Origin of the sequence: Microcoleus sp. N9_A1 (assembly GCF_036701795.1) — a bacterium.
GTDB lineage: Bacteria > Cyanobacteriota > Cyanobacteriia > Cyanobacteriales > Microcoleaceae > Microcoleus.
This window is the reverse complement of the sequence record NZ_JAUBRI010000010.1, coordinates 57672-115342: the sequence shown is the minus strand read 5'-3', so window position 1 is coordinate 115342 and position 57671 is coordinate 57672. Positions and strand designations below refer to the sequence as shown.

General features: G+C 46.0%; 48 protein-coding genes and 1 tRNA gene (2 of these 49 cut by a window edge). 28 read left to right on the top strand and 21 right to left on the bottom strand.

Features of this window, described 5'->3' with window-relative positions:
• Both QUA58_RS07160 and QUA58_RS07155 read left to right on the top strand, forming a co-directional pair.
• Positions 1–318 carry the 3' portion of an AAA family ATPase gene (locus QUA58_RS07160; RefSeq protein WP_333393464.1) on the top strand. 1350 nt of this gene lie to the left of the window's left edge, so the window shows 318 of its 1668 coding nt (coding positions 1351–1668); its start codon lies off the left edge, out of view; its stop codon occupies positions 316–318.
• Between the two features lie 56 nt (positions 319–374).
• Entirely contained in the window at positions 375–1571 is a 1197-nt protein-coding gene (locus QUA58_RS07155) for a 5-methylcytosine restriction system specificity protein McrC (RefSeq protein WP_333393463.1), read from the top strand.
• A gap of 91 nt (positions 1572–1662) precedes the next feature.
• On the opposite strand, the gene QUA58_RS07150 is transcribed toward QUA58_RS07155, so the two are convergent.
• Positions 1663–2667, bottom strand: a complete 1005-nt coding sequence (locus QUA58_RS07150; RefSeq protein WP_333393462.1) for a phosphoribulokinase — start codon at positions 2665–2667, stop codon at positions 1663–1665.
• A 590-nt stretch (positions 2668–3257) separates the two neighbouring features.
• Between QUA58_RS07150 and petH the strand changes: the two genes are divergently transcribed.
• The 3 genes from petH (at position 3258) to QUA58_RS07135 (ending at position 7005) form a co-directional block, all read left to right on the top strand.
• The gene (gene petH / locus QUA58_RS07145) at positions 3258–4463 is read left to right on the top strand and encodes a ferredoxin--NADP reductase (protein ID WP_333393461.1); all 1206 of its coding nucleotides are present in this window, start codon (positions 3258–3260) and stop codon (positions 4461–4463) included.
• Between the two features lie 302 nt (positions 4464–4765).
• Entirely contained in the window at positions 4766–6082 is a 1317-nt protein-coding gene (locus QUA58_RS07140) for a homoserine dehydrogenase (RefSeq protein ID WP_333393460.1), read from the top strand.
• Between the two features lie 86 nt (positions 6083–6168).
• Entirely contained in the window at positions 6169–7005 is an 837-nt protein-coding gene (locus QUA58_RS07135) for a hypothetical protein (protein ID WP_333250383.1), read from the top strand.
• Between the two features lie 17 nt (positions 7006–7022).
• On the opposite strand, the gene QUA58_RS07130 is transcribed toward QUA58_RS07135, so the two are convergent.
• The 7 genes from QUA58_RS07130 to QUA58_RS07100 all read right to left on the bottom strand — a co-directional run bounded on the left by QUA58_RS07130 (position 7023) and on the right by QUA58_RS07100 (position 13096).
• Entirely contained in the window at positions 7023–7499 is a 477-nt protein-coding gene (locus tag QUA58_RS07130) for a hypothetical protein (protein ID WP_333250385.1), read from the bottom strand.
• A gap of 117 nt (positions 7500–7616) precedes the next feature.
• The gene (locus tag QUA58_RS07125) at positions 7617–7823 is read right to left on the bottom strand and encodes a hypothetical protein (RefSeq protein ID WP_333276494.1); all 207 of its coding nucleotides are present in this window, start codon (positions 7821–7823) and stop codon (positions 7617–7619) included.
• 106 nt (positions 7824–7929) lie between these two features.
• Positions 7930–8814 (bottom strand): PhzF family phenazine biosynthesis protein, encoded by an 885-nt coding sequence (locus tag QUA58_RS07120; RefSeq protein WP_333393459.1) that lies wholly within the window; start codon positions 8812–8814, stop codon positions 7930–7932.
• Positions 8815–9145: 331 nt separating this feature from the next.
• Positions 9146–10693 carry an anthranilate synthase component I gene (gene trpE / locus QUA58_RS07115; RefSeq protein WP_333250389.1) on the bottom strand — a complete coding sequence of 516 codons (1548 nt, stop codon included), beginning with the start codon at positions 10691–10693 and terminating at the stop codon, positions 9146–9148.
• 141 nt (positions 10694–10834) lie between these two features.
• On the bottom strand, positions 10835–11698 hold the full coding sequence (locus tag QUA58_RS07110) for a GNAT family N-acetyltransferase (protein ID WP_333393458.1): 864 nt from the start codon (positions 11696–11698) through the stop codon (positions 10835–10837).
• A gap of 172 nt (positions 11699–11870) precedes the next feature.
• The gene (locus QUA58_RS07105) at positions 11871–12296 is read right to left on the bottom strand and encodes a photosystem I reaction center subunit II PsaD (protein ID WP_194012030.1); all 426 of its coding nucleotides are present in this window, start codon (positions 12294–12296) and stop codon (positions 11871–11873) included.
• 299 nt (positions 12297–12595) lie between these two features.
• Positions 12596–13096, bottom strand: a complete 501-nt coding sequence (locus QUA58_RS07100) for a peptidoglycan-binding protein (RefSeq protein ID WP_333393457.1) — start codon at positions 13094–13096, stop codon at positions 12596–12598.
• 1047 nt (positions 13097–14143) lie between these two features.
• Between QUA58_RS07100 and QUA58_RS07095 the strand changes: the two genes are divergently transcribed.
• Complete coding sequence (locus QUA58_RS07095; RefSeq protein ID WP_333393455.1) at positions 14144–14335, top strand: hypothetical protein; 192 nt, start codon at positions 14144–14146, stop codon at positions 14333–14335.
• Between the two features lie 52 nt (positions 14336–14387).
• On the opposite strand, the gene QUA58_RS07090 is transcribed toward QUA58_RS07095, so the two are convergent.
• The 3 genes from QUA58_RS07090 to QUA58_RS07080 form a co-directional block, all read right to left on the bottom strand.
• On the bottom strand, positions 14388–16409 hold the full coding sequence (locus tag QUA58_RS07090; RefSeq protein WP_333393454.1) for a DICT sensory domain-containing protein: 2022 nt from the start codon (positions 16407–16409) through the stop codon (positions 14388–14390).
• A 678-nt stretch (positions 16410–17087) separates the two neighbouring features.
• The gene (locus QUA58_RS07085; protein WP_333250396.1) at positions 17088–17399 is read right to left on the bottom strand and encodes a DUF2973 domain-containing protein; all 312 of its coding nucleotides are present in this window, start codon (positions 17397–17399) and stop codon (positions 17088–17090) included.
• 158 nt (positions 17400–17557) lie between these two features.
• On the bottom strand, positions 17558–17887 hold the full coding sequence (locus QUA58_RS07080; RefSeq protein ID WP_333250397.1) for a DUF2605 domain-containing protein: 330 nt from the start codon (positions 17885–17887) through the stop codon (positions 17558–17560).
• Positions 17888–18421: 534 nt separating this feature from the next.
• Here QUA58_RS07080 and thrS point away from each other — a divergent pair.
• From thrS to QUA58_RS07030, 10 genes are all read left to right on the top strand, one after another.
• Positions 18422–20248, top strand: coding sequence for a threonine--tRNA ligase (thrS, locus tag QUA58_RS07075; protein ID WP_333393453.1), 1827 nt, complete (start codon positions 18422–18424; stop codon positions 20246–20248).
• Between the two features lie 112 nt (positions 20249–20360).
• The gene (locus QUA58_RS07070) at positions 20361–21149 is read left to right on the top strand and encodes a DUF4058 family protein (protein ID WP_333393452.1); all 789 of its coding nucleotides are present in this window, start codon (positions 20361–20363) and stop codon (positions 21147–21149) included.
• 30 nt (positions 21150–21179) lie between these two features.
• The gene (locus QUA58_RS07065; protein ID WP_333250403.1) at positions 21180–21965 is read left to right on the top strand and encodes a DUF4058 family protein; all 786 of its coding nucleotides are present in this window, start codon (positions 21180–21182) and stop codon (positions 21963–21965) included.
• 143 nt (positions 21966–22108) lie between these two features.
• Positions 22109–22903 carry a DUF4058 family protein gene (locus QUA58_RS07060; RefSeq protein WP_333393451.1) on the top strand — a complete coding sequence of 265 codons (795 nt, stop codon included), beginning with the start codon at positions 22109–22111 and terminating at the stop codon, positions 22901–22903.
• 96 nt (positions 22904–22999) lie between these two features.
• Positions 23000–23221 (top strand): DUF3285 domain-containing protein, encoded by a 222-nt coding sequence (locus QUA58_RS07055; RefSeq protein ID WP_194012213.1) that lies wholly within the window; start codon positions 23000–23002, stop codon positions 23219–23221.
• Positions 23222–23562: 341 nt separating this feature from the next.
• Positions 23563–24099, top strand: a complete 537-nt coding sequence (ybeY, locus tag QUA58_RS07050) for an rRNA maturation RNase YbeY (RefSeq protein ID WP_333250517.1) — start codon at positions 23563–23565, stop codon at positions 24097–24099.
• A gap of 161 nt (positions 24100–24260) precedes the next feature.
• Entirely contained in the window at positions 24261–24773 is a 513-nt protein-coding gene (locus tag QUA58_RS07045; RefSeq protein WP_333250405.1) for a diacylglycerol kinase family protein, read from the top strand.
• 177 nt (positions 24774–24950) lie between these two features.
• Positions 24951–25538, top strand: a complete 588-nt coding sequence (locus tag QUA58_RS07040; RefSeq protein WP_333250407.1) for an aminodeoxychorismate/anthranilate synthase component II — start codon at positions 24951–24953, stop codon at positions 25536–25538.
• A gap of 489 nt (positions 25539–26027) precedes the next feature.
• Positions 26028–26810, top strand: a complete 783-nt coding sequence (locus QUA58_RS07035; protein WP_333393450.1) for an MBL fold metallo-hydrolase — start codon at positions 26028–26030, stop codon at positions 26808–26810.
• A gap of 165 nt (positions 26811–26975) precedes the next feature.
• The gene (locus tag QUA58_RS07030) at positions 26976–27620 is read left to right on the top strand and encodes a fasciclin domain-containing protein (protein ID WP_333250410.1); all 645 of its coding nucleotides are present in this window, start codon (positions 26976–26978) and stop codon (positions 27618–27620) included.
• 281 nt (positions 27621–27901) lie between these two features.
• On the opposite strand, the gene QUA58_RS07025 is transcribed toward QUA58_RS07030, so the two are convergent.
• Together QUA58_RS07025 and QUA58_RS07020 are read right to left on the bottom strand one after the other, a co-directional pair.
• Entirely contained in the window at positions 27902–28849 is a 948-nt protein-coding gene (locus QUA58_RS07025) for a cobalamin-binding protein (protein WP_333393448.1), read from the bottom strand.
• 89 nt (positions 28850–28938) lie between these two features.
• A complete protein-coding gene (locus QUA58_RS07020; RefSeq protein ID WP_333393446.1) occupies positions 28939–31602 on the bottom strand; it encodes a glycosyltransferase family 39 protein in 2664 nt (887 codons plus the stop codon).
• 134 nt (positions 31603–31736) lie between these two features.
• Here QUA58_RS07020 and QUA58_RS07015 point away from each other — a divergent pair.
• Positions 31737–31809 (top strand) — tRNA-Phe (locus QUA58_RS07015).
• 192 nt (positions 31810–32001) lie between these two features.
• Here the strand turns inward: QUA58_RS07015 and QUA58_RS07010 are convergent.
• Positions 32002–33375 (bottom strand): DUF4339 domain-containing protein, encoded by a 1374-nt coding sequence (locus QUA58_RS07010; protein WP_333393444.1) that lies wholly within the window; start codon positions 33373–33375, stop codon positions 32002–32004.
• A gap of 407 nt (positions 33376–33782) precedes the next feature.
• Between QUA58_RS07010 and ribBA the strand changes: the two genes are divergently transcribed.
• From ribBA to QUA58_RS06970, 8 genes are all read left to right on the top strand, one after another.
• The gene (gene ribBA / locus QUA58_RS07005) at positions 33783–35522 is read left to right on the top strand and encodes a bifunctional 3,4-dihydroxy-2-butanone-4-phosphate synthase/GTP cyclohydrolase II (RefSeq protein WP_333393443.1); all 1740 of its coding nucleotides are present in this window, start codon (positions 33783–33785) and stop codon (positions 35520–35522) included.
• Positions 35523–35571: 49 nt separating this feature from the next.
• Positions 35572–37011, top strand: a complete 1440-nt coding sequence (locus QUA58_RS07000; RefSeq protein ID WP_333250426.1) for a pentapeptide repeat-containing protein — start codon at positions 35572–35574, stop codon at positions 37009–37011.
• A gap of 242 nt (positions 37012–37253) precedes the next feature.
• On the top strand, positions 37254–38990 hold the full coding sequence (locus tag QUA58_RS06995; RefSeq protein ID WP_333250427.1) for an ATP-binding protein: 1737 nt from the start codon (positions 37254–37256) through the stop codon (positions 38988–38990).
• Positions 38991–39576: 586 nt separating this feature from the next.
• Complete coding sequence (locus QUA58_RS06990) at positions 39577–40128, top strand: heme NO-binding domain-containing protein (protein ID WP_333393440.1); 552 nt, start codon at positions 39577–39579, stop codon at positions 40126–40128.
• A 7-nt stretch (positions 40129–40135) separates the two neighbouring features.
• Positions 40136–41524 (top strand): ATP-binding protein, encoded by a 1389-nt coding sequence (locus tag QUA58_RS06985; RefSeq protein WP_333250430.1) that lies wholly within the window; start codon positions 40136–40138, stop codon positions 41522–41524.
• Positions 41525–42257: 733 nt separating this feature from the next.
• Positions 42258–43262, top strand: coding sequence for an RNA polymerase sigma factor, RpoD/SigA family (locus QUA58_RS06980; RefSeq protein WP_333250432.1), 1005 nt, complete (start codon positions 42258–42260; stop codon positions 43260–43262).
• Positions 43263–43727: 465 nt separating this feature from the next.
• Positions 43728–44225: a hypothetical protein gene (locus QUA58_RS06975; protein WP_333250519.1), complete on the top strand. Its 498-nt coding sequence runs from the start codon at positions 43728–43730 to the stop codon at positions 44223–44225.
• Entirely contained in the window at positions 44213–46861 is a 2649-nt protein-coding gene (locus QUA58_RS06970) for a CHASE4 domain-containing protein (RefSeq protein WP_333393438.1), read from the top strand. Before QUA58_RS06975 ends, QUA58_RS06970 begins: the two co-directional genes overlap by 13 nt.
• A 49-nt stretch (positions 46862–46910) precedes the next feature.
• Here QUA58_RS06970 and cobO read toward each other — a convergent pair whose 3' ends face one another.
• The 3 genes from cobO to QUA58_RS06955 all read right to left on the bottom strand — a co-directional run bounded on the left by cobO (position 46911) and on the right by QUA58_RS06955 (position 48957).
• Positions 46911–47546: a cob(I)yrinic acid a,c-diamide adenosyltransferase gene (gene cobO, locus QUA58_RS06965; protein ID WP_333393437.1), complete on the bottom strand. Its 636-nt coding sequence runs from the start codon at positions 47544–47546 to the stop codon at positions 46911–46913.
• 55 nt (positions 47547–47601) lie between these two features.
• Entirely contained in the window at positions 47602–48180 is a 579-nt protein-coding gene (locus tag QUA58_RS06960) for a Uma2 family endonuclease (RefSeq protein WP_333250436.1), read from the bottom strand.
• A 159-nt stretch (positions 48181–48339) separates the two neighbouring features.
• On the bottom strand, positions 48340–48957 hold the full coding sequence (locus tag QUA58_RS06955; protein WP_333393436.1) for a hypothetical protein: 618 nt from the start codon (positions 48955–48957) through the stop codon (positions 48340–48342).
• Between the two features lie 117 nt (positions 48958–49074).
• Between QUA58_RS06955 and QUA58_RS06950 the strand changes: the two genes are divergently transcribed.
• The 3 genes from QUA58_RS06950 (at position 49075) to rimM (ending at position 51914) form a co-directional block, all read left to right on the top strand.
• Complete coding sequence (locus QUA58_RS06950; RefSeq protein WP_333250440.1) at positions 49075–50349, top strand: molybdopterin-binding protein; 1275 nt, start codon at positions 49075–49077, stop codon at positions 50347–50349.
• Between the two features lie 81 nt (positions 50350–50430).
• A complete protein-coding gene (locus QUA58_RS06945) occupies positions 50431–51063 on the top strand; it encodes a response regulator transcription factor (RefSeq protein ID WP_332995821.1) in 633 nt (210 codons plus the stop codon).
• Between the two features lie 209 nt (positions 51064–51272).
• Positions 51273–51914: a ribosome maturation factor RimM gene (gene rimM, locus QUA58_RS06940; protein WP_333250442.1), complete on the top strand. Its 642-nt coding sequence runs from the start codon at positions 51273–51275 to the stop codon at positions 51912–51914.
• A gap of 171 nt (positions 51915–52085) precedes the next feature.
• Here the strand turns inward: rimM and QUA58_RS06935 are convergent, their stop codons facing one another.
• From QUA58_RS06935 to QUA58_RS06920, 4 genes are all read right to left on the bottom strand, one after another.
• Entirely contained in the window at positions 52086–52544 is a 459-nt protein-coding gene (locus tag QUA58_RS06935) for a phosphate-starvation-inducible PsiE family protein (RefSeq protein ID WP_333250444.1), read from the bottom strand.
• A gap of 360 nt (positions 52545–52904) precedes the next feature.
• Positions 52905–53210, bottom strand: a complete 306-nt coding sequence (locus tag QUA58_RS06930) for an RNA recognition motif domain-containing protein (protein WP_106151106.1) — start codon at positions 53208–53210, stop codon at positions 52905–52907.
• Positions 53211–53842: 632 nt separating this feature from the next.
• Positions 53843–56038, bottom strand: coding sequence for a nitrate reductase (locus QUA58_RS06925; RefSeq protein WP_333393434.1), 2196 nt, complete (start codon positions 56036–56038; stop codon positions 53843–53845).
• Between the two features lie 373 nt (positions 56039–56411).
• A protein-coding gene (locus tag QUA58_RS06920) for a nitrate ABC transporter ATP-binding protein (RefSeq protein ID WP_333393433.1) crosses the window boundary here: on the bottom strand, positions 56412–57671 show its 3' portion. 408 nt of this gene lie beyond the right edge of the window; 1260 of the gene's 1668 nt are visible here — the last part of the coding sequence; its start codon lies beyond the right edge, outside the window; its stop codon occupies positions 56412–56414.

The following is a 57671-nucleotide window of genomic DNA, read 5'->3' as shown; positions in this document are numbered from 1 at the left end:
GCACTCCGTCGCCGCTTCGCATTCATCTCTCTTTCTCCTAACTATGAAGTCCTGCGACAGTATCACCAGAGAGAGGAAACAGGTTTTCCAGTTGAAAAATTAATTAGTATTCTAGAAAAACTCAATAAGGAGGTAATTAAAAACAAACACTATGAACTAGGCATCTCTTTCTTTTTGACCAACCCATTAAATGAAGATATTATAAAAGACATTTGGGAAATGGAAATTGAGCCATACCTCGAAGAATACTTCTTTGATAACCTGGAAAAAATGGATGAATTTCTCTGGGATAAAATTAAAGACAAATTGAGCAATTGATAATCTAACGCCGTCATTAACGCCGAGACAGTGGCCTTACTGCATCCACCACAATTATGAAACCAGAATCCAGCCGACCTATCGAACTTACAGAATATCAATTAGCAACTTTTGAACAAGATTTTATCCCCGAATCAGTAGGAGATAAAATATATATGAATTATGCCAAGGAGATAGAGATAGAATTTCCCAACCGTAAAACAAAATATCAATGGCACTTAAAATCTAAAGGCAGAGTGGGCAACATTCCCATCACTCCAGAATTTCACATCGCCATCCGCCCAAAGGTTTCGATAAACAACCTCTTCGGAATGATTGACTATGCCTACAACCTTAAGATAAAATTTCCCCAAGGATCGATTCAGTGCCAATCTTTACAAGAAAGTTACGAGAGATTAGCTAACATTCTTGCCCAAAAAATTCTAGAACGCTGTCGCAAAGGATTATATCGCGATTACTTATCCAAAACCGAAAGACTCGCCTACATTCGCGGCCGCGTCGATTTGCGGTCAGCCCTGCAAAAACCTTGGGATGTTAAACTAAAATGCTACTATAACGAACAAACAGGCGACATCGAAGACAATCAAATACTCGCTTGGACACTTTTCATCATTGGCCGCAGCGGTTTTTGCCGTGAATCTGTTTCATCCACTGTGCGAAAAGCCTTTCACGCACTCCAAGGATTTGTTACATTAAAACATTTTAAATCAGAAGCTTGCATTGATAGAAATTATCACCGTTTGAATCAAGATTATCAACTTTTACACGCCTTATGTCGATTCTTTTTAGATAATACAGGGCCGAGTCACGAAAGTGGCGATCGCGAAATGCTCCCTTTTCTCATAGACATGGCTAAATTATATGAACAATTTGTCGCTGAATGGCTCAACGTAAATACACCAAAAGGCTTTTTTGTCAAACAACAACACCGAGTCACACATGACAAAATTTATTTCGATAAGATGGACTTAATTTTACGCGATATAGAAACAAATGAAATCCTGTATGTCCTGGATACAAAATACAAAGCTCCCGATAAAGTAGAGAATACGGATCGTAATCAAGTAGTTACCTACGCAACGCTACTAAACTGTAAAAATGCAATTCTCATCTACCCTCAAAATCTCAAAGCGCCCATAGACCAACAAATTGGTGATATCCGAGTTCGCAGTCTAACTTTTTCTCTAGATAGCAACCTCAATGAAGCCGGAAAAACCTTCTTAACCTCTCTACTTCCAAACACCTTCCCCTAACTCTACTCTGCGCCCTCTGCGCCCTCTGCGGTTCATTTATCCACAAAAAAAGAGGCGCAATTGCGCCTCCCAAATCTTTCATGTCAGGGTTCTAAACACTAACAGCCACTTTCGCTTCCTTCGCAGTCAACTTCTCGTAAGTCGCCCGCATCTTCAATCCGACTAACACTTGGAACAAACCAGTTCCATTGTTGGAACCAGGATATTCGCGGTGCTGGAGTAACAGGTGAGTTAACTCGCCTTCATACTTCGCCGAAGTCTTGCTCAAATGGCTTTCGATGTAAATAACTTCTTCGAGATTCTCGAACTGACCATCTACTTCCAAAATCGAGACTTCGTGACCGTAAAAAGCATCAGGCCCGTAGTACATCTTAATTCCGGGATAGGAACAAGTCAGCTTGCGGCCGCAAGGAACCCAGTTAATTGTTGAACCTTCGTCAAACAAATACGCAGGTTCAAAATTGGCGACGCCTTCGCGCTGGATCATTTGCACGCGCAGAACTTTCCGCTCTTTGTCATCTTTGATCAAGTTGGTCGGCAACACTTGAATTACCACATCAGCATATTGCTTTTGCGGGTCGATGTAGGCGGTGAAATCTGGTTTGCGAGCGTTGATTGCAAACAGCACGTCTTCGTAACGGTGGCCCCGTTCTGCCATGTCGCGCTGGATTTTCCAAGCAATTTTTACCTCGTCGCTGATGTCGAGGTAGACGCTGAAGTCGATGAGCGATCGAACTCGCTCGTCGTACAGGGGGTGCAGCCCCTCAATCACAATCACATGATTCGGCTCTACCCGCTCAGGAGGATCGAGCAGACCGGTTTCGTGGTTGTAAATCGGCTTGTCGATCGCGTGACCTTCTTTGAGAGCCTTCATTTGCTCAGCCATCAGGTCAAAATTGTTTGCTCTGGGGTCAAGGGCTGTAATCCCTGTTTCCTTGCGCTGCTTGCGATCGAGACAATGATAGTCATCGAGGCAGATTACAGTAACGAAATCTTCCCCGAACAAATCTGTCAATCGGCGTAAAAAAGTAGATTTTCCGCATCCGGAATCTCCGGCAACGCCAATTAAAACCACGCGATCCGGCTTACTGGTCATAGTTTCCCTCTAACAAAATCACTGTTTACTAACTAACTCAAGTCTAGATTCCACAAAATTTCAGCCCGCAGGTAGCGGCAAGCAGGCTTTGTGCTGCTGTGCTACCCCGAGACGATCGAGTTCTCACCAGCATACAGCAGTGAGTTGACTGCCTGCCCGGGCAGACCCAAGCAATCTTCAAGGCAAGTAATTAATACTAACTTTAGTGGTTAATCTTACCAGAAGGCGTTCGCCCCCTACAAGCTCAACCTCATTAAAACTGCTCGAATCTTCCTTTCTCTGGTGGGGCGCTCCCCAAATCACAATGACTTATCGGGGCAGATCCCCCGATCGGGTAAAATATTGGCAGTACGCAGACAACAATAGCTATAGGTCAACAGCCGAACGCAAAGCGGGCTCGGTGAGCGCGGCGTTCGGCTAGTAGGGATTTGATAACGCGAGCGATCGCAACTTCAACACTCCCGCCCGCGTGGCGAGGCCCAAAAATTGGCGCGGCCAATTAGTCCCGATGGCCTTAAGAAAAAAGTAAATTGAGTCTAACGTCACATTCTCTTTCTTTATAACTCTGTATCGTGAAGGACAAGCAACAAATGTACAGCCCAAGCATATCTGGTGTTGCGGCAAACTCAGAATCAGGCAGCCGCATCTTTGTTTACGAAGTGGAGGGTATGCGTCAGAGCCAAGCAACTGACCAAACAAGTCACCCGATTCGCCGTAGTGGCAGCGTATTTATCTCCGTGCCCTACGATCGCATGAATCAAGAAATGCGAAGGATTATTCGCATGGGTGGCAAAATAGTCAGCATTCGTCCTTTAAATGGCGCTCCCGAAACTAATGGCAAAGTCGCACCAGAAGCAGGGCTACAGAGTCAGAAATCTGGAGAAAAAACTAAGCCCATGACTCAAGCCAAGGAAAAAGTTCAGGTTCCTGTTAACCTCTACAAGCCGGCCAATCCCTATATTGGTAAGTGCATTTCTACAGAAGAAATGGTCAGAGAGGGCGGCGAGGGCACAGTCCGCCACGTCAAATTTGACATTTCTGGAGGCAAGTTACACTATCTCGAAGGTCAAAGTATCGGGATTATTCCCGATGGGACGGATAAAAACGGCAAACCTCACAAAATTCGGCTTTACTCGATCGCCTCCACCCGTCACGGAGACGATGTAGACGACAAAACAGTCTCTCTGTGCGTCCGCCGCCTAGAGTACAAAAGCCCAGAAACTGGCGAACAAGTGTTCGGTGTTTGTTCAACTTTTCTCACCGGTTTGCAACCTGGAGATGATGTCAAAATCACCGGTCCCGTAGGCAAGGAAATGCTGTTGCCCGACGACGAGGAAGCCACCGTGATTATGATGGCTACCGGTACGGGTATTGCTCCTTTCCGCGCTTATTTGTGGCGGATGTTTAAAGAAAATAATCCCGATTACAAGTTCAAAGGTTTAGCTTGGCTGTTCTTTGGAGTTGCTTACACTCCCAACATTCTCTATAAAGAAGAGTTGGAACAATTGCAGCGCGAGTTCCCCGATAATTTCCGCTTGACTTATGCCATCAGCCGCGAGCAAAAGAGTGCTGACGGCGGCAAGATGTACATTCAAACCCGGATTAAAGAGAACGCAGACCAATTGTGGGAATTGGTTCAAAAGCCGAATACTCACACTTATATCTGCGGTTTGAAGGGGATGGAAGGCGGAATTGATGAGGGAATGTCGGCCGCGTCTAGCAAGCACGGTGTTGACTGGGCTGGCTATCAGAAACAGTTGAAGAAAGAGCACCGTTGGCACGTTGAAACTTATTAATGTGTTACCTGATTTAATCTGATTTGTAGGGTGGGCTTGGCTCGCCCTACAATTGTTTTTAGGGCAATTATATCCGACTTGTAATATCATTTCCGGTTACACCGGAATGATGTTGACTGTTGACGGTTGACAGTGAACAGTGAACAGTGAACAGTGAACAGTGAACTCGAATTTACTATTCCGATGCTAACGGATTTGATATAAGGTAGGGAATTCGTACCCTACAATACTATTTTGATTGCTCCGGTACAGGAATAGCCTACAATGGTTGTGGCTTAATTGAGTTTCAACGGGTCAAAGTCGTGGCTTTCAAAATTGGTTTGCTAGGTTTGGGTACAGTTGGCGCGGGAACAGCAGAGATTTTGCTCTCCCCAGATGGCCGCCATCCGCTGTTGCAGGAATTGGAAATCTATCGGGTGGGAGTGCGCGATATTTCTCGAACTCGGTCTTTACAATTGCCAGAAAATGTGCTGACAACTGACCTAGAGGCGATCGCCACTGACCCGGAAGTTGATATTGTAGTAGAACTGATTGGCGGATTGGAACCGGCGCGATCGCTCATTCTGCAAGCGATCGCCAACGGGAAGCACGTAGTCACCGCCAACAAAGCAGTTATCGCCCGCTACGGTAGTGAAATCTTCGACGCGGCTAACGAAAAAGGCGTTTATGTGATGTTAGAAGCTGCTGTAGGCGGTGGCATTCCAGTCATTCAAACCCTCAAACAATCTTTAGGTGCAAACCGCATCAAAAGTGTGACCGGCATCGTTAACGGCACAACTAATTACATCCTGACGCGGATGCAGAGTGAAGGTGCAGACTTTGCCGAAGTGCTCGCGGACGCTCAGCAATTAGGTTATGCTGAAGCTGACCCTACAGCGGATGTAGATGGATTAGATGCGGCTGATAAAATTGCTATTTTAGCCTCGCTAGCTTTTGGCGGACGCATCAAATTAGCCGATGTTCACTGCGAAGGTATCAGACAAGTTAGTGCGGCGGATATTGACTATGCCGATAAGCTAGGATTTGTGATTAAGTTGTTGGCTATTGCTGAGGAAAAATCCCTAAGTTCCAAGCAAAATGGGGATGAAGAAGCGGAACTCCTCTCGATTCGAGTGCATCCTACTTTTGTGGCGAAGACTCATCCGCTGGCGAGTGTCAACGGTGTTTACAATGCAATTTTAATCGAGGGAGAGCCGATCGGGCAATTGATGCTGTACGGGCGCGGTGCGGGCGCGGGGCCCACAGCTAGCGCGGTGGTATCGGATATTTTGAATGTGGCGGCAATCCTGAAAACCGAAACTGTTCCGATTCCCCATCCTTTGCTGAGTTGCACTCATCAACACTACTGCAAAATTGCTGAAATGCAGGAACTTGTGACTCGGTTTTACGCCCGTTTTCTGACGCGCGACTCTCCGGGGGTAATTGGTAAACTAGGGACTTGTTTTGGCAACCACAAAGTTAGTTTGGAGTCCATTGTGCAAACTGGAATTCACGGCAATTTAGCAGAAATTGTGGTGGTGACTCACGATGTGAGGGAAGGTAATTTTCAGCAAGCGCTTGCTGAAATTCGGGCGATGGAAGCTGTCGATAGTATTGCGAGTACCTTGCGAGTTTTGTAAGAATTCCACAAGGTTAATAGTCAGGACTTTAGTCCTGACTATTAACCTTTTTTAGATTGTTTTTAGTTTAGTACGGATCAATACAATTGGATTTTGTCGATCGCCCTACAGGAAGGCACTTGCTAGATGCTATCTACGAAAAGTTTGCCAAACCCCAACTACACGATACTTTCAAACCCAGCAATCCGTCAATTTACGTTCGGCACGAGCTAGGGCAAGTTGTGGATGGAAATTATATCATAGAAAAAGTCTTTGAAGACTCTGGTACTGGTTTTTATGCTGAAAGTCGCCTTCCCGTTTCTGGGAACAATCCGCCCGTGCTCGTGATTCGCGGCTACGGTTCTTGGTATCCTTTCGAGCGCGTTTTGGAAGATACGCCCGATGTATTTATGGCAAAACTAGAACGCCAATTAAAATCGGCGAAAACTGCGGGTGCTATTGATTGGATAAAACAGCAATTTCACAGCGGAAATCCGCCGGATGTCATCGGAGAAAGTTTGGGCGGCAAAGTTGCTCAGCAAATAGCCGCAAAATACCCGGATTATATTAGATCCACTGTAATTTTTAATTCTTTGGGGGTTTCGGAAAAGTTAGCTAAAACTTCCACCGCTAACAATGTTTTTCACTACTTTACTTTAGGCGAAAGGTATGCTTTCTGGGCAAATGAAGGCGATTACATACCGGGAACAATTTTTGTGATTTCCCAGAAAGGGGAAAACTGTTGTTACAAGCTAGAAGAGGCGATCGTCCGAATGGCGCGTTTTGAAGGCAAGTTTCTCAAAAGGCGCGCGATTGTGGCAATATTGGCTCAGTTGCTTTTGGTAAATAGACACAATGCGATCGTCCTCAACAAGAAAAAGCCGGTAGTCGTTCAGATCGATCGCGCTCAATTACAAACTTTCCGAAAAAGTCGCTTTGTTTAAACTCAGACCAAATTGCTTCAGGTAGCAGAGGGCTGATTTTCCCGCGCTGCGGCGGCGAGTACCAGACAAAGTGCCGCTATCGCTTTTTCCCACTCTTCCTTAACCGCGGCGGGTTCAACCTCATCAAAAGTGCTAACTAAGCGAGGGATCGATCTTTCTAATGCTTTGCTGGGAATCGATTTGTGCAATTCAACTAAACGAGTTAAACTTTCTTGATTCTTCAAAAAACCCACTACCCATTTAGTAGTATGATCGGGACTGTCCGGGACATTTTTAATTCCTAGTTCTGTTTGCAACCAGTCGTAAAAAGGCGGCAGCTTTTTCGCTAAAACAGCTCCAGCAGTGGGTAAAGTTTCTTTGAGCAAAGCAGTATCGAGACTCCCCAAAACTTGATTTAACTCCGGTGATTCCAGCAAGGTAGTTAATGGAAGCGAAAGCAGCGCTTCTGAATCTTCAGGGGATACATTTAAAGTCCGCGAAAATGTTTGCAGCATGGGAAAGTATTTGGTATGGATGACTTTTTCACTGTAACAATAACAGCCCACACTGAATATGAGCTACCTCATATTCAGCAATTTTGATGGGAAATAATTAAATTGAACTCATTTTTTTTAGGCTAGCAATTCATCGACGGCAATACTAAAAACAAGCAAAACTATTTGAGTGCTGACAACTTCACCTCTTGCAAATAAAAGTCTCTGCTGTTGAGTAATACCAATTTTATAAAGATGTGCTGATGAAGTCTTAGCCCCCCCGAACTCGCGGGGGGGTTGGGGGGGAATATCTAGCGCTACTTTATGAAATTGGTATAACAACAATCAACTGACTCTCAGAAAGTAGATTTCTTGACAAGAACTATTGAAAAAATTTATACATATCTGCGTATATCTGCGTTCATCTGCGGTTAAGAATTTGGCATTAAATCTAAACAAATTCTCCTTTCGCCACCATCACCACCTTACCACCAACCAAAACTTCTATTTCTTCCTGATTTTTTTGAGCTTTCAGCAACAACAAAGAAGGTCTATTAATCTCATAACCTTGTTCGACTCTCACATCAATCTTGGCTTCCCCACAATAACCATATTCTACCAAATATCCAGCCAAACAGCCATTGGCACTGCCCGTCGCCGGGTCTTCGGGAATTCCTAGGGAAGGGGCGAAAACTCGGACGCTTAAATCATTAATGTCGCTGTAGGTTTCCGGGCAGAAAATTAAAATTTCTTTGGCTTCTGTGGTATTAATCAGTTCAAAATATTTGTCTAAGTTAACTTGAGCTTTTTTGAGCGCTGCGAGGGTTTTTAACGGTACAATGATAAACGGCACTCCAGTGGAAACTTCTTGAATCGGGAATTTTAAATCAATTTCATCGACTTCTAAATTCAGGATGCTGGCGATAGTTTCGGCTGATAAAACTTGACCGAATGTTGGCGGGTTTTGTCGCATCCATAAAATATCTGCGGATTGATTGTGATAATTAAAGGTGACAGGAATTTGACCGATCGCTAAATTGAGCATTACTCGATCGACCTTTTCGCCAATTATCTCTTGCTGCAACACAAACGCAGTGCCCAACGTCGGATGACCGGCAAAGGGCAATTCCTTCTTGGGCGTGAATATCCGCACGTCGTAGCCGTTATTTCGCCGATCGGGCGATCGAATAAACGTGGTTTCAGAATAATTGATTTCCCTCGCTATCAGCAGCATTTCGGCCTCTGAGAGCTCGGCAACTCCAGCGCCGCAAAATACAGCTAGCTGATTGCCAGCATATTTTGACTCGGCAAACACATCAACTATATAAAAATTCATATTTTCCTCTTGCAACAGTAGTTTTTAGTCAGGAGTTTTCAGAAACCGGGTTTTTTACGACAATACTTCGTTTTCACCCTCAAATTATCTAAAAAACCCGGTTTCTTTGGTTGTACGCGCTCACAAAGCCTTCCTTCTTCCATCTTCCTGATGACGTTGTACGGAAAGCAGTTGTCAGTTGTCAGTTGTCAGTTGTCAGTTGTCATTAGTCATCAGTCAGTTGCCAGTTGCCAGTTGCCAGTTGTTACCAATAACAAATAACAAATAACAAATAACTACTGACTGATGACTAATGACTAATGACTTCTTCCTTCTTCCTTCTTCCTTCTAATTACTTCAAACAGCGAATTGCCTGCAACATACCCCTGGCTTTATTCAGAGTTTCTTCGTACTCCAGATCCGGGTTAGAATCTGCCACCAAACCAGCACCGGCTTGCACAGAAACCGAATGTTTATCGCCACCCTGCGATTGAACAACCATAGTCCGAATTGCGATCGCGCTATTCAACTGTCCTTCAAAATCATAATACCCGTAAACCCCAGAATAGGGGCCGCGACGGCAACCTTCTAACTCGTGCACAATTTCCATCGCGCGAATCTTCGGAGCACCGCTAACCGTACCCGCAGGAAAACCAGCTTTCAACAAATCCCAAGCTGTCTTATCCTCGGCCAATTCTCCCACTACATTGCTCACAATGTGCATCACATGAGAATAACGCTCAATTCCCATTAATTCATCAACTTTGACAGTACCATTTCGGCACACTCTGCCTAAATCATTTCTACCCAAATCAACTAACATGACGTGTTCCGCAATTTCCTTCGGATCTTGCAGCAATTCCGCAGCCAAAGCATCATCTAGTTCGGGAGTTTTTCCCCGGCGGCGCGTGCCGGCAATCGGCCGCAAAGTTGCAATCTTTTTGCCGTCGGCAGTGTTTTCTGCCTTCACCATAATCTCAGGACTAGAACCGATAATCTGCCAATCTCCGAAATTGAAATAAGCCATGTACGGAGAAGGATTAATTAGACGCAAAGAACGGTAAAGTGCAAAAGGATCGCCGCTATATTCCGCCTCCAGCCGCTGCGAAATTACTACCTGAAAAATATCTCCGGCTGTGATATAGTCCTTGGCTTTCAAGACATTTTCACAATACTTGTCGCGGGTGATATTGCTGGTGTAAGCTAATTCTGTATTTTCATTTGTGGAGCCGACATCTTGCTCGTCCCTCGGCGGAGTCCATTCTATGAGAGTAGATTGCTGGGAAAGCGGGGATTGCAGCTTATTTACTAACTGAGAAACGCGATCGCACGCCGCCCCATAAGCCTCGGCCAAATCAACGCCAGTCTCCCGCAAATCCGCATAGGCGACGGCCCAAATTTTGCGCTTCACCTGGTCAAAAATCAGCAAATTATCAACCTGCATCCACAACCCATCCGGCAAATCGTTTTCTGCAGCCGGATGGACGGGAACTCGCGGTTCAATCCACTTAATTAACTCGTAACCCCAAAAACCGAATAACCCGCCAATTCCCGCTGGTAATTGTGGCAATTTTACTGGTTTGTAGGGCTGCAAACACTCGTTTAATGCTGCAAACGGATCGCCGGCAAATACTTTTTGGGAACCGTCGCGGTAAACTTGAGTTGTGCGAGATCCCCTAGCCTCCAAAATCCACAGCGGATCGCACCCTAAGAAACTATAACGCCCGATTTTCTCCCCACCTTCCACCGACTCCAGCAGAAAACTGTAGGGTTGACCGGCACAAACCCGATACCACGCAGACACTGGCGTATCCAAATCAGCAACCCATTCTTGATACACGGGCACAAAATTGCCTTGTTTAGCCAGTTCTGAAAATTGTGAGAAGTCGGGAAACATCATATATAGCAGTTGACAGTTGACAGTTGACAGTTGACAGGAATCAAATTGGAGAGCGATCGCTTGGGGATCTCAGGGGTTTCTTCATGAGGTGCTTTATGTCAATACCTTGAATGGCGGTTGCTATACTAACTTTACTTGCAATCAATAAACAAAAGACGGAAGCCAACATCCCTCCGGCGACCGATACTCGCCCACTGCCATCACCGCCATCGGTTTGACGGCGCGCAGCCCGGATTGCAAACACCAACGAAACAAACTTGCGTACCTCAGCGGCAAGTGAAAAGAAAGCAATTCTTCGGAACTGTACGCAGCAGCCCCCAAGAGCAAAGCCTGCATATCCGCTTCACTTTCCGCGACGCTGTGGCCCAAAGCCGACACCGCACAAGTATAAGCCACAATCCGATCTTGTTTGCAAGTAACGAAGGGAGAAAAGAAATTCAGGGCGTCTTCAATCTCCGAAGTTCGATCGCACCCGCATACTTTTTCGCACAAAGCCTGACATTCGCCCACATCCTCACCAGTCAGCGGCCGCACCTCAAACCCATACTGCGGCTGGCTGCGAAACTTCCCCTCCATTAACACGAAAGGTTCCTTCACCTCAAAACCCAGAGAAGCGTACAGCGACAGCGAAGCCATATTAAAAGATTCCTGAACCAAACGGATGCCTGCCGCGTCTTTTCCCCGTTCTAGCACGGCTTTCATGATTTCCCGTCCCGCGCCGCGGCCCTGAAAAGCTCGATCGACACTGACGGGCCCGATACCACGAATCGGGTTGCGTTCGTCCATAAAACCGCAGCCGACAACCGCACCATCACTCTCAGCTACGATGCCAAAAAAAACCGGACTTTCGATAAAAAGGCTAATAATCTCAGTTGAGAAATCCTGCGTCGGAAAATCTGTGTTAGGGAAGAAATGGCGATCGGAAATATCTTTAAAAGCTTCATAAGTAATGCCAGCGCAAACATCTATATCCTCATGAGTTGCTCGCCTGATTACCAGATTCATGGTTAATTTAATTATTAATTTTTATTAATTTTTAATCGCATTTGAAGTTTGCAGTGGCGATTGGGCGATCAAAAAAAGCTTCTGCCGTCCAAGCGCTACTACAAACTATAAAATGCAAGCTGAGCTTTTCAGGAAATACTACCCGAAAATAGCTCAGCGATTAGCTCAAAACCTAAACTTCGTAGGTTTTTTTACCAGTGAACTTGACCTTAATCGGATTGGGATTGCTACCAATATTGCGGTCAATCTTACCGACGTAAGGACGACCTTCGTTCACCTTCTCAGGGAACACGCCATCCTTGGGATGCAGGTACTCATTAGAACCGTCGGGAAATACGCGGTAGATTTTGTAGTTCGAGATTTTGAATTTCGCCCGCAGTTGCTGGCCGCCCAAAGCGATGCACTGCTCCTTCCGGGGCAGATACAGCAAGTTGTCGCCTTGACGCATGATTGCAGCGCCGCCTGTAGGCATTTCAAACACCTGTTCCTTGGGGCTAGTCCAAGTGATCGCGTACTTCTCTTCAACTAGCGCCTTGGTCAGCAAGCCGCCGGTGCTGCCGCCGAAGATTGGGGGTTGTCCAGTGAGTTCTTCTGCCATAAACATATCCAAAGGATTTTTACGGCATCGTATCATCATGAGGCGACACGGCTGTCGAAATTGTAAGGAAAGTTAACAGTTTTTTGGCGATCGATCTCTTCTGATAATTGATAATTAGTAATTAATAATTGATAATTGGTAATTTCCACCAAAGTTAGAAAACAAAATTAGGCAGCACGAATCCCGAAAAAATAATCAAAAAAAAACAGCAATTATTCTGGTGCTTGTGGGGCACCCGAATAATCGCACATTCCCCCAATTTCCCCCCACACACGATCGAACAATTTACCGTGCCAACCCTAAGTCAAGAACCTATTAGGGTCATAGCCACGCGGAATTTGGCTCAAAGCAGTCCAAGTTTCTTGATCGACAATCCCGTCGGCCTCAATCCCAAAGCTTTTTTGAAATGCGCGAACAGCTTTGTCCGTCAAAGTAGCAAAGTCGCCGTCAATTCTACCACCATAATGGTTGGAAGTTTTGAGAACTTCCTGAACAGTAGCGACTGCTTCCCCAGAACTGCCGAATTTGAGTACCGGCATATTAACTGGAGCAGAAGTATAAAGCGCCTGCCAAGTCAGCGGCCCGACAATACCGTCCGGCGACAAGAAAACCCGAAACTGAAACAGTTTCACAGAAAAATCAACTGCTTTGTTAAAAATTCCTTTAGCAGGATGCCGATAAAGTTGTAACTTGGTTAGCAGTTGTTCGAGTTCCAATACCGCTTTACCTTGAGAACCTAATTGTAGTTGTGGCTTTTTGGCCATAGGTTGAGTAGATTTCATCTGGGTTGTAGGTGACATAATCGATTTTCCTAACCTCTAGGTTTGAGTATTCTTCTGGAAAAAAACTTTTTCCGGGCGAAACATTTGCATTCTCAATTTTTCACGAATCAACACTGGCGTCGGCAGTGCCTCAACAGATTCGAGCGACTTTTACCATCTCACGACTTGTGGACAGGAGACTTATACCACTTGAGATTTTAGATTTTAGATTTTAGATTTTAGATTCGGCATGACTGATTACTATCGGGGTTTGCAGCTTACCTACAGTTGGATTATTTTTTTTAAACTGGTATTAATTTTCGGCAGCCTCCCTAGGTATTCTGTCGCCAAACCGGGTTGAAGACGGCAAGCGCATCCTGAATCTGCTTTGATACTTTTGATTTTAAAGCTGAACACCGCGTGGCCACATCACCTTTAAGGCTGATCTCACAGGGTGAGAAAGGGTGTAGCAGCGGAGGCTGGTTCTGCAGTGAAAACTTTTCTGTGCTATCGTGTCTCGGTCGATCGATTAAGTCGATCGATACTTGCGCGCTCAGACGCTCACAAACCCGGTTTTTTAACTTTGTTCGAGGGCTTTAAGCAAGTATTTTCTTAACAGTTGACAGTTGACAGCTTGCCCTGAGCTTGTCGAAGGGTTGACAGCTTGCCCTGAGCTTGTCGAAGGGTTGACAGCGAAGTTTTTAGGCAGGGGATTTAAGCCCCTGCCTAAAAACAATCCACCTAAAGGTGGGGGCTTAAATCCCCTGTGCTTTTGTTACCTGACCAAACCGGAAATAATCCACATGATTTTGATTCGCATTGCTGACAGCCGACTGGAAATGCCGGAATCATATCAATTCCGGTAGTATCGGAATAGTAAAATCCAGTCAACAGCGATGCCATGAGCGAAGCCGAAGGGTCAACAATCACCGATGGTGCAACCGGAATTGATCTAATTTATCTGCGTTAATCTGTGTTGCATCTGCCCTCATCTGCGGTGAAAAAAAGAGAATGTATTAACCGCAGATGACACTGGATTGACACTGATTCACGCAGATGAAAAGAAGCGAGATAGGAATAATTCCGATGCTAACAGATTTGATATCAGTCAGAGCAAAATTGTTTACGGCATTTTTTACAACTAAAGCAGCAGGCAAAGGTACGGGATGGGGACTGTCTATTGGCTATCAGATAGTAACTCAAAAATATTGGGGAACTTGGAAATGTTTGTCATCGCTAGAAGGTGGAACAGAGTTGGCGATCGGTATTCCAATTTAGGATAGACTGAGGGGTAGTTTGCAGTCATTATTAATTAGTCATTAGTGATTAGTCATGAGTTAACACTTGTCAATTGATTCTCAACAGTGGGAATAGTAAAGTGAAATTCACTTCCTCGGTCTTTTCCTGCGGAATCCACCCAAATTTTACCGCCCCAGCCAGCAACAATCTGCTTGCAAATTGCCAATCCCAAACCAGTACCGCCGGCGCTGCGGCGCAAAGCTCCTTCTTCTTGATAAAATCGATCGAACACTACTTTTAAACTGTTCGCCTCTATTCCCCTCCCCGTATCGGCTACGAGCACTTCCACCATCCGAGAACCATTGTATTTCGCTTGCACTGTCACGCTTCCTTGAGGTGTGGTGAATTTGCAAGCGTTGTCTAGCAGTTTGGAGAGCACCTCCACCAACCACTCTCCGTCAGCTTGCACTAAAGGCAATTCTGCGGACACTTCGGCGATAATTTCCGGTAACTCTCGATCGAGTCCGCCGCCCGATCGCACGCTGCTGAGGGCCAAATCAACGCATTCTTGCAGCGTCAGCGATTCTACATTCCATTTAACTTGTCCGCTTTCTAGGTTAGAAAGTGTTAAGAAATCCTGCACCAGTTTCCGCATTCTATCGGCATCACCTAGGGCAGTTTCTAACATGATTTGCCGCAATTCTTGGGGCATATCTGGCTCCGAGTTCAGACTTTCTAGACATACTTGAATCGTCGAAAGTGGAGTTCGGAGTTCGTGTCCGGTGATGGCTATGAGATTGCTGCGAGTGCGGTCTAATGCTTCTAATTGTTGGTTGAGTTCTTCTAAATGAGCGTAGGTTTCTGCTTGAATTAAGGCCGCTCCGAGTTGGGTGGCGATCGCCTCTACTAAAGCAATTTCGTCTTCTTCCCAAGGTAAAACCGATCGGCACTGGTGCATTTCCACCATTCCCAAAACCCGCCCCTGATAAAGCACTGGCACCATTAACCAAGAGACTATTTGCCAATTTTTTACAGTTTTTTTCAGGAATTTTGTATTGACAATCAACGGGTGTTGTACTGTGTCTTGAATGTAAACACGCTCTTGCCGCGCCACCGCGTCGCTCCATATTTGATTTTCCTGCAACAGCCAAGTCTGCTCCAGCACGGAACTAGCGCCAGGAGCCAAAAACTCGCGATCGATTTTGACTGCAATATCTGTGGCCTTGCACCGATAAATCAAACATCGGCTTGCCGACAGGGCAGTTCCCAGTTCTTGCACTGCGACTTCGACGATTTCTTGTGGGTTGAGAGACTGGCGCATTGCGGTGGTAATTAAGTTTACCAGGCGTTCTTTGCGTTCCTGAGCGGCGATGGCGCTGTATGCTTTGAGCAGTTTGTGCTGGCCTGCTTGCAAGTAGGTTACTAAGCGTTCGGTAAAAGCATCGCTCAATTTGGGATTGGGAATTTTTGAGTTTTTTCCCCTACTTATGTCGGGTTTGGCGGCTTTGGAAGTGGCGGATTTCCTCGTTTTTTTCGGTGTTTTGACTAGCTTGTAAGTAGTTCGGGCTCGATCGATCTTTTCGGCCAATTCCGGGCGATAATTGACAATTCTATCGAGCAACAATGCGGCAGCTTTGGAACTTACCTCGCGATCGAACGTCCAAATTCCTTCAAATCTGCGAGCTTGATCCATCAACAGTGGCCCGTGATCGTCCTGGTTGTCGATCGGCACAATTTTTTCTTGACAAATCAGGCAAGTTGAGTAGTTTTGCCCCAGCACCACTAAGTGCCACTCTTTACTTAATCCGTCCTCCGGTGCAAACGCCACAGTTTCGTGATGTTCTGAGGAGTTTTTAAACTCAGTTTCCGGTGATGATAGCACGTATACCTGAGAAGATAGAGCGGCAATTCGTCGATAGCGGTGAGCTTCATGGCGGTAGAAGCGCTCTTGCTGAAAGCTGGCAATGACTAGCGGTTCGTCGTCAGAACCCGCCAAAACTAAGTCTTCCATCGCGTGAGACAGGGCTGTCATGGAAGATTTGAAATAAATTTGTGCCCGCAGTTGGGGCAAAGCTCGCAGAAGTTCTGCCAGTAGCGAAATAGGGACGATCATCTAGCCTTAAACGTGCATTTTTGCCGATGACAAAACAGGATCGATAGGAGGTTTAGAGCGATCCCTTTTCAGTATCTGATACATTTATGCTTCATAACACGACTGTTTAAGTCATATCATACTAGCCATATCATTTAGACGAATCTAAGCAGAGGTATGCCTCCAAGACCTTGAGTTCATCCCAAAGTCACCTGTTTTTACCTCTAAGTTTTGACGCTAACTCATCTATTCAGGCTGGGATTTGGGCGTTAGCACTCTTACCATTCAGACTTGTTAGGCACCGCTTGCGGATCTCTTGCATTATACTATTCTTGAGCTATTTGATATCAGTGCCATCTGTATCGGTTTTTGGCGAACCGGTTTTTGGCGATCGATCTGGCTAATCGGCAATTAAACTTTCAAAAATCCCAAATAATTGGCCATTAGTTAAAAACTAACGGCCAATTATTTTGAGGACTTATATCCAATCTGGTTAGATTCGGAATAATGCCAAGGGTGCGAGCATCGTCGCGAGATATTAAGCTCGCACTGAAATCGGAAAATTATTATTCCGTTGAAGCGCGGAAACGATTTTCACCAAAATCTATGAAGAAAAAGGGTTTCGGACACCTAGCGTGTAAGTCCTATTTTTTTTTTGAGGCATAGCGCCTGAGTATAAATGCTGTGACTGTCGTTGTATCAGGCTAGTTCGCCCCCTTCGTCGCTGCCGCCCGGAGATGATTTGTAGAGAGCATCTAATTGTTCGCGCGCGTCTTGCACAGTCAGCGAACGCATCACTAACAGCGGCTCGTTGACTATGTTGCCGTGCTCGTCTAAAAGTTCTGGATGCGGTACCGATTGAGAGCGAGGATAGGATGGGTAGGGATTATTTGCCCTGAACTGTTGAGGGCGCTGGGACTCCATACCAACGGTGACTAGACTGCGGATTAAGTTACCGACTGCCAGAAAGGCAAGAACGGTAAAAGCTAAAATATAAAGCAGGTGCAACATTATCTTCTTCTCCGGGCTAAACAGCCACACAGCAATTTACAAAAATGTTTCAGCAAGTAATAACTTATTAACTGGAAATCTGTTTGAGCTTGTCAAGTGGGCCGCCACATTTCCAAAAGTTTGGGATTTAACTGCAAGTTTAACTTGAACTCGCTTCCTTATTTTCCTGGGGGAGCTGACTGCCATGAGCGAAAGCGCGACGATACTTGCCAGGATTCGGCGAGCAGTCTGTGCCACGGCATCAGTGCTGCTGTTTCAATCCCAACTTGACCTCCGGTTGCTTGAAATAGAGCTTTAGCAGCGCCTACTTCTTGCTGAGCCTGTTTGACTCGCGCCAGCAAGTCAGATTGATCCTCGTCGCCCAGAAAGGGAATTTCCTCAGTTTCTAAGAGGTTTGCCGATCGATCGAACCAGTAATTGAAATCCTCTAACAGCGGTTCCAGTAACGCTTTGAGCAATTCTGGCTCGGGCAAATTGGAATTAAGCATGGATCAAAATTGGGTTATTTATCTATTATAGTCTTAGACGGTCTTAACAAATTGTAACATACTTTTAACAAAAATTCAATAATTTAATAACAATTAGCAGGTGGGTGTGAATAAATTTAACTGTGCCAGCAGCGATTTTTGAGTCGAAATCCCCAAATTATGGGAAATATCGGCTCAGACAGCGTGTGTATAGCTGAAGGCTCTGTTATACAGAAAACAACAAAAGCAACTGTTTCAAAATTAAGAAAGTCCACAGGTATCAACTTAAGGTCAAACGCACTACCCGTCTGCTGTCTGACGATGAGGCCGCCGATCCCCCCTAGCCCCCCTTCTTAAGGGGGGAACCGGAAATGATGATCAAAGTCCCCCTTCTTAAGGGGGATTTAGGGGGATCTAGACTCAGCTAAAAGCGAGATTTTTGAAGTATTCTAGTCTGAAGTTGACACCAATAGCCCCAGCCGGAAGTCGGCGCTTGCTGTCCCAATCTGAGTAAGATAGAAGCAACTGCAACTAAATTAATTGCTAATTCAGCCGATGTCTAGCTCAGAATCCATGTCCGCTCCAGAAGAGTCCGTTAAGATTGAGTTGCCCCGCACGAGTGAGTCGGAGGCACTAAAAAAAATTCGCCACACCACCTCCCACATTATGGCGATGGCGGTACAGAAGTTATTTCCCAAGGCTCAAGTCACAATTGGCCCTTGGATTGAAAATGGTTTCTATTACGATTTTGATTGCCCCGAACCTTTTACTGAAAAGGATCTCAAGGCAATTAAAAAAGAAATGATCAAAATCATCAACCGCAAATTGCCTGTAACTCGCGAAGAAGTCAGCCGCGAGGAAGCAGAACGCAGAATTAAGGAGATTAATGAACCTTACAAATTAGAAATTTTGGCAGGTTTGATTGAACCGATTACTCTTTACCATTTGGGTGACGAATGGTGGGATTTGTGCGCTGGGCCCCATTTGGATAATACCAGTGAAATCAACGGAAGGGCGATCGAGCTAGAAAGTCTCGCCGGAGCATACTGGCGCGGCGACGAAACCAAAGCCCAGTTGCAGCGCATTTACGGCACAGCTTGGGAAACACCCGAACAGCTAGAAGCTTACAAGCACCGCAAAGAAGAAGCCCTAAGACGAGATCACCGCAAATTAGGCAAAGAATTAGGCTTATTTATTTTTGCCGATGCGGTTGGCCCCGGTTTGCCTTTGTGGACACCGAAAGGCACGATTCTGAGAAGTATTTTAGAAGATTACTTGAAACAAGAACAAATCAAGCGCGGCTACTTGCAAGTTGTGACACCGCACATTGCTAGAGTTGATTTGTTCAAAATTTCTGGACACTGGCAGAAATACAAAGAAGATATGTTTCCGCTGATGGCTGAAGACGCAGAAGCGGCAGCAAACGAACAGGGTTTTGTGATGAAACCCATGAACTGCCCTTTTCACATTCAAATTTACAAAAGCGAACTGCGTTCCTATCGCGAATTGCCGATGCGCTTAGCCGAATTCGGCACAGTTTACCGCTACGAACAATCGGGAGAATTGGGCGGTTTAACCAGGGTGCGCGGCTTTACGGTGGATGATTCCCACTTGTTTGTCACGCCGGAACAGTTGGATGCTGAATTTTTGAGCGTGGTGGATTTGATTCTGTCAGTGTTCAAGAGTTTGCAACTCAAGAATTTTAAGGCGCGTTTGAGTTTCCGCGATCCAGAAAATTTAGAGAAATACATCGGTTCCGATGAAGCTTGGGAAAAGGCGCAAGGTGCCATCCGCCGCGCGGTGGAAACTTTGGGAATGAATTATTTTGAAGGAATCGGAGAAGCGGCTTTTTATGGGCCGAAACTCGATTTCATTTTCCAAGATGTGTTGGATAGAGAATGGCAATTAGGAACTGTTCAGGTAGATTACAATTTGCCAGAACGTTTTGATTTGGAATACGTTGCTGAAGATGGGACTCGCAAGCGCCCGGTGATGATTCACCGCGCTCCTTTCGGTTCTCTGGAGCGTTTGATCGGGATTTTAATCGAACAGTATGCGGGGGATTTCCCGATATGGTTAGCGCCGATTCAGGTGCGGTTGTTGCCTGTTAGCGAGGAGTTTTTGCCATTTGCTAAGGAAGTGGAGGCGAGGATGAAGGCGCTGAATATTCGGGCGGAAGTTGAGAGTAGCGAGCGTTTGGGTAAGTTGATTCGCAATGCTGAGAAGGATAAAATTCCGGTGATGTGTGTTGTGGGTGCTAAGGAGGTTGAGGCGAATAGTTTGAATATTCGGACTCGTGCTGCTGGGGAGTTGGGGTCGATTTCTCTTGATGAAGCTATGGGGAGGTTGCAGGCTGCTATTAGCAGTTATGGTGATTTTTAGGGGAGTTTTTTAACCGCAGATGCACGGGGATTAACGCAGATGATTGTTTGATATTGTCTGCGTTTTTCTAATCTGTTTGCTAAAATGATAGTAATCAATGGGAGGTACGATTATGCCTAATCCATTTCCGGGGATGAATCCCTATTTAGAACATCCTGATTTTTGGCCAGAAGTTCATCATTTACTGATTAGTGCGATTAAAGAGTCGCTAACTCCGCAATTACACCCAAAATACCGCGTCGCTATTGAAAAGCGAATTTATGAAATTCCAGGTGAAACTTCTCTATTAGTAGGGATTCCTGATGTCTCTATCCAACAGAAACGCTATCGAACAAATCCAGTATCATCTAATATTGCTGTAGCTTCCCGAACTGTGGAACCTCTAAAAGTTAGAATCCCAGTGTCGGAAGAATTTCGGGAAGGATATTTAGAAGTAATCGACATGGCAACAAAGGAAGTTGTTACCGTTATTGAAGTGCTTTCACCTGCAAATAAACGCCGAGGGGAAGGTCGAGAAAAGTATGGCAGTAAGCGCAAGAAAATATTTGATAGCAGTACCCATTTAGTCGAAATAGACTTGTTGCGAGGTGGGGAACCTTTGCCAGTTTTGGGAGATTCCCATGAAAGCGACTGTCGTGTTTTAGTCAGTCGCAGCAATCAACGTCCGATCGCAGATTTATACTTATTCAACCTTCCCAATCCAATTCCTGCATTTCCCTTGCCTTTACGTCCAGAAGATGTAGAGCCTGTTTTGGATTTACAGGCGCTGATTAATCAAGTATACGATCGCGCGGGATATGATTTTGAAATCGATTATACCGCCGAACCCGTTCCTGCGCTGTCGGAAGCCGATGCTGCTTGGGCTGATGGTTTGTTGCGGGAGACTGGATTGAGAGGTTAATGTAGTGGAAAATTTCAACAATATATTACTATGCCTAATCCATTTCCGGGGATGAATCCCTATTTAGAAAGTCCTGACTTTTGGCGGGCGGTTCACAATCGGTTGATAGTGGCGATCGCAGATTTTTTGACTCCGCAACTGCTGCCTAAGTATTTAGTGGACATTGAACAAAGAATTTATCAAATCAGCGGGGAAGATGCTTTATTGGTCGGTATTCCCGATGTGGCCGTGCAGCGATCGCCAATTCCAGCAACTTCTAGCACTGGAAATGTTGCTGTCATGTCGCCGCCTGTGACGGCTGTGAGAGTGAGAGTGCCTACAACGGTGGAAGTTAGAGAAAGTTATTTGCAGGTAATAGAACAGGAAACTAAGAAAGTAGTTACAGTAATAGAAGTGCTTTCGCCGACTAACAAGCGCGGCAAAGGGCGGGAGATGTATGAGGAAAAACGGTATAAGGTGTTCGGAAGTCGATCGCACTTAGTGGAAATTGACTTGCTGCGAAGTTACCAACCTTTGCCTGTTTTTGGGAATGATATTGAGGGAAGTTATCGGATTTTGGTGAGTCGGGGAGATTGTCGCCCCGCGGCTGATTTGTATTTGTTTAATCTACCGGATGCAATTCCGGCTTTTCCTTTGCCTTTGCGCGGAGGCGATGTGGAACCAATTGTAGATTTACAAGCGTTATTAAATGGGGTTTACGATCGCGCCGCCTATGATTTTAGAATCGATTATACGACAGAACCGGTTCCTGCGCTGTCGGAACCGGATGCTGTTTGGGCTGATGCTTGGTTGCGGGAAAGGGGATTGAGGGGATGATAACAGTGGCTGGACGCATCAAAATCAAAGAAACCGGGTTTTTTGCGGTTTTTGCGGGCTGTAACGAAGTCTTGGAGCAAAAACCCGGTTTCTGGCCACCCGTGCATAAGTCCTAAGTAGCTAAATCAAGAGGAGTTAAATCAATGCCTAATCCATTTCCGGGGATGAATCCTTATTTAGAAAGTCCTGACTTTTGGCCAGAAGTACATAATCGGTTGATAGTGGCGATCGCAGATGCTATGGTTCCGCAACTGGTGCCAAAATATCGAGTGGCGATTGAAAAGCGAATTTATGAACTCAAGGGAGAACAATCTCTGTTAGTCGGAATGCCTGCTGATGTTTCTATCCTGTGCAATCCCGTTTCTCCAAATCCAAGTACATCGAATGTGGCTGTCGCTACACGAACTACTGAACCTTTGAAAATAAGATTGGCGATGTCTGAGGAGGTGAGAGAAGGGTATTTGGAGGTGATAGATATGGCAACTAAGGAAGTTGTGACGGTGATTGAAGTTCTTTCACCTGCTAATAAACGTCCGGGAAAAAGATGCGAAATGTATGAGGAAAAGCGGGATAAGATATTCGGAAGTCGCACTAATTTTGTGGAGGTTGATTTGTTGCGGGGTTGGGAACCTCTCCCGGTTTTGGACAATGATATTGCAGCTCATTATCGGATTTTGGTGAGTCGGAGCAATCAAAGACCTAGGGCGGATTTATACGTTTTTAATCTACAGGATGCGATTCCTTGTTTTCCTTTGCCTTTGCGCGCGGGCGATGTGGAACCAATTGTAGAATTGCAGGCGTTGTTGAATACAGTGTACGATCGCGCCGCCTATGACATTACTCTGGATTATACGGCCCAGTTAATGCCCCCGCTGTCCGAAGCCGATGCTGTTTGGGCTGATTCTGGCGTTGCGGGAAACCAGCCTCCTGCCGTCTGAGACCTAAAAAATCCTACACAAAACGTTACATTTTTGTTACCATCGTGGCGAGTCTGTCTTCAGCAGCCCCTCTGTTAACCTTCTAAACTAACCGCTATGAGTCAACCTCCCTCCACAACTCCCGCCTCCGAAGAGCTCGCCGCCGAAACTCCGACAGCGCCGACAAACAATGCACCTCCACCGAGTTATGTCAAGCTGGCGATGCGGAATATGGTTCGCAAGCGGGCGACTTCTTTGTTTCATTTTGCTTTGACGGCGGCTGGACTTTTGGGCGTACTCGTCGGTTTGGCTTTTCTCGATCGCTATTTCAACTCTTAGAACACCGGGCGCTGGAAACCTCGTCGATACACACACTCACGCGCCTGTGCGGGTTCCATAGCGGGCCCTTTGGGAGCATCTCATATTTGTAAAAACACTTCTTTTGACTCCTTCTTTCTTCCTCTTTCCTCCTGTCTCCTGTCTCCTGTCTCCTGCCTTCAATTTATAGCTTGGCTGCAAAAGTGAGATGCTCCCGGCCGTTTTGTCCGATCGCGCGATCGACCCGTTGCAATCTTCCACAGATTCCTGTAATCTGCCAGCTAAAAGCAAAAAGTCGATTAGCCTGCCCAATGTGAAATTGCCCAAAAATTGAATAAATTGCTTGACAAAAAATGCTGAAAATGCTAATTGAGGTCAACGTCGAAGACTGTTATGGGCTAGCCCGATCGTCTGCCGACGGTTCCAACCTCCCTGAAAGTGCAGCCAGCGGGGAAATTTCAACCGAAACTTGGGAAAATTGGTTTAGCGTTTGGCTGGAAAACCAAGAGGCGGATGTGCCATCCGCCCCTGGCTACGAAGTCAGTCTGCGTTTAACCGCCGATCCGGAGATGCAAGCCCTAAACCTCCAGTACCGCCAGCTCGATCGACCGACGGATGTACTAGCTTTCGCAGCTTTAGAGGTAGACTGTCCTCAATTAGAGGAAATGCAGTCCTCTGAACCCTTATACTTGGGTGATATCGTAATCTCGATCGATACGGCTCAGCGACAAGCCCAGCAGCAAGGACATCCGCTGAAAACCGAATTAGCTTGGCTCGCAGCCCACGGTTTTCTACACCTTTTGGGCTGGGATCACCCGGATGAGGAGAGTCTGACTCAAATGCTAGACAGACAAGAAACACTGCTACGGGCGATCGGTCTTACGATCCAAACAGCATAACTGAAGTTGATGGTTATTTAACAAATCATGTCAAGCCCAACATAACTTTCTGAAATTAAACCAGAACTTTAGTAAAAACTGAGAAAAGTTACCTAGACTTGATGAAGTTAATTTGAAAAGTTTAGCTTTCATTCATCTCTGTAAATTAAAGTTGGTTCTTTATGACACTAGATAGACCCTCAATTTCATCACAAGTCGCACAGTTTCTGCCCATGCCTCAAGACTCTTCTAGCCAGACAGTCCACGAGCCTAAAAAAGCCTTGAAATACAACCGAGAGCTGTCCTGGAAAATCGCATCTAGCTTAGCTACGAGTTTTAGATACGCTTGGGGGGGGCTGAGTTATGCTTTTGAAACTCAGCGCAATTTTCGGATTCACACAGTTATTGGCACTTTGGCGATCGGACTCGGACTATTTTTGCAACTACAACCGGTAGAAATATCTGTGATCGGCGTCACCATTGGCATAGTTTTAGCCATGGAACTGTTGAATACGGCGATCGAATCCGTGGTAGACTTGACAGTCGGGCAATCTTACCACGAACTAGCCAAAATTGCCAAAGACTGCGGTGCCGGAGCGGTTCTGGTATCGGCAATGGCTGCGATCATCGTTGGTACAGCACTTCTGCTTCCTCCTTTGTGGGCAGTCGTTCAAATTGCGATCGCCCGTCAGTAACTTATTGGGCCCATAAAATTTTAGGTTTTAGATGACCAATTTGAGATTTTGAGTTTTATTCGTCTATATTGCAGCTATTTTTATCTTCGGCATCTATCTAAAATCTTGAAACCCTTGTTTTCAGGCAGCGAGTCAATCTAAGATCTAAAATCTAAAACCTAAAATCTAACTTAACCCGTGATTATAGTCATCGATAACTACGACAGTTTTACATACAATTTGGTACAGTATCTAGGAGAACTAGGTGCCGAGTTGCCCGTAGCCAGCGAAGTTCAAGTCTATCGCAACGACCAAATTTCCTTAGCAGAAATTCGACAATTACAGCCAGCAGCCGTAGTGATTTCTCCAGGCCCGGGGCGGCCGGAAGATGCGGGAATTTCTCTGGAATTAATCAAAGAATTGGGCCCGACTTTACCAATTTTAGGCGTGTGCCTCGGACATCAAAGTATCGGTCAAGTATTCGGGGGCAAAATTGTTTCTGCACCCGTGTTGATGCACGGCAAAACTTCTCAGGTAGAACACACAGGAGTCGGAGTTTTTCAGGGCGTCGAATCCCCGATGATTGCAACTCGCTATCACAGTTTGGTAATTGAAAAGCAGAGTTGTCCAGAAGTTTTGGAAATTACGGCTTGGGTTGAAGACGGAACTATTATGGGCGTGCGGCACCGGGAATATCCGCACATTGAAGGTGTACAGTTTCACCCGGAAAGTATTTTGACAACTTCGGGAAAGCAATTATTGCGAAATTTCTTAGAACGGCTTTAAGTTGAAGGAAGAAGGAAGAAGGTAGAAGGAAGAAGGTAGAAGGAAGAAGGTAGAAGGAAGAAGGAAGAAGGCTCTTCGGCTTCGCTCAGGGTGAAAAGAAGGAAGAAGGAAGAAGGAAGAAGGAAGAAGGTAGAAGGAAGAAGGTAGAAGGAAGAAGGAATAAAACATACACAGCCAGCTTTTTAGCGAGCCGTATTTTACGTTTAATTAAGTGGATTTACTTAGTTGAATTTCTCTGAATTTGTCGGGTGCTATAAGAGCGAACCTTACGGTAAGACTAGGGTGCACATTTTCGCATCTGAACCGCCCACAAAAGGATACAAGCCTCCGAAAATCGTCGCGGTGAAGCCCAAATTTTAGACCAAAGTTCAATATCCCAGATTCATCTGTGGAGTAAATCTAAAATCTAAAATCTAAAATCTAAAATCGACTGACTGTGTTTTGTGGTATAACAACAAACGACCAACACCCGACAACCCCAACCACAAGATGAAACGGCGACAATTAATACGTTACGCACAGACGGGTTTGCTAGCAGCTTTAGCAACTGGTTTACCATCTGGATGGGAAAGCTATCAAGCTCAAACTGCTGATGCTTTGTCGATTCAGTGGTTGGGCCACACTTGCTTCTTGTTCGCCGGAGGCGGTGCGAGGGTGCTGGTGAATCCTTTTCGCCCCCTGGGCTGTACGGCAGGCTATCGCTCTCCCAAAGTACCCACTGATTTGATTCTGATTAGCAGCAGATTGCTCGATGAAGGGGCGGTGGACGGATTTTCGGGCAATCCCGGCCTTTTGTACGAGCCTGGGGCTTATCGATCGAACGGGCTGAGGATTCAAGGGATTCGCACGGAAAAAGACCGTGAGGGAGGAAGGCGATTTGGGGTCAATGTGGCTTGGCTCTGGCTGCAAGCCGGTATTAAGATTTTACACTTGGGTGGAGTTGCTGGCCCGATCGGCATTGAAGAACAAATCCTGATTGGGCGGCCGGATATCGTGCTGATTCCCGTGGGCGGAGGGCCGAAATCTTACACTCCGGCGGAAGCAAAGCAAACTTTGCAAATTCTCAAACCAAAGATGGTGATTCCCACGCATTACAAAACCCAAGCCGCCGATGCTGCTGCGTGCGATTTAGTGCCGCTAGATGACTTCTTGGGGCTGATGGATGGTACGCCGGTGCGCCGATTGAATAATGACACGATTTCGATTAAATCTGCTGACTTGCCCCAAACTGGTTCGGTGATTGAGGTTTTGAGTTACAGGTTTAGCGGTTGATGCCCGATTTCTCAGCTTGCGTTATAGTAAGGAAGTTTTGGTCGATCGGGAATACCAGAGAATCTTCTCTCTAGCTAAGCCTTTGGCAACCTTGCCTTTTGTCGAGATTTGGCTAACATAACAATTCATGTTCACTGTTTTATCTCATAAGGAAATGCAAGCGTAATGAAAAATCAAAATGTACCTAGCTGGATGAAACAACTCACAGGTTTCGCAGGAGTAATCGGCGCTAGCGCGTTGATTGGTTTCCCGGCTTGGGCTCACATCAACTCCAACACCAATGTGAAGAATGCAACTCCAACTCAACAAGTTGCAGGAAATGTGAAAACCGCTGCTTCACCAGCACCAATGGCTTCACCAAAACCAATGGCTTCACCTACCACAACTGGCGCCGCTAATGATATTGTCGCTATTGCATCTGGCGATGCTCAATTCAAGACATTGACGAAGGCTTTGGGAGCTGCAGGTTTGGTTACAACTTTACAAGGAAAAGGCCCTTTCACTGTTTTTGCTCCGACTGACGCGGCATTTGCTGCTTTGCCAAAAGGAACTGTGGAGAATTTGCTCAAACCGGAAAACAAAGCCCAACTTACTAAGATTTTAACTTACCACGTTGTTCCTGGTTCGGTTTTATCTACTAGCCTGAAATCCGGCGATGTTAAAAGTGTTGAAGGTACCTCGCTGAAGGTGGCAGTTAGCGCAGGCAAAGTTACTGTCAGCGGCGCTAATGTTGTGAAAGCTGATATCAAAGCTAGCAACGGCGTGATTCACGTAATTGACAAGGTTTTGATGCCGCCTGATGGGATGTAAAAATAGCCGTTTTTGCATCAAATGACATCAGATTTGGTCAAATGAATGCGAAGTAAGGACACAACAATGTTGTGTCCTTATTTGTATGGCAGGCAATTCAGAATTAATCTAGATCAAGCTTTAGCTAGCTGCAGGTAGTTACCACAAAGAATTGGTTTAAAGCCGGAACCCTGATCGGGAGAAATTAAAAGAAGACTATTCATTACTCCAATTCTCTTCTTTCCAGGTAGAGGTAGCTATCAACTGTCAACTGTCAACTGTCAACTGTCAACTGTCAACTGTCAACTGTCAACTGAAAAAAATGACTGCCAACCCTTACCGCGATAGCCAAAATCGAAGACTTGGGGATGGAGAATTTCTGCTAAAATTTCTAACGAATCAACCAATCTCGGCCCCGGCCGATTAAAGTAAGAATTGCCGTCAGTAATGTAAACTTTCCCGGTTTTTACTGCTGGCAAATTAGCCCATTCTGCGTATTTAGTTATCTGCATTGCTTCGCTGCGAGTGCGGTTTAAATCAAAGCCGCAAGGCATGAAAATAATTACATCGGGATTAGCTTCTACTAGCGATTCCCATTGTAGCCAAGGGGAATGTTCCCCGACAATTCCAAACAGCGAATTGCCTCCCGCCATTGCGACTAATTCGGGAATCCAGTTACCCGCAGCCATCAAAGGTTCAATCCACTCGATGCAAGCTACTTTGGGAAGTCTCTCTTTTGTGGTAATAATAGAGGATGCTTGTGTTTTCGAGGTAATAGCATTGATGCGGGATTGCAAAAGGTCGATCGCACTTTTGCCATTTACGCCCAAAGCATCAGCAACTCGCTGAATATCCGTCCAGATTTCTGCTAGCAGATTCGGCTGCAAAGAAATAATTTCCGGCTTGCTATTTACCAGGCTGCTTACTGCTTGTTCAACCTCTGTTAGAGAACAAGCGCAGACTTCACATTGAGCTTGAGTAATAATGTGAGTCGGCTGCAATTTTTCCAAAGTATCTATTTCTACTTTATAGACACTCAGCGCATTTTGCAACAATTCTGTCACGCGGTTGTGAATTTCGCTGCTAGTTCCTTCGGGATTGAATTTAGGCTGAGTGCAAACAGGTAAATTTTGGATTTCTGGGGGATAATCACATTCGTGGGAACGGCCCACAATTGCATCGGTTAATCCTAAAACTGCTACAATTTCGGTGGCACTGGGAATTAGAGAGACAATTCTGAGTTGGTTCATTGATTTTCGGTTTTTTACACATTTATAAGCACAGGCGTTACAGATTTAGAAGCACAGGCGGGACGCCCGTGCCACAATAAAAAGGATTGTTAAACTTTCAACTTTTTTAAGAATTGCAAATCTTGCCATGCTTGAATTAGATTACCTTGCATCAGAGCCGCTACACCGTTTAAAACTCTAATTTCCGGTAGGTTGGAGTTGAGAGCGAGAGCAGGTTTTAAGGCAGTTTGAGCGGCTTTGGGATGCCAGCCGTACAGGTGTACAAAAGCGAGATAGGCGTAAGCGTAAGGGTTTTTTGAGTCGAGTTGGGTAACTTTTTCTAAGGCTGCGATCGCACTTTTGACATTTTGCTGCAATACCCGAGAAAATGCCAAAGCATAAGCCAATTCTAGATTATTTGGTTCTTGCTTCAGCCGATATTCTAACGCTTGTTCCGCTTGCACTGTATAATCCTGAGTTGGATCGTACTGATTAATGCGCCCAATCTGCTCGAACACTGGTTCTAAACCGGGCAATCCTTTGGGTAAATTAACCGCCATCGCCCGCAATTGAGTCACCAAATCTAACTCAGGCTTATCTGTATTATCCTCGTTTCCAGGCGCTTTATTCTCTTTCCCAGGCTCTGCGTCTATCTTAACACTAACTGTCGGCACATTAATCGGATAAGTTTCGCCAGTTTTTCGATTTAGATAAGTAGCTTGCAGATTGTAATTTCCCGGTGCAATATTAGCAGGAGGAAGCATCGCTGTGCGATCGACAACTCGAAACCCCACAGCAAATTTATCCGCTTCCAGCATCCCCGAATGCAAAGTCGCCTGGCCGATCGCGCGATCGTGTAAAATCCTGAAAGTCTTTCCCGGTGGAATATCGCCAGACTGCTGATTTTGCCACGTTACGAACACTAAACCAGACTGCAACTGCTGCCAAGGCCCAGACCAAGTATAAGTCACCGGCAGCGCGACTCCGGGAACTGCTGTTGCAGCGACAGTAACTCGATCTAATTGTACTTGCGATCGCGCTTCATTCAACGGCTGTATTTCGACAGGCTGCACTCGCTTCCGATAAAGATTTAAATTAGTATAATCGGGCAAAACCCAAGTTTTATCTAACTGAAATTTATCACCTTTTTCAATCGCCGCAACCGCTGCATTTTGAGCTTGTTTAATCCGTTCGCGAATCGAACCTTGCGGGCCTGTTTTGGTTACGAACCAAGAGAGCGATCGCACATCTTGCGGCACTTCTTTTAAATTTGTTCCCACCTGCCGCCCGTAAACCTGAAAATTCGCCAAAGCACCGTAAAAATTCAAATTATGCTGGTTAATTTCCGGTGTCGAAGGCAACACGCCTAAAGTAGATTGCAAATAAGGTTCCCTATCAATAATTTCTGCAATTACCTCACGGTGGGGCCACTCTTTACCCAAGTAAGGATAGTTAGAATTGCCGGGACTGATAATTTGAACTAAGCTATGTCCAAAAGCACCTCCCAGCGGCAAGATATGGAACAGCATGGCCAGAATTGCCAAGCCAATTGTACCCCAGCGAATTTGTCGTCCCCACCGAGAAGGCCACAGCGTTAAACAGTAGGCTAATAAAATAGATAAAACTGGCAAATAAGGTATCACATATCGGTCGTCTTTGTTGATATTTAGAGAATTAATTAAATAAGCTCCTCCCCAGAAAACAGCCAGCCAGCGACAGGAGTTGAGATGCAAGATTGACGAACTATTTTTCCGACGACGCCAATAAAGTATCAAGCCTACTAAGGGAACAAGTAACAGAGGCCAAGAAACCTGTTCTGGTAAGTGCTGACAGTAGTAAATCCAAGCGTCGATCGTATTGAGGGCTGGATCTCCTTCGGCGATCGCAGAATCCACCGTTGCCCGTTTTCCCCCAGTCAAAATTAACAGCCAATTGGTTTTTGCCCACGGCCCAAACACCGCCGCCGACAGCAACAAAGCACCAGTTAATTGACCTAATCTTCCCCAAGCTTTTTGCCGCACAGCACCCACAGCCAACCACACAATCGGGGTAAACAGAAATAAGACTGTAGTGTGTTTAACTAATATTGATAAGCCGAGAGAAATTCCAAAGGCGATCGCCCAAAAGAAAGATGACGGGGAGAGGGTATGTAGGGGCGGTGCCCCCGTGCCCGCCCCCGATGGGGAGAATTTATGCTTCTTTTTAGTTCCTTCTTCCAACTTCAGTCTATCCGTTACATCCGTTACAAAATCCGCTGCCGAACCTTCTTGCTTCCACATTGTCAGACAATAGAAAGCAAAAGTAATCGCAGCAGTGAGGGGATAGTCGAGCAAAAATTGCAAGCGGAACCGATAAAGTCCCGGCAACAAAACGCAAATAGCAGCGGCCCACAAACCGACTTGCCGGTTAAATAATTGGACGCCCAGACTATAGACTGAGGCGAGGAGAATTGCACTAAATAGTAAATGAACGAGGGTTGCCCGATCGCCCCCGGTACCAAAAGCCTGAAGAAACGGAACCGTTAAGATATACACCAGGGGCGGAATTTTCGTCGAAAGCAGCCAGAAGTTTGTCCACCACTCCCCGGAAAACCACTGAGGATGCTGCAACGCCTGCAAGTAATTCAGGGTACTCGTGAGGTATTCTGCCTGATCCCACGCGGGGACAGATTGATCGAGGGCAAACCAGAGGCGATCGCTAATTGCCCCCAGCAGCCAAATTATGCCCAAGACAAGCAGACTCTTGCCCCCATTGCCCCGATGTTGCTGTGTCATTGCGATTTTTGGATTTTAGGCGTGCAGCTTTTACATTACAGGCGGGCGGTTCCGGGCGATCTAAAAATTATTTTAGAAAAGTGCTTGCTAAATTGCCTATGTGTCTGTTAAGGTGGTTAAGCGTAAAAAAACAAGCCGAGATAGCTCAGTTGGTAGAGCAGTGGACTGAAAATCCACGTGTCCGGAGTTCAAGTCTCCGTCTTGGCATCGCAAAGCCCTCACAAAGTTGAGGGCTTTTTTTTAGGGCGAAATGCGGGCAATGCAGTCAATTATCGAACTCGATTTGCCCGAAAGTTTAGCTGACGAGATTGATTAATCTGTTCGACGTGAATATTTAAAGCTGTGGAGAAGCGTTCAGCCCCGCCGAAAATAGTTTTTAGAGTGAATTATTTAACTGTCTTATTTTTGAGTGAGGTACGCCCCTAGTTCGGGAATTTCACCGGCGCGCTGCCACTCGGCTTGTTCGCGCCGCACTTTGGTTCGGGCTGTGATTTCCTGAACCTCCCATAATTGCAATTTGGTATAGGGCCCCTTGGCTTCTCCGCTGCGAAACACATACCATTGAGGAACTTCAGGAGTTGGCTGGGTCGATCGTCTCACAGGCTTCATCCGATTCATTCCAGTTGTGGCTTTGAGCTGATTTAGCTCTTGTTCTACCGGATTCGCAGGCGGTGAGTTAGAATTGGGCGATCGCTTTTTCTTAGCTGAACTCTGACTTTTCTTAGCCTCCGGCTTACCTCTGGCAATTTCAACTTCGCGACGCCACCCCCAGAAATGCCACAGCGCCGCCCAAGTTAGCACCGCAACCAATCCTAAAATCTCTTCTTGCGTTTGTGTCAACTCCGACAAATCTCCAAACAGCACATAACCGAAAAAAGCGAGGATGAGCGATATGAAATTTAGGTAAATTAGGTTGGTAGCGTCGTTAGCCGCTAAGTGCCAACTGGTTGTGTGCCGAGTAAAAGATTGGCTAGTTGCTGTTTTGTTGTGTTTCCAGGCTTTTCGGGCTTGAAGGCGACTGTAACCAGGAGAGTCAGCGGGCCACCACGTCGCGGCCCAATTAACTAGATGCGCTGACCAATACTGCAAAGCTGCATATCCCACTATTCCGCTCAGCAGTACGCAAATAACTAACAGAAAGGTTGTCAGCGGCAGTAGCTGTTTTGGCATGATTTGGGCCGTCACAACAGTTAGCACAAAAAACGGGGTACCACTTACTATTGGAACTAACAGGAGTTCAAATATCTTTAGAAGGTCTGCATAGAAAATCCCTAAGAATTTAAAAAGAATTTTAAGCAGCTTTGCAAAGCGGAAATGATACAGGTAAGCAGATGCGATCGCAGTTCCTAGAATTAAAGAAATGAGAGCGCCCGAAGAGCTGTTGACGGGTAGCATAAAAATGGCGATAGCCGGAATTCCCATCAAAATCCCAGCAGGTAGCGTCAGAAATGCGATAATGCCTTCCCTCCAGTGCTGCCAAGCCGATACAGTCGGCGGTTGCTGATTGTGCCTGCGGATTTCCCCCCACTCGGCAACCTTCGTTACTCCCCAGTGATAAAAAGCAAATAACAAGATTTGGCATAACCAAGCAAATGCGATTACGGCTTGAAAGTCAGAGTTCCTGATGGTGTACCAGTATGTCCTGCTAAATCGGTAGGAATAGTAGTAAGCATTGGGCCACAGCACAGAAATAATCAGCCAAAAGCTAATGCTTAAGGCAAATCCTTTTGCCCATGATGTAGGATGGGGGAGGAATTTCGGCCAGTTATTCATGGTTGGGAGAATTTGACGGGATATTAATATTGTGCCACCGGGCAGATATTTTAAATGTCAGCCTTCCTCAAAAAATCATCTACTTCATTAGCCACAATCTCGTAGTAATCCGCCCTAATTTCAATATTGCTTTTGCCCGATCGCACATTGTCTCCAAACAATCAACATTATAATTAAGCAATTAGGAGCTTGGAAGTAAAGTTTATCTAAAATATTCGCGATCTCAGTCAAGCTCATGAAATATTTTGGAGAGATTTTGTTGACAAGATGCAATAATTATAGTAAGTGACTTTAGAAATATTGTCAAACTCATCTCGATCGGGGAAGGCCCCTGCCGGAAACAAAAGGTTACAATCAAAAATAGATTCTATTTCCATAACAATACAGTTTATAGCTTGAACTTCTCAGTGCCAAATAACAACACCTCAACTCAATCCTTTCAATTTGACTCAATTGACAGCGCCCTCGCAGACCTCAAAGCAGGTCACATGGTGGTAGTAGTCGATGACGAAAATCGCGAAAACGAAGGCGACGTGATTTGTGCCGCCCAATTCGCCACCCCCGACAACATCAATTTTATGGCCGTGAACGCGCGGGGTTTGATTTGTCTAGCATTGAGTGGCGAAAGGCTCGATCGCCTGGAACTGCCCCTGATGGTCAGCAAAAACACCGACAACAACCAAACAGCCTTCACCGTCAGCATCGATGCAGTTAACGGCGTCAGTACCGGTATCTCCGCCGAAGACCGGGCGCGCACCATCCAAGTAGCAATCCACCCGGACACCAAACCTCAAGACTTGCGCCGTCCCGGTCACATTTTCCCCCTGCGGGCGATCGACGGTGGCGTCCTCAAACGCGCCGGCCACACCGAGGCCTCGGTTGACCTCGCCAGACTCGCCGGCCTGTATCCCAGCGGCGTGATCTGCGAAATTCAAAACCCCGACGGTTCGATGGCGAGGTTGCCCGAATTAATCGACTACGCCAAAACCCACAACCTCAAAATAATCAGTATTGCTGACTTAATTAGCTACCGACTCAAGCACGATCGATTCGTCCGCCGCGAAACCGTCGCCAAATTGCCCACGGAATTCGGCGATTTTATGATTTACGCCTACCGCGACACTCAAGACAATTCAGAACACGTTGCTATTGTCAAGGGCGATCCGGCAGAATTTAAAGACAAACCCGTGATGGTGCGAGTACATTCCGAATGTCTGACCGGCGATGCTTTGGGTTCCCTGCGCTGTGACTGTCGGATGCAACTGCAAGCGGCACTGAAAATGATCGAAAGTGCCGGTGCTGGCGTCATAGTTTACTTGCGCCAAGAAGGTCGGGGGATTGGATTGGTAAATAAACTAAAAGCTTACTCGCTGCAAGATTTGGGATACGATACCGTAGAAGCCAACGAACGGTTGGGATTTCCCGCCGACTTGCGGAACTACGGCGTCGGAGCGCAAATGCTCAACGATTTGGGAGTTCAAAAAATTCGGTTGATTACCAACAACCCGCGCAAAATTGCCGGTTTGAAAGGTTACGGGATTGAAGTTGCCGATCGCGTCCCCTTACTAATTGAAGCCACAGATTACAACTCGATCTATCTGGCAACAAAAGCCGAAAAACTCGGTCATCTGCTACTGCAAACTTATTTAGTAACAGTGGCGATTCAGTGGGGCGAAGCGAAGGAAGAGGGAAGAGCGAAGAAGGAAGAGGGAAGAGGGAAGAGGGAAGAAGGAAAAGAGGAAGATTCTGCCATCCAAAATCGGTACGAACACCTCGAAAAACTGCGGCAGTTGGTAACAAGTCGCGATTTACTGCTGCAAGAAGAAGCGCGGCCGGTAGGTATAGCGCTGTTCGGAGAAGGCTCCCTCATCGTTCACCTCGGCTTTGATCAAGCCGGACTCGCAACCCCCGATTGGTACAAAGATCCAAACCATCCTTACGTCAAGGCGATCGGTCAAATTCTCGGCGAAATAGCCACCTGGTCGGATTTGCAAAAATTAGAATTCATGGTTTCCTCCGGTGCCGATCCGCTCAAAACCCTGCAAGTCCAGCTCGATCGCGAGACATTCCCCCTCGAACAAGTGGTGGGAGAGTGCGCGAGGCTCGAACCTCAAAAAATCTACAGTTTTTGCCATCTTCCCGATTAAGCCATCGGAATGCCAAGCTAGGTTGAGCATTAAATAGAGCAAATTTGACATGGACATGAACGTTGGTGACTTTCTGCACCGGCTCGACCTCAGGGGACAAGCGCTTAAAGGCACCAACCTCGGGGGTGCGGAACTCCGGGGAGCCAACCTCAGGGGAACAGACCTCCGAGAAACCAACCTCAGCGGCGCTATGCTTAGGTATGCAGACCTGATTGAAGCCGACCTCACCGGCGCCAATCTGTGCGGTGCGGATTTAGCTGAATCATTTCTCAATTTAGCCAATCTCACTAGAGCCGATTTGACCGGTGCTGTCCTCCGAGAAGCTACTCTCGTAGGAGCAGAACTCAGTCAAGCCAATCTCAAACAAGCAAGTTTGATCAAGGCTAATTTAGTGGGAGCAAATCTCCAGGAAGCCAACTTAACCAGAGCCAACCTCAGCGGGGCGGATTTACGCGGTTCTCAGTTGAGCGGCGTGATTTTAGACAAGGCCGTCTACAACAACCGGACTATTTTTCCTGACGATATTGACCCTGGTGCAATGGGAGCATTTTTGCTAGCTCCCAATGCTTCGCTCCCTGGCTTAAATCTGGCTATGGTAGATTTGACCGAAGCCGATTTAAAAGGAGCCGATTTGCGGCGGACAAACTTATACAAAGCTATTTTATTTGGCGCAAAACTCGATCGGGCAAACTTAGCAGGAGCCAACCTCAGCGCAGCGGACTTGAGGGAAGCTAGTTTGAGCGGCACGATTTTAGAGAAAGCAGTTTATAGCAACAAAACATTGTTTTCCGAAGGCATTGATCCCGCTCTGGGCGGAGCTTATTTAATTGCTCCCAATGTATCGCTGCAAGGGGTAAACTTAACCGGAGCCGACTTAAACGGGTCAGATTTAAGCGGAGCTAATTTGAGCGGTTCTAACTTAAGTTCGGTTAATCTCAAAAATGTAGACCTCAGCAGAGCTAGCTTAAAAAAAGCTTACCTCAAAGGTGCAAACTTGGAGCAAACAGATTTGAGAGGAGCAGATTTAAGCGGCGCAATTTTACACCAAGTAAACTTGAGTTCTGCTGACCTCCGGGGTGTAGACTTAACAAGGGCTGACCTCAGCGGCGCTAATTTAAGGGATGCCGATTTGAGGGGGACAGATTTCACTGGAGCTACTTTGCTGTTCGCTAACTTGAGCGGGGCAGACTTGAGAGGTGTAGACTTGACAAAAGCTGACCTCAGCGGCGCTAAGTTAACCGAAGCTGACCTCCGAAAAGCAGATTTGATGAGAGTAAATTTGGAGGGAGCAGATTTAACTGAGGCAGACTTGAGCGATGCTAATTTATTCCGAGTCAATCTCAGAGGTGCTAACCTGAAAGGTACTAACCTCAAAGGCGCAAGTTTTAAAGGGGTATTTTTGACCGATGCTTATTTGAGCGAAACCGATTTGGCCGATATAGATATGAGTCCGAGTTTTTTTGAATTGCCACTAGAATCGGAATGGTAATTGGCAGTTGACAGTTGGCAGTTGACAGTTGGCAGTTGACAGTTGGCAGTTGACAGTTGCTAGTTGGCAGTTGGCAGTTGATTAGTTGCTAGTTGGCAGTTGCTAATAATTACCGAATAACTAATAAACGAATAACTAATAAACGAATAACTAATAAACGAATAACAACTGACAACTGACAACTAATCAACTGACAACTAATCAACTGACAACTAATCAACTGACAACTAATCAACTGACAAATGACTAATGACAAACCGTTAGGCTCTGTTATTCAAGGTTCTCTGAGCAAGGGATTAGAAGTGCGACTGCACGCAGATGTTTCGGTGGAAGATATGAGGGTGGGGAAATTTCTAGTAGTGCGGGGGGTGCGATCGCACTTTTTCTGTATGCTCACCGACGTGTCTCTCGGAACATCCAGCGGACGCATTTTATCCAACCCTCCCAACCCCAACGACGATTTTCTAATCGCAGTCCTCGCCGGTAGCAGCACCTACGGTACGATCGAGCTTGCGCCCATGTTGATGCTGACTGCGGAAAAAGAAAAATCTCAAGCAATCTTCAATCCAACAGGTAACGGAGTCCCTGAGAAAAAGGTGGCGTTAGGAAATTTGGGCTCTTTTGAGGCGCAAAGTGGCGCCGATATGGAACTGCTGCCGGTTAAAACGATTCCCAGTCACTTTTCCCAGGTGTTTGATGCCAAAGAAACCGATTTTAGGGCGGTTTTTGGCTGGGAAGATGACCCGTACCGTTGCAATTTTGCGATCGGCAAACCGATTGACATGGACGTTGCTGTGTGCTTGGATTTAGATCGATTTGTGGAACGCAGCAACGGAGTTTTTGGCAAGTCTGGAACCGGAAAATCTTTTCTGACGCGCTTGCTTTTATCGGGAATTATTCGTAAACAAGCTGCTGTTAATCTAATTTTTGATATGCACTCTGAGTACGGGTGGGAAGCGGTTTCCGAAGGAAAACAATTTAGCACTGTTAAAGGTTTGCGGCAGTTGTTTCCCGATAAAATTCAGATTTATACTCTCGATCCAGAATCGACAAAACGCCGGGGAGTCCGCGATGCTCAAGAGTTGTTTTTGAGTTTCGAGGAAATTGAAGTGGAAGATATCTCGCTGGTGCAGCGGGAGTTAAATTTGTCGGAAGCTAGTATCGAAAATGCGATTATTTTACGCAATGAGTTGGGCAAGGGTTGGATTAACAAGTTGCTGGAAATGACCAACGAAGATATTCAAATGTTTTGTGAAGAAAAGCGGGGAAATAAGTCTTCGATTATGGCTTTGCAGCGCAAATTAGAGCGGTTGAATGATTTGAAATATATTCGCAAACGCTGTCCAAAAAATTATGTAACTGAAGTTTTGCAGTGTTTAGATGGTGGCAAAAATGTAGTAATTGAGTTCGGTTCGCACTCGGATTTGCTGTCGTATATGTTAGCGGCAAATGTGATTACTCGCCGCATTCACGCATCTTACGTGCGGAAAGCTGAGAAGTTTTTGATGAGCAAAAATCCGTGCGACAAGCCGCAACCGTTAGTGATTACCATTGAGGAAGCTCACCGTTTTCTCGATCCGGCGATCGTGCGATCGACTATTTTCGGTACGATCGCCAGAGAAATGCGAAAATACTTCGTAACTCTGCTGATTGTAGACCAGCGTCCCTCCGGCATCGACGCCGAAGTCATGTCGCAAGTCGGAACGCGGATTACAGCCTTACTAAACGACGATAAAGACATCGATGCTATTTTTACCGGCGTTTCTGGAGGGCAGAGTTTGCGTTCTGTTTTGGCAAAACTCGACTCGAAACAGCAAGCATTAGTTTTGGGCCACGCCGTACCGATGCCCGTAGTCGTGCAAACTCGTCCTTACGACGAGCAATTCTACAGAGAAATTGGGGATATTGACTGGCAAGAAATGCCCGATGAACAAGTATTTGCAGAGGCCGAATCTGCTAAAATGGATCTGGGGTTTTAGATTGACAACGGCTAGATTAATTACAGAACTTAGGCAAATGTTACTGTAAATTAGTCTTTGCGAACAATTGGCGATCGCTGGCAAGGAGGGAAATACCTGGTTTTTGCCTGAGTTATAAATTAGAAAGTGCGAGGATCGACAGTAAAATAAAATTAGCACTCATCTAGGAACCCAGGAGTTTTCCCCGTCATACCCTCAGCCCTCATTTCACAAAATTTAAGATAAATAAAACTTAGGCATTTAAACGCAATTTTTAAGGGTTTGAGGATTTTTTAGCAGCTAGCTAGGAGTCGGAAAGCCCGATCGTCTATAACTTTATGGAAACCCAAAATCAGAGTTTAAGTTATATTAATCGCTTGCGGCACCCTCGACTGTCATAATCGGTTTTAAAGGAATTTCACCAATTTACTATGTGAGTTTTTATACAAAAAAATGTTAATTTGTGGCCCGATCGCAATTTGGAAATTCCCGTTCTAATTCGCAGTTTGACAATTCTCGGTGCGGCAGGTGGCATACAATATAATTCAAGCCAGTTGAAGTGCAAGTATCAAAAAAAAACACTCGCTTCGATAAGCAGGAGTAATAAATGTACGGTTTAGTTAACAAAGCGATCGAAGAAATGGTTTGTTCTCGCTTCGGGGAAGAGACTTGGGAAACCATCAAAGAGAAAGCAGATGTAGACATTGACGTTTTCATGACAATGGATGCTTATCCAGACGATCTCACTCACCGGCTGGTACATTCGGCAAGCGAAGTGCTAGCAATCAGCGCCGATGATATTTTACAGGCTTTCGGCGAATACTGGGTAATCTATACCGCCTCTGAAGGCTACGCCCAAATCCTCGATATGGCGGGAGATAACCTGCGGGAGTTTCTGGCAAACCTGGACAACCTCCACGCCCGCGTAGGGTTGAATTTTCCCCAGCTTCAACCGCCTTCGTTTCAGTGTACTGAAAACTCAGAAAATAGCATGGAACTGCACTATTACTCTCACAGGCAAGGGTTTGCCCCAATGGTGAAGGGGCTGTTGAAAGGTTTGGCGTGCCGATTCCAAACAGAGGTAGAGATCGAGCAAACAAGCGATCGCACTCAGGGAGCAGATCGCGACGTGTTCTCCATCCACTGCAAATCTAGCTAAAACTATTATGGTTTCCCCTGTATTCAGTTCTTCTCCTCTGATATTTGCAAAAGCTTTTCCATTTCATTTAGCATTCCGGAGATGGGAGACTGAAATTGTGCATTTGGGAGATGTTTTAGCTCGGATCTGCCCCGAATTATCTTTAGGAAGTTCGCTCAAGGAACACTTTCGGATCGAACGGCCGAACGTTCCTCTAGAATTTGACGCCATTCGAGAGCAGTCTCGCTCGATCTTCCTTCTCGAATCACTGCACAGCAAAATGCTGCTTAAAGGGCAGATGGTGGTGGCGGAAAATCAAGAAGTAATCTTTTTCCTCGGTTCCCCTTGGATCGCAGACTTAGCGGATCTCGCCCCGCTGGGGCTGACGATTAACGATTTCGCCCTTCACGATCGGGTAGTTGACTTGCTTTTCTTGTTGCAAGCACAGAAAACTGCCTTAGCGGATGCTAAAAAACTCACTGAGAAATTAACCAAACAGCGAGCTCAATTGCGCGTGGCACTACAGGAAGCAGAACAGGCGGCGAATGCTGTAGCCCAAAACCAACAACTCAAGAAAACTCTGCAAGAATTGCAGCAAACCCAAGCGCAACTGATCCAAAGCGCCAAAATGTCGAGCCTCGGTGAACTTGTCGCGGGTGTAGCTCATGAAATCAACAATCCCGTCAATTTTATTGTAGGCAACCTCGACTGCGCCCGCGACAACATTCAACAGTTGCTGAAACTGATAGAACTCTATCAAAAATACAATCCCGCTCCGGCACCGGAAATTCTAGCTTATAGAGATGAAATTGAATTTGAATTTTTACATCAAGACTTGCCTAAACTTTGCTCTTCCATGCGGGTAGGCGCTGACCGGATTGGCAAGATCGTGCTGTCGCTGCGTAATTTTTCTCGCCTAGATGAAGCGGAAATGAAGTTTGTCAATATCCACGAAGGGCTAGATAGTACGCTGCTAATACTGCAACACCGGCTCACAGGAAATAATGGCAGGCCGGAAATTGAAGTGATTAAAGAATATGGCGATCTGCCATTTATAGAATGTTATGCAGGACAGCTCAATCAGGTGTTTGTCAATCTGCTCGGCAATGCCATAGATGCTATAGAAATGGGTGCCAGTGAAGGCGGTAGGATTCGGATTCGCACGGAACTTTTGCCGGCGGGCGATCGCGCCAGAGTGCTAATTGCCGATAACGGGCCGGGATTTGGCACTCTTGTTAGCGATCAAATGTTTGACCCGTTTTTTACCACAAAACCTGTAGGTCAGGGTACGGGGTTGGGGCTCTCAATCAGTTACCAGATTGTTGTTTTGAAACATCAGGGGTTGATTCGCGGCATTTGTGTACCGGGTTCCGGGGCGGAGTTTTACGTTGAAATTCCGTTGAGGCAAACAAATTAGGGCTGGCGCGTTCACAGCCAGCTTTTAAGCTTCGATCGCCCTCTGGAATTGTCTGTTATGTTCGAGGGGGAGAGGGGGAGAGGGGGAGATGATTCTTGCTAGTGGGGAATACGGCATTGAAATTTACAATTTAAATGCCCAACAGCCAGCTTTTATAGACCTTTACTTACTCGCATCCGAATTCGCATAGCATATTTTAATAAAAATGTCAATAAATATTTTAAACAGTTACTCGCATCTAATACGGCGATCGAGTTCGGTTATCTCGCATCGCAGCATCTAGGCAGGGAGAAAAATTCAAGCGATGATAGAACAGAGAGCAAAACAAAGCCCTCGAATTGCATGAGTCTGTTTGCATGAGTATTGTGAAGTTGAGTGGCAGTTAAAACTAACAGGGAATTCAAAACCTTAAGGAAAAATGTAGAATCTTGACCTTAAGACAGAGGTTTTTACCCTTTACGATCCTCAAAATTGGGAATAATATTGAGAAAACTAAACTCTTGCTTCACTTCGCCTTGAACTAGCCGTTAAAGCTAGTAAGCTACCGAAAATCGACGGGGATTACTGGAAAATCCAGCACAAAAGTAATCCCAAACAAAAAGCTTCTACCGATCGTCACCGATAAACAGGAGGGGAAACATCCCCTTTGTCGCAGTCTTTATCCCACTTGCAAAAGTGGGACAGGGTATCACCAACTTTTTATCTGTTGTTACAAGGAGTGCAATACTCACCCATGTCCACCACAACCCCCAAAAACAAAACAGTGAAAGCCGATCGCATGGGCAGCCGGCCATACTCCTCAACGGATACGGTTCGTACCTATCTGCACGAGATCGGTCGCGTACCCCTGCTAACCCGAGAAGAAGAAATTGTTTTCGGGAAGCAGGTGCAGCAAATGATGAAATTAATCGAAGCAAAACAAGCACTTGCTAAAGAATGGCAGCGGGATCTGACGAATCAAGAGTGGGCTGCCGAAATGGAGTTGACCGAACCTGAACTTAGCCGGATCTTACAAATAGGGCGGCGGGCAAAGCAAAAGATGATTGAAGCGAATTTGCGGCTAGTAGTGGCGATCGCCAAAAAATACCAGAAACGCAATATGGAATTCTTGGATTTAATTCAAGAAGGCACCCTCGGTTTAGAACGAGGAGTAGAAAAATTTGACCCGATGCGGGGATACAAATTTTCTACTTATGCCTACTGGTGGATTCGGCAAGCCATTACCCGCGCGATCGCCCAACACGCCCGCACGATTCGATTGCCAATTCACATCACCGAAAAACTAAACAAAATCAAAAAAGTGCAGCGGGAACTCACCCAGCAGTTGGGCCGTTCTCCCTCCCCTGCGGAAATTGCCACCGCCCTGGAACTGCAACCTTCGCAAATTCGAGAATACCTGCTGATGGCAAGACATCCAGTTTCTTTGGACTTGCGGGTAGGCGACAACCAAGATACTGAACTGCAAGAACTCTTAGAAGACGAAACTGCATCTCCCGACAACTACATTACCTCGGAATTGCTGCGACAAGACCTGAATACTTTGATATCAGAACTTACCCCCCAGCAGCGAGATGTAATAATTCTGCGCTTCGGTTTGGAAGACGGCACAGAAATGTCTCTGGCGAAAGTCGGAGAACGGTTAAATCTCAGCCGGGAACGGGTGCGGCAGCTAGAACATCAAGCCCTTGCCCACCTGCGGCGCCGCCAATCTCAAGTCCGAGAATACTTGGCTAGTTAGTCACTAAAAAAGTTGAGATTTCCCAAAATCTCAACTTTTTTTACGTTTATACCCGTTTGAAACAAGAATGTAAGTGTAAGCCGGTGATTCACACAATTAGGCAATAGGTCATTCCCAATTATTCCATTCTTTAATCTAAAAATAGGACTTACGCACTATCGAGCTTAAATCAAGGGTTTGAGATTGCTTCACTACGTTGTCTTCGGACCGAAAATCGTAGTATATGCGTCCAGGACTATAAAATTTAAAATCTAAAATGGTATTATTTGATGGGTGGATTGCCCAATCAGGACGGACGCAAAATTTATCAAAACTAATCTTAGATTTGAGTTCAGGAACCGGGCGGGCGATCGTTCCTTCAAATTAATAGCCAACATTAAGCCAAATACCCGGTTTCTCTACAATCTTTGTGAAACTGGTACAAGAGGCGCTTGGAACCAGGTATTTTAAATTTTGGGGTCTGGAGTGGTTTTGACTTATTTGATATTGACAGGAAGTTTACAAGCGATCGCGATCGTGCTTGCTCTCTCGCCCGGTAACTTGAGCATCGCATTCCCCGCACGCCGATCGCAGGACTCGGACATCAAATCCGGCGTTTTAAGCTCGCAATCTCCCCCAAATCCTGCGCCCGATACAGCTAGCGCAGGTTTAGCAGATGGCATTTACCTCTACGGCCAGTCGAGGAACCCAGAGGAAATTAAACAAGAATATTTTGTATTTGAAATGCGGCAGAGTAAGGTAGTCGGCGCTTTTTACCTGCCTCGGTCTGCTTTTTACTGTTTTTACGGCACAAGCGATCGAACTCAGTTAAATTTAATAGTAGTGGACAGTTACGACGGCAGTCGCTCTCCCTACTCCGTAAACCTGCAACAATATTACCCAATTTCTACCATCAGCGAGAACGATCGGCGCATCTTGGATATTTGCAAAGAATCTCACAAACAACAGGTGTGGGGAAAGTAGCAGAAGACTGGCGCCGCCCCAGCATTCAGGGTTCAGGAAACAACAGTAAAATTGCTCCTGAGTTGAGAATTTCGGACGAAAATCATACACACGGCAAGATGAAACTGCGTCGGAAAACACTATCGATCATTGGCATTACCATCGCTGGACTGACTGGCATTCTGTATGCCGCCTCATCAAGAATCCTCTTGGGCAGCCTTGCAAAAGCAGAGGAACAAGAAGCCACCCAGGTTGTCAAGGGAGTGCTCAGCGTGTTCGAGCAAACCGCAGATGACTTCAACTCGCGCTTTGCCGACTGGTCTGCCTGGGACGACACCTACGATTTTATCCAAAACCGCAACTCAGAATTCATTGACTCCAATTTAATTCCAGAAGGGCTGGCTAATATAAGAGTTAATATAGCCGTATTTGTCAATACTTCTGGCAAAATAGTTTACGGTACGGGTTTAGACAGCGAAAAGCTGAAACTAACGCCTGTTCCAGAAGCATTAAAACGGCGCATTTCTCTCAGTGACCCGCTGTTGCAGCACCCCAACGCCAACAGCAGCCTCGCTGGTATCATGCTGCTGCCGTCAGGGCCGATACTGATTACTTCCCGGCCAATTCTCACGACTAAAAGCATCGGCCCGATCCGAGGTACGCTGATATTCGGGCGCAATTTGGATGCTGCTGGTATTGCGAAGGTTTCTAAAATTACTCGCTTGCCACTGATCGTACACAGCGTTAATGAGGCTCATTTGCCTGCTGACTTTCAGCAACTGCGGGAGAAACTGTCGGAAAAAAAACCGATTTTGGTGCGTCCTTTAAGCGAAGAGTCGATCGCGGGTTACGCTCTAATCAACGATATTTACGATCGACCTGCGCTGCTGCTGCGGGTGGATATCCCCAGAGAAATATATCGGCAAGGTCAAATTAGTTTGCTCTACCTGCTGGTGTCTGTAATCCTGGCGGGAATTGGGTTTGTCGGCTGCACTTTGCTGCTGCTAGAGTATCTGGTGCTGTCTCGGCTGAGCGGTTTGGCAAAAGCGGTGAACCGCGTCAGCAGCAGCCAAGACCTGTCGGTGCGACTACCGGTGACGGGCGAAGACGAGTTGTCCGACCTTGCCCATACTATCAACGGAATGTTGAGTGCGATCGCGATCGCCGAAAGCGAACAACTTGAGGAAAAAGCCCGCTACCGAGCTGTCGTGGAGCAAGCTACAGATTGCATTTTCCTGTGGGACGCTCAAACCAAACGTCTTTTGGAAGCCAATACAGCGTTTACAGACTTGCTCGATTACAGTCTTGATGCGATTTCGCAACTGACTATTTACGATATCATCGCTTACTCTAAAGACCTAATTGACAACAATATCGAGTTGCTGCTGACGGACAAACAATTCAGAATTGGCGAAGTTCTCTACCGCCGCCGAGACGGTTCCTGCGTGGATGTAGAAGTGAGCGGGAGCGTGATTTCCTACGGCGGCCGCGAGATTATTTGCACTGTTGTCCGCGACATTACCGAGCGCAAGCAAGCCGAAGCCGAACTGCGAGCCTCAGAAGAACGCTACAGACTTTTGTTTAAAAATAACCCCCATCCGATGTGGGTTTACGATTTAGAAACTCTGGAATTTATAGCAGTCAATCAGGCTGCTGTCCAACACTACGGCTACACGCGCGACGAATTTCTCAACATGACCGTTGCGGACATTCGTCCTCCCCAAGAGCTGCCGAGATTGCTAGAAAATATCTCCCCAGTAGATGTCGGTATTGAGTTTGCAGGTGTGGGGCAGCACCTCAAAAAAGACGGAACAATTATTGATGTAGAAATTACCTCTTATACTCTGGTATTTGATAGCAGAAATGCTGAATTAGTGCTGGCTCACGACGTGACCTACCGCTTGCAAGCCGAGGCAGAAATGTACAAAGCCAAGGAAGCTGCAGAAGCAGCTAGTTTGGCTAAAAGTCAGTTTTTGGCTAACATGAGCCACGAACTGCGAACTCCTCTGAATGCGATTATCGGTTACAGCGAGATTCTGCAAGAAGAGGCTTTAGATTTGGGCGAAGAAGATTTTGTGTTGGATTTGAAGAGAATTCACAATTCAGGCCAGCTTTTACTTTCCTTAATTAATGATATTCTGGACTTGTCGAAGATTGAAGCCGGTCACGCGGAACTTGAATTAGAAACTTTTGACGTGTGCGAGGCTGTTCAAGATGTAGCCATAACTGTTGAACCGCTATTTTTGCGAAACACTAATCGCCTGAATGTGGAGTGTCCTCATAATATTGGCGAATTTTATTCCGATCAAATTAAATTGACTCAAATTTTGTTTAATTTGCTCAGTAATGCAGCTAAGTTTACTCAGAAAGGGACAATTACACTCAGCGTTGAAAGAATTAAAAATGACGAGAATAGTTGGGATTCTGAACAATTAATTTTTAATTGCAGTGATACGGGGATTGGGATGACTCCTGAACAGCTACAAAAGTTATTTCAACCTTTTACGCAAGCTGATGCTTCGACTACCCGTAAGTACGGAGGTACGGGTTTGGGTTTGGCAATAGCGCAGAAATACTCTCAGATGCTGGGGGGAGAAATTACTGTGAGTAGCGAATTTGGCAAGGGGTCAACTTTTACCCTGATTTTGCCAGCATAGCTATTTTTAAAATTTGAGAGGGGCGAAAAAGTCTTGACTACGAACAACATTAATACTCAATACCTGCTTGAGCTTTAATCCCTTGTTCTCGGAATGGATGCTTAACTAATGTCATTTCTGTCACCAAGTCTGCCCGTTCAATTAGCGCTGGCGGGGCGCCTCTGCCTGTTAAAATAATGTGGGTTTCTTCTGGTTTTTGGTCTAACCCGGAAAGCACTTGCTCGACTTGCAAATAACCTAGTTTTAATGCTATATTGACTTCATCTAGAAGAACTAATTTAAATTCGGGATTGCAGATAAAAGTTAGGGATTTTTCCCAGGCTTTTTTAGCTGTTTCGATATCTCGATCGCGGTCTTGCGTGTCCCAGGTAAAGCCTTCCCCCATTGCGTGGAATTCTAGCTGTTTTTCCCAGAGTTGAAAAACGGCTTTTTCTGCGGGTTCCCAAGCTCCCTTGATAAATTGTACTATAGCGACGCGGTATCCGTGACCGAGCGATCGCACAACCATTCCCAAAGCTGCCGTGGTTTTGCCTTTACCGTTACCCGTATTAACAATAATTAAACCTTTTTCTTTCGAGGAGTTAGCGATTCGCTGTGATTGCACTTCTTGGCGGCGCTGCATTTTATGTTTGTGTTGTTGGGCTGTTAAGCCAGTGGTTGCAGTAGTTTCTGTATTGGTTTCCATTAGATTTTTTTTAACCGCAGATGAACGCAAATAAACGCTGATGCAAGATGTCTAGTTATTGCCACAGTGTTTTCAAGTTTAGCACAAAACCGGGCAAAACATTTTCTCCTGAAAGTTCTGTCGGACGTTCCAAAATTTCTTTTTCTTGTCCTTGACGATAGATTTCGACTCGGCGCGTTTTGCGGTTGATTAACCAGCCTAGTTTTACTTGGTTGTTCATATATTCTTGCATTTTGTCTTGAGTATCTTTTAAACTGTCGGTTAGCGACATTAACTCTAAGACAAAATCCGGGGCAATGGGAGGAAATTTTTGTTTTTGTTCGGGAGTGAGTGCATCCCATCTTGATTTTTCAATCCAAGAGACATCGGGAGAACGGTTTGCACCGCTGGGCAGTTTGAAGCAAGTTGAAGAATCGAAACAAATTCCCAGTTGAGTTTGTCTGTTCCAAATCACAAAGTCAGCATTAATTTCTGAGTTATAATTTCCGGTTTCTCCTCCTGTGGGTGACATAACGATTATTTCTCCTTCGGCATTGCGTTCAAATTTGACATCGGGGTTTTCGCGACACAATTGATAAAATTGGTCGTCGGTTAGTTTAACTATGGAGTTGAAGTTGATGGTAACTGCTATCATGATATTTTATCAGGATGTGGGGGAATTTTTAAGCCAGATAAGGTATATGAATGCCGAGCAAGGTAGAATGATGCAGATGCTGTAAATATTATTGAGGTACACAGAAGATATTAGAATATTTCTTGAGCCGCTTGCGATCATGATATCACCTACTTATAACTAGCTTTCCATGGTTTTATAAAAAGCTTTTTGGAGAGAACACTTACAGACATACCAATAATAAAATGCAATGTTTATTTCGCTAAACAATTTAGGTACTCCCTCTAGTAAACTGGAAAATATCTTGTTTTTTAAATGCAGGGAATCTATGCCGATCGCAAAAAACAACAAGCCCAAACCCGCTAACAGTATTTGGTAGGGAGTTAACTGTAGTTCTCGCCGAAAAAACCATCCGTAGGATGACAAAACAAGGGCGTACAAAAGACTTACTCCTAGCTTGGGAATTCCTAATGCGATCATATATATATGAATTCGGTAAGTTTGATTCAGCAGAAACCCACCTGTTAAAAGAGCAGAAAATAAAATAAATCGATTTTTTTCATGGCACGGTTGAATAGTTTTAGCTAATCCATAGGTAAAAGTACAAATAACGACTGGCACAGAACATAAAACTTGGAAAGTCCGAGTTAATAAAGCGACATTGGGATTGGGAGAAAAATAAGGCTGAAAGAATAAATCGCTGACTTTTAACCCGGAAAGTTGAGTAAAAAATATCAGCAGCGCCACTAGGAAGAAGGATAAACAATTTAGTCGGACAACAAAGCGAGAAATAGTCATAAGCAATTAATACCAAAAATTAGGTTTACTGCTCAAATACAAAAAAATTATATCACCAATATCTCTGGATATTTTGCTAAACTTAATCAGGAGTGTTATCAAAACAAGGAGACAGTCATGCTGTCAGTGAAAGAAGCAGAATCGATAGTTCTAAATTTGGCGCAACCCCTCGACAGTCAGCGGGATGTAGAAACTGTAGACTTGCTGGCAGCATCGGGGCGCATTTTGGCTGCACCCGTCACTGGTTCTCTCGATTTTCCTTATTGGGACAATTCGGCAATGGATGGGTACGCGGTGCGCTTTGCTGATGTGGAAAACTGTAGCGCCGAAAAACCAGTGGTACTCGAAGTAGTTGAGGAGATTCCAGCCGGATATCAGCCTCAAAATACCGTCCAATCGGGGCAAGCGGCGCGAATTTTTACGGGTGGGGTGATGCCTGCGGGTGCTGATACGGTGGTAATGCAGGAAGAAACAAGGCGAGAGGGCGATCGTATTTTTATCTTAGTTTCTCCTGAAAAACCGCAAGCATTTGTCAGGCACAAAGGCGCTTTTTATCAAGCAGGAACAACTTTGCTAACTCCCGGTACAGTTATCAATGCCCCTGAAATGGCGGTGTTAGCAACTGCCCAGTGCGTTCAAGTTCCCGTTTATCGGCGGCTGCGGGTGGCAATTTTTTCTACTGGTGACGAATTGGTATCGCCAGACCAACCTTTGGCACCGGGGAAACTGGTAGACTCGAATCAGTATGCTTTGACAGTTTTGTTGGCGCAAATGGGATTTGAACCGATTCGATTGGGCATTGTTCCTGATAATGAAGAGGCGTTAAACAAGGCGATATCCCGGGCTGTTGCGACGGCGGATTTGGTGCTTTCTACGGGGGGAGTCTCGGTAGGAGACTACGATTATATTGAGAAAATATTGGGGGATTTGGGAGGAAAAGTTCACGTTAGTTCTGTGGCGATTAAGCCGGGGAAACCTTTGACGGTTGCTGGGTTTAAACGAGGTGAAAAAAATCAGGACTCGCCGAGTTTGAGTTCGGATTGTCTCTATTTTGGTTTGCCGGGAAATCCGGTTTCGGCTTTAGTCTGCTGTTGGCGTTTTGTTGTGCCTGCTTTGAGAAAGATGTCTGGGCTTGCCCCGGATGCTTGGGGGCCGGAGTTTGTCAAAGCTAGGTGTAATGCTGAATTGCGATCGCCTGGTCGGCGCGAAACTTACATTTGGGGTAAACTACATTTAGTTGCCGGAGTCTGGGAATTTGAACCTGCTAGCGGCAGCCAAAATTCAGCCAATTTAATTAACCTCGCCAATACCACTGGTTTAGCAGTTTTGCCACCAACGGAAACCTGGGTTGGGCCCGGCGAATTTGTAGAAGTTTTAAAAGTTAGTCAGTAGTCAGTAGTCAGTAGTCAGTAGTCTTACTTCTTCCATCCGTTAAATCCGTTACAAAATCCGTTGCCGAACTTCCTTCGTATTATGAGAATTTTAATTGTTGAAGATGACCCGATGATGCAACTGGGATTAGAGCAAGTTTTAGCCGATTCCCCAGAAATAGAAATAGTAGGACAAGCAGAAGACGGCTATTTAGGCGTAGCAGCCGCACTGAAACTCAAACCTGATATTATTGTGATGGATATCGGTTTGCCGCGGCTGGACGGCATAGCAGCGACGCAGCAAATTAAAGCACAACTGCCAGAAGTTCGAGTAGTAATGTTAACTTCTCACACGGCAGAAACTGAAATTATTGCTGCCCTTTCTAGTGGGGCTGATGCTTATTGCATTAAAGGTGCTTCCGTAGACAGGCTGTTAGCAGCGATTGCAGCCGCAGCAGAGGGAGCTACATATCTTGACCCTCAAATTGCCCGGACTGTCATCGAACACCTCAAACCCCCGATACCTGCCTCTACAACTACTTTTGGTCAGTTGTCGCAGCGGGAATTGGAGGTGTTAAGATTAATGGTGGAAGGTAACAGCAATCCCGAAATTGCGGCGGCGCTTTACTTGAGTCCAAATACTATTAAAACTCACGTTCGCGGTATTATGAATAAGTTGGCAGTGGATGACCGCGTGCAAGCAGCAGTTGTAGCGCTGAGAACTGGATTGGTGTAAAGAAGGAAGTTCGGCAACGGATTGTTTAACGGATTTAACGGATTTAACGGATGGATGTTGATGGAATAGGGAAGTTCGGCACCGGATTGTTTAACGGATTTAACGGATGTGGGGAAGAGGTTCGAGGGAAGAATTCCTAGTTACCAATTACCAATTACCAATTACCAATTACCAATTACCAATTACTAGCAATTTGAGTGATATAATCTATGTCTGAGTGGATAGAAATCGGTAAAATTGTAGCAGCTCAAGGTTTGGACGGGGAAGTGCGAGTCTATCCCGATTCGGATTTCCCGGAAAGATTTATCGAACCGGGGAAGCGGTGGATTTTGCGCCCTAACAAAAGTGAACCGGAACCGATCGAGTTTTTGGGCGGTCGCTACATTCCGGGTAAAGGGCTGTATGCTGTAGAGGTAGAGGGTGTGGAAGACCGCGATAGTGCTGAGGCGCTGCGGGGCTGTAAGTTGTTTGTTGAAAAGACCGATCGACCTTACCTCGAATCTGATGAGTTTTACGTCCAAGATTTGATCGGTATGGAAGTTTTTAACCAGTTAACCGGGGAAATCCTAGGCAAGGTAAGTGATATTATTCCCGCAGGTAACGACCTTTTAGAAGTAGAAACGAATCTAACGCCGCCGGAAACTGTCGCCGCAGAATTAGAAAAGCCAAAACAGCCTGAAACTCCCAAAGCCAACGCTGACCCCAGAAATACCCGCAAACCACGGAAAATTCGCGTTAAAGAGCCTAAATCCACAAAAATATTGATTCCTTTTGTGGAAGAGATTGTGCCAGTTGTTGACTTAGAACAAGGCAGAATTGAAATTGTGCCTCCTCCTGGTTTATTGGAATAATATCATTTCTGGTCAAGCGACCGGATATGATAGAGCAATTCTAAATAAGTCGTAAATTTTTTACCCCACCCCAAACCTCCCCGCGGGTTCGGGGAGGGAGTAAGAAATTCACAAAGGATGCGAGGATTGCTATATTAGTTATTTAAAATTCCCCCTTCTCAATTCCCAATATTAATCATTTTCTCTATTTGTGTACCGCACTATCAAGTAACTGATTGAAAGGGCGAAAATTGCCGTCGCCAAGCCAATCAAGTCGGCTGCTGTTTTCTTTTCTAGGTCAAGAATGATGATTTTTCGAGATACTGCTATCAAAGAAGTTACAATAACTAGCTCTACTTGAATTACGTGCTTTTTCAGATAAGCTGTAATATTTTCCAATATTTCCAGAGCAATTAAAACATTTAAAAACAACCCAAATATGACAAACAAGGTGTCTTTTAACAAATTATCACTGTGGTTTACCAATTCTTTTGCTAAAAAAATCAGCAAATCGCAAACGCTGAGGAGAATTACCCAAATCATCGCCAGTGATAAAATTTTCGATATTGCTACTTCTACACTTTCTGTGAAATGCAGAAAGTGTTCATCATTGCCAAACTTAGAAATTTGCCTAAATATTTTTTTCAGCATACCAGTGATTTAGTCATCTTTCTTGATGATTCTGTCATTGTTCGGTACACTTTGCAAGCGCAAAACTCGGTGAGTGTTTGGTTTCACGGCGGCAACCCGTTGCTGGGGAAGGAGGCTCTCTCTGCCTGTTATATTTTATAGTTTTTTGGGTCAGCTAGGAATCGATCGCACGCGAGCGAACTCCTGATTAATAATTTTTGCCATAAGAAATCCTCAAACTATTGCCTAGCAACATTTTGAGGACTTCAATGCGCGGTGCGCTCAGAGAAATAACTATCTATTCTCAACAAAGAATGATTGTTTACTCCCTGATTGCTCCGACGCCATACACAAGCGAGCTAAAAATTTAGCTGGAGTGGTTTAGTAACGACGAGAAGAGCGGTCGTTGTTGCCCCAGTTACCGCTGTTAGAAGAACCACGTTCTTCACGAGGTTTAGCCTTATTGACCTTGAGGTCGCGACCCATCCACTCAGCACCGTCAAGAGCCTCAATGGCTGCGGTTTCTTCGGCTTCTGTAGACATTTCTACAAAAGCGAAGCCACGCATCCGACCTGTTTCGCGGTCAGCAGGCAATTGAATGCGCTTTACTGTACCGTACTCTCCAAAAGTTTGGCTGAGGTGCTCCTGCGTTACTTCGTAGGATAAATTGCCGACATAGATTGACATTGAACATTCTCCAGAATCAGAGGGTGTAGAGATTTAAATCCGGAGGAACGCCGATCGAACGAACTGTACTGCCGAAAATAAAGCCTTGTAAAAAGATCATAGCACCTATGGGTGCAAACTGCAATTGTCTGACTCAATTAATTTAAAACAAGCCAGAAAGCATTCGCCAGAAGGCATTCTGCCGAAGGAAAAACTCCCAATCAAGAAGGAACAACTCAGAATAAATAAATTTAATTTTCCTTATTCCCGGGCTCTGCCGGGGAAACGCAGTTTTTAGGCTGCGTAATGGCATAACGATTTTAGGTTTTAGATCTGGGATTTGCGATTTAAGATTTATGTGTAGGGTATCTCCGGGTTCAAATTTGCTTGATCCAGAGAGGTTGTTACCCCAAAAACGGATACAAGCCCCGGACTCCTGTCGGGAAGAGTGCAAAATTTTCGACTTTTCGACAAGCTCAGGGCAACGCTCTGGTTCAAGATCCCAGATTCATGTGTGGAGTACATCTCCAATAGTTCGACTGAGCGTGATTGACTGAGCGCTCGCCGAACGTCAACCAAGTTCCTCCTCATCTAACCCGGATCTTCCCGCTCGTTCTGCGGTGATTTGTAACATTCCGTAGTTGGAGGCCAGCTCAAGAAGTGACGGCAAGGGTGGATTTTGCCCAATTAAATTCCCCAACTTCTGCTGCAACTTCTGCGACAACTTCCGCCGCAGTTTCTGCCCCAACCAGCACCAAGTGCACCGCACAAGCTTTTAACTCAGGCTGTTTGGAATCTGGACAGCTTGCAGCATGAGTCATGGCATTGGCTTCAGCACCTTCGGCCCACAGAGAACCCCAGTGCATGGGTACAAATAGCGTACCTGGGGCGATCGCCTTTGTGACTTTTGCCGGAAACTGCGCCTTGCCACGGCGCGATCGAACTTCCAGCAAATCTCCCTCCTTAATCTGCAATTGGGCAGCATCGCGGGGGTGAATTTCCAAAAACGGATCGGGGTGCAATTGATTAATTTTCTCTGTTCTACCCGTCCGCGTCATCGTGTGCCAGTGTCCGTAAAGTCTCCCTGTCGTCAACACAAACGGATAATTGGGATCGGGAGGTTCTGCCAGTCCCCGCGAGTGATAGGCCGAAAATCTTGCCCGCGCGTCAGGAGTGTGAAAACGCCTGTCAGTATACAGCCTTTTCGCTTCGTTTGCTGGATGCGGAGGCGCGTTTTCGGGACACGGCCACTGCTGGGGGCCTTCTTGGCGGATATATTCGTGGCTGAGTCCGGTCACATCGCAAGGCCTGCCCCTTGTCAACTGCACGAACTCTTTGTATACGTCAGCGCTGCTGTCGAAAGCAAAGTGTTCGGCAAAACCCAATCGGCGGCCGACTTCAGCGAAAATGCTCCAGTCGTCGCGGGCTTCCCCGGAGGGAGTGTCGAAACCGGGACAAAAGGTAACGCGGCGTTCGGAATTCGTCATTACTCCGGTTTTTTCGCTCCACTGCGTTGCCGGCAGCAGGATGTGAGCGTAGGCGGAGGTTTCAGTGGGATAGTAAGCTTCTTGATAAATAGTAAAGGGCGATCGCAGCAAAGCGGCTTTAGTGCGTTCCAAATCCGGCATACTCACCACCGGATTAGTAGCTGCAATCCACAGCAACTCGACATCGCCAGTTTCCAATCCCACAATCATGTCCCAAGCTGTGCGGCCCGGATTCGGGGAAATGCTTCCCGGTGCGATTCCCCAAAACTCCTCGACTTGGGTTCTGTGTTCAGCATTTTTCACAAAACGGTAGCCTGGGAGCAAGTGAGACAGTCCTCCGGCTTCCCGCCCTCCCATCGCGTTTGGCTGCCCGGTGAGGGAAAACGGGCCGCATCCCGGTTTGCCGATTTGACCGGTCATCAAGTGCAAATTAATCAGCGATCGCACCTTTGCCGTGCCTTCCGACGACTGATTTATTCCCATCGACCACAGAGACAAAACGCGCTGCGACTCTTCCCAGTAGTTTGCCGCCGTTTCTAACTCGCTGACAGTAATGCCGCAGCGCGAGGCTACAAAATCCGGCGTGTAGCTGCTAATAACCTCAGCAAAAGCTGAAAAATTCGCCGTGCATTCTTGAATAAACTCAGGATCTATTGCTTGCCTGCGTAACAGCAAATATGCAATTCCGTTAAGCAAATCTATATCCGTACCCGGTTTAATTGCTAAGTGCAAATCCGCCGCTTCAGCGGTCGGAGTCCGCCTTGGATCTACCACAATCATCTTGACATTTGGATGCTTTTTGTGGTATTTTGCTAATCGATTGAATACGATAGGATGGCATTCCGCTGTATTGCTGCCGATAATAAAAGCACAATCTGTTAATTCTAAATCGTCGTAACAGCAAGGCGGCCCGTCCGAGCCAAAGCTTTGAACGTATCCAGAGACTGCTGAAGACATACACAAGCGAGAATTAGCATCAAAATTATTAGTACCCAGACAACCTTTCATTAGTTTCTGGGCAATATAATAATCTTCTGTTGCGAATTGACCCGAACCGTAAACGCACAAAGCATCGGGGCCGCTGGTGCTGCGAATTGTTTGGATGCGGTTAACAATTGCATTGAGAGCTTCGTCCCAGCTAGCACGGCGGAAGGGTTGGTCGAGAGTATCTCGCATCATCGGATACAGTAGCCGATCGCTCCGAATGGACTCTGCTACGGTTGCTCCCTTAATACAAACCATGCCCTGACTCGATGGGTGATTGCGATCGCCCCGCACTTTCCAACTTTGTTTTTTGTCGGGAACAACTTCTAGACCGCAACCTACACCGCAGTATGGGCAAAGAGTTTTTATAGTTTCCATCTGGTGATTTTAGATGCTAATTTTTGAAAGCTAATGGGTAATTGGTAATTCGTCATTATAGTCGGAACTGAGGGCTCCTGCAAATAATGTGTTAATAATTACTAACTTACCGCAAAATGCTTCACAGCAACGGACAATACCCTGATTTAAAATTACCCGCTATCTTACTGAAGCTCGCGATCGATATCGCTTGTAGCCCCTTTCTCACTGCTCCTAAATTCCCCTCAAACAGAAATACTCTTGACCTAACTCTTGTCACCCCCAAGAATGGGGGCTAGGAGGAATTCTGGCCGATTTCAAACAGCGCCCAGGTACTACTTTTGACCTAGTTGTTGATAGCAATCTGAGATTTAGTGCGAGAGTATTATGTCGCCTACTTTCCTGATTTAACTTCAAATACGCCGCCGTTGCGGGGGCTAAAAGTTACTTGGAATTCAGCAGTTTTTTCAGCGCCTGCTGCAGCACCTGCAGGAGTTTGCAAAACCGGCAGAGGAGTTTCTTTGACGAAATCTTTAGCTGCTTTATTTGTGGGATCGAACTGTAGGATATCGCCGTTTTGTTTTACTTTGACCCGATAAGTCAAGCTTTCGGTAAATGTCGGAGTTGTTCTCCATTTTTGGTCGATTTGTGCATACAACTGCTTCCCGATCGCATCGAGTGCGGCTTGGTCAGAAATCTCTGATGTGGCAGTGGTGGCTGCATTGGGCGCGGTGGCACTGTTAGCGGTAGCAGACGAGGCCGCCGTCGCGGCAGCAGCGAGGGGTGCAGGGCTGGCAGCAGCAGCGAGGGGTGCAGGGCTGGCAGCAGCAGCGAGGGGTGCAGGGCTGGCATTCGGTGCGATCGAACTTGCTGCGATTTGCGGGCTGGGGGGAGAACTCACAACCGCCGTCGCAGTCGCCGCCTCCGGTGCAGTTTCTTCTAGTTTCGCTTGCTTTAGCTGGCTGGAAACAACAGACATATTGACGGCAGCTAAAGTAACCATTGCTACGAACCACGAGGCTGCCAGGATGCCACGTTTGATCGACGAAGCTTCTGGGGGTTCGGCAGCGTGAGACACAAAAGGTGCAGGTGCGATCGGCCTGTCAGCAACCGCAGGCTTTTTGCTAGCAGGTAATGGCATCGGCAGCGCGACGGCTTCTGTCTCCGAGTCCGTTGCTTCACCTTCTTCGTGGTGCGCGTAGCGAGAAAACAGGAACTCCAAAGCAAAGTTACGCAGTTCGTAGTATTTCGGGTCTTCCATAATCCGCGCCCGGTTGCGGGGACGGCTGAACGGAACGTGCACATCTTCGCCGATGGAAGCTGCTGGCCCGTTGGTCATCATCACGATGCGATCGGCTAAAAACAAAGCCTCATCAATATCGTGAGTAATCATAATGACGGTAATTTTTTCCTTCCGCCAAATTTTCAGCAATTCTTCCTGCAACTCTTCTCGGGTAATCGGGTCTAGAGCTCCGAAAGGTTCATCCAAAATCAACAGTTTGGGACGAGTTGCCAGAGCTCTGGCGATCGCCACCCGCTGTTTCATCCCCCCGGACAATTGGCCCGGTCTTTTGTTACAAGCTTCCGTCAGCCCCACTAATTCCAAGTGTTCCTTGACGATCGTATTGTGTTCGTCTGCGGACTTTTCCGGGTA

Coding starts and splice junctions, on each gene's coding strand:
- QUA58_RS07155 (WP_333393463.1), top strand. CDS start 375: ATGAAACCAGAATCCAGCCGACCTATCGAACTTACAGAATATCAATTA.
- QUA58_RS07150 (WP_333393462.1), bottom strand. CDS start 2,667: ATGACCAGTAAGCCGGATCGCGTGGTTTTAATTGGCGTTGCCGGAGAT.
- petH (WP_333393461.1), top strand. CDS start 3,258: ATGTACAGCCCAAGCATATCTGGTGTTGCGGCAAACTCAGAATCAGGC.
- QUA58_RS07130 (WP_333250385.1), bottom strand. CDS start 7,499: ATGCTGCAAACATTTTCGCGGACTTTAAATGTATCCCCTGAAGATTCA.
- QUA58_RS07120 (WP_333393459.1), bottom strand. CDS start 8,814: ATGAATTTTTATATAGTTGATGTGTTTGCCGAGTCAAAATATGCTGGC.
- trpE (WP_333250389.1), bottom strand. CDS start 10,693: ATGATGTTTCCCGACTTCTCACAATTTTCAGAACTGGCTAAACAAGGC.
- QUA58_RS07110 (WP_333393458.1), bottom strand. CDS start 11,698: ATGAATCTGGTAATCAGGCGAGCAACTCATGAGGATATAGATGTTTGC.
- QUA58_RS07105 (WP_194012030.1), bottom strand. CDS start 12,296: ATGGCAGAAGAACTCACTGGACAACCCCCAATCTTCGGCGGCAGCACC.
- QUA58_RS07100 (WP_333393457.1), bottom strand. CDS start 13,096: ATGTCACCTACAACCCAGATGAAATCTACTCAACCTATGGCCAAAAAG.
- QUA58_RS07095 (WP_333393455.1), top strand. CDS start 14,144: ATGCTAACAGATTTGATATCAGTCAGAGCAAAATTGTTTACGGCATTT.
- QUA58_RS07090 (WP_333393454.1), bottom strand. CDS start 16,409: ATGATCGTCCCTATTTCGCTACTGGCAGAACTTCTGCGAGCTTTGCCC.
- QUA58_RS07085 (WP_333250396.1), bottom strand. CDS start 17,399: ATGTTGCACCTGCTTTATATTTTAGCTTTTACCGTTCTTGCCTTTCTG.
- QUA58_RS07080 (WP_333250397.1), bottom strand. CDS start 17,887: ATGCTTAATTCCAATTTGCCCGAGCCAGAATTGCTCAAAGCGTTACTG.
- thrS (WP_333393453.1), top strand. CDS start 18,422: ATGTCTAGCTCAGAATCCATGTCCGCTCCAGAAGAGTCCGTTAAGATT.
- QUA58_RS07070 (WP_333393452.1), top strand. CDS start 20,361: ATGCCTAATCCATTTCCGGGGATGAATCCCTATTTAGAACATCCTGAT.
- QUA58_RS07065 (WP_333250403.1), top strand. CDS start 21,180: ATGCCTAATCCATTTCCGGGGATGAATCCCTATTTAGAAAGTCCTGAC.
- QUA58_RS07060 (WP_333393451.1), top strand. CDS start 22,109: ATGCCTAATCCATTTCCGGGGATGAATCCTTATTTAGAAAGTCCTGAC.
- QUA58_RS07055 (WP_194012213.1), top strand. CDS start 23,000: ATGAGTCAACCTCCCTCCACAACTCCCGCCTCCGAAGAGCTCGCCGCC.
- ybeY (WP_333250517.1), top strand. CDS start 23,563: ATGCTAATTGAGGTCAACGTCGAAGACTGTTATGGGCTAGCCCGATCG.
- QUA58_RS07045 (WP_333250405.1), top strand. CDS start 24,261: ATGACACTAGATAGACCCTCAATTTCATCACAAGTCGCACAGTTTCTG.
- QUA58_RS07035 (WP_333393450.1), top strand. CDS start 26,028: ATGAAACGGCGACAATTAATACGTTACGCACAGACGGGTTTGCTAGCA.
- QUA58_RS07030 (WP_333250410.1), top strand. CDS start 26,976: ATGAAAAATCAAAATGTACCTAGCTGGATGAAACAACTCACAGGTTTC.
- QUA58_RS07025 (WP_333393448.1), bottom strand. CDS start 28,849: ATGAACCAACTCAGAATTGTCTCTCTAATTCCCAGTGCCACCGAAATT.
- QUA58_RS07020 (WP_333393446.1), bottom strand. CDS start 31,602: ATGACACAGCAACATCGGGGCAATGGGGGCAAGAGTCTGCTTGTCTTG.
- QUA58_RS07010 (WP_333393444.1), bottom strand. CDS start 33,375: ATGAATAACTGGCCGAAATTCCTCCCCCATCCTACATCATGGGCAAAA.
- QUA58_RS07000 (WP_333250426.1), top strand. CDS start 35,572: ATGGACATGAACGTTGGTGACTTTCTGCACCGGCTCGACCTCAGGGGA.
- QUA58_RS06995 (WP_333250427.1), top strand. CDS start 37,254: ATGACTAATGACAAACCGTTAGGCTCTGTTATTCAAGGTTCTCTGAGC.
- QUA58_RS06990 (WP_333393440.1), top strand. CDS start 39,577: ATGTACGGTTTAGTTAACAAAGCGATCGAAGAAATGGTTTGTTCTCGC.
- QUA58_RS06985 (WP_333250430.1), top strand. CDS start 40,136: ATGGTTTCCCCTGTATTCAGTTCTTCTCCTCTGATATTTGCAAAAGCT.
- QUA58_RS06980 (WP_333250432.1), top strand. CDS start 42,258: ATGTCCACCACAACCCCCAAAAACAAAACAGTGAAAGCCGATCGCATG.
- cobO (WP_333393437.1), bottom strand. CDS start 47,546: ATGGAAACCAATACAGAAACTACTGCAACCACTGGCTTAACAGCCCAA.
- QUA58_RS06960 (WP_333250436.1), bottom strand. CDS start 48,180: ATGATAGCAGTTACCATCAACTTCAACTCCATAGTTAAACTAACCGAC.
- QUA58_RS06955 (WP_333393436.1), bottom strand. CDS start 48,957: ATGACTATTTCTCGCTTTGTTGTCCGACTAAATTGTTTATCCTTCTTC.
- QUA58_RS06950 (WP_333250440.1), top strand. CDS start 49,075: ATGCTGTCAGTGAAAGAAGCAGAATCGATAGTTCTAAATTTGGCGCAA.
- QUA58_RS06945 (WP_332995821.1), top strand. CDS start 50,431: ATGAGAATTTTAATTGTTGAAGATGACCCGATGATGCAACTGGGATTA.
- rimM (WP_333250442.1), top strand. CDS start 51,273: ATGTCTGAGTGGATAGAAATCGGTAAAATTGTAGCAGCTCAAGGTTTG.
- QUA58_RS06935 (WP_333250444.1), bottom strand. CDS start 52,544: ATGCTGAAAAAAATATTTAGGCAAATTTCTAAGTTTGGCAATGATGAA.
- QUA58_RS06930 (WP_106151106.1), bottom strand. CDS start 53,210: ATGTCAATCTATGTCGGCAATTTATCCTACGAAGTAACGCAGGAGCAC.
- QUA58_RS06925 (WP_333393434.1), bottom strand. CDS start 56,038: ATGGAAACTATAAAAACTCTTTGCCCATACTGCGGTGTAGGTTGCGGT.